General features: G+C 64.3%; 60 protein-coding genes (2 of these 60 cut by a window edge). 29 read left to right on the top strand and 31 right to left on the bottom strand.

Going from position 1 to position 54086, the window contains the following annotated elements; all coding sequences use genetic code 11:
• The 3 genes in view from DNK59_RS12455 to DNK59_RS12465 are tightly spaced (at most 10 nt apart) and all read right to left on the bottom strand, a layout consistent with a single transcriptional unit that may run on beyond the window.
• On the bottom strand, positions 1 to 260 hold the beginning of the coding sequence (locus DNK59_RS12455) for a heme A synthase (RefSeq protein WP_110723387.1). 820 nt of this gene lie to the left of the window's left edge; only the first 260 of its 1080 coding nucleotides appear in the window; it begins with the start codon at positions 258 to 260; its stop codon lies beyond the left edge, outside the window.
• Positions 261 to 270: 10 nt separating this feature from the next.
• Positions 271 to 861 carry a hypothetical protein gene (locus DNK59_RS12460; protein ID WP_110723388.1) on the bottom strand — a complete coding sequence of 197 codons (591 nt, stop codon included), beginning with the start codon at positions 859 to 861 and terminating at the stop codon, positions 271 to 273.
• A complete protein-coding gene (locus tag DNK59_RS12465; protein WP_110723389.1) occupies positions 827 to 1567 on the bottom strand; it encodes an SURF1 family protein in 741 nt (246 codons plus the stop codon). The genes DNK59_RS12460 and DNK59_RS12465 overlap by 35 nt, the downstream gene beginning before the upstream one ends.
• 70 nt (positions 1568 to 1637) lie before the next feature.
• On the opposite strand from DNK59_RS12465, the gene DNK59_RS12470 reads away from it, so the two are divergent.
• Positions 1638 to 1841, top strand: coding sequence for a twin transmembrane helix small protein (locus DNK59_RS12470; RefSeq protein WP_092318205.1), 204 nt, complete (start codon positions 1638 to 1640; stop codon positions 1839 to 1841).
• Between the two features lie 25 nt (positions 1842 to 1866).
• Here the strand turns inward: DNK59_RS12470 and DNK59_RS12475 are convergent, their stop codons facing one another.
• The 4 genes from DNK59_RS12475 to coxB all read right to left on the bottom strand — a co-directional run bounded on the left by DNK59_RS12475 (position 1867) and on the right by coxB (position 6250).
• Complete coding sequence (locus tag DNK59_RS12475; protein ID WP_110723390.1) at positions 1867 to 2754, bottom strand: cytochrome c oxidase subunit 3; 888 nt, start codon at positions 2752 to 2754, stop codon at positions 1867 to 1869.
• A gap of 33 nt (positions 2755 to 2787) precedes the next feature.
• Complete coding sequence (locus DNK59_RS12480; protein WP_110723391.1) at positions 2788 to 3345, bottom strand: cytochrome c oxidase assembly protein; 558 nt, start codon at positions 3343 to 3345, stop codon at positions 2788 to 2790.
• A 99-nt stretch (positions 3346 to 3444) separates the two neighbouring features.
• Positions 3445 to 5040, bottom strand: coding sequence for a cytochrome c oxidase subunit I (gene ctaD, locus DNK59_RS12485; RefSeq protein WP_092318196.1), 1596 nt, complete (start codon positions 5038 to 5040; stop codon positions 3445 to 3447).
• 82 nt (positions 5041 to 5122) lie between these two features.
• Positions 5123 to 6250, bottom strand: a complete 1128-nt coding sequence (coxB, locus tag DNK59_RS12490) for a cytochrome c oxidase subunit II (RefSeq protein WP_110723392.1) — start codon at positions 6248 to 6250, stop codon at positions 5123 to 5125.
• A gap of 370 nt (positions 6251 to 6620) precedes the next feature.
• On the opposite strand from coxB, the gene DNK59_RS12495 reads away from it, so the two are divergent.
• Entirely contained in the window at positions 6621 to 7271 is a 651-nt protein-coding gene (locus DNK59_RS12495; protein ID WP_092318190.1) for a hypothetical protein, read from the top strand.
• Positions 7272 to 7586: 315 nt separating this feature from the next.
• On the opposite strand, the gene DNK59_RS12500 is transcribed toward DNK59_RS12495, so the two are convergent.
• Both DNK59_RS12500 and DNK59_RS12505 read right to left on the bottom strand, forming a co-directional pair.
• Entirely contained in the window at positions 7587 to 8321 is a 735-nt protein-coding gene (locus DNK59_RS12500) for a carbonic anhydrase (protein ID WP_092318187.1), read from the bottom strand.
• A gap of 127 nt (positions 8322 to 8448) precedes the next feature.
• Positions 8449 to 9507, bottom strand: coding sequence for a PA0069 family radical SAM protein (locus DNK59_RS12505; RefSeq protein ID WP_110723393.1), 1059 nt, complete (start codon positions 9505 to 9507; stop codon positions 8449 to 8451).
• A gap of 197 nt (positions 9508 to 9704) precedes the next feature.
• On the opposite strand from DNK59_RS12505, the gene DNK59_RS12510 reads away from it, so the two are divergent.
• Positions 9705 to 10061, top strand: a complete 357-nt coding sequence (locus DNK59_RS12510) for a hypothetical protein (protein WP_110723394.1) — start codon at positions 9705 to 9707, stop codon at positions 10059 to 10061.
• A gap of 46 nt (positions 10062 to 10107) precedes the next feature.
• Here DNK59_RS12510 and DNK59_RS12515 read toward each other — a convergent pair whose 3' ends face one another.
• From DNK59_RS12515 to DNK59_RS12525, 3 genes are read right to left on the bottom strand one after another with little or no spacing between them, the layout of a single operon-like run.
• Complete coding sequence (locus DNK59_RS12515; RefSeq protein ID WP_110723395.1) at positions 10108 to 11412, bottom strand: cytochrome c; 1305 nt, start codon at positions 11410 to 11412, stop codon at positions 10108 to 10110.
• 12 nt (positions 11413 to 11424) lie between these two features.
• A complete protein-coding gene (locus DNK59_RS12520; protein ID WP_110723396.1) occupies positions 11425 to 13209 on the bottom strand; it encodes a GMC family oxidoreductase in 1785 nt (594 codons plus the stop codon).
• Between the two features lie 2 nt (positions 13210 to 13211).
• On the bottom strand, positions 13212 to 13961 hold the full coding sequence (locus tag DNK59_RS12525) for a gluconate 2-dehydrogenase subunit 3 family protein (RefSeq protein ID WP_110723397.1): 750 nt from the start codon (positions 13959 to 13961) through the stop codon (positions 13212 to 13214).
• A 291-nt stretch (positions 13962 to 14252) separates the two neighbouring features.
• Here DNK59_RS12525 and DNK59_RS12530 point away from each other — a divergent pair, with 291 nt between their 5' ends.
• Complete coding sequence (locus tag DNK59_RS12530; RefSeq protein ID WP_110723398.1) at positions 14253 to 14912, top strand: tyrosine-protein phosphatase; 660 nt, start codon at positions 14253 to 14255, stop codon at positions 14910 to 14912.
• Positions 14913 to 15031: 119 nt separating this feature from the next.
• Here the strand turns inward: DNK59_RS12530 and DNK59_RS12535 are convergent, their stop codons facing one another.
• The 3 genes from DNK59_RS12535 to DNK59_RS12545 all read right to left on the bottom strand — a co-directional run bounded on the left by DNK59_RS12535 (position 15032) and on the right by DNK59_RS12545 (position 17630).
• Complete coding sequence (locus DNK59_RS12535) at positions 15032 to 15310, bottom strand: YheV family putative zinc ribbon protein (RefSeq protein WP_060836855.1); 279 nt, start codon at positions 15308 to 15310, stop codon at positions 15032 to 15034.
• Positions 15307 to 17358 carry an oligopeptidase A gene (gene prlC / locus DNK59_RS12540; RefSeq protein WP_092318165.1) on the bottom strand — a complete coding sequence of 684 codons (2052 nt, stop codon included), beginning with the start codon at positions 17356 to 17358 and terminating at the stop codon, positions 15307 to 15309. The genes DNK59_RS12535 and prlC overlap by 4 nt, the downstream gene beginning before the upstream one ends.
• Positions 17359 to 17441: 83 nt before the next feature.
• Positions 17442 to 17630: a hypothetical protein gene (locus tag DNK59_RS12545; protein ID WP_092318162.1), complete on the bottom strand. Its 189-nt coding sequence runs from the start codon at positions 17628 to 17630 to the stop codon at positions 17442 to 17444.
• 167 nt (positions 17631 to 17797) lie between these two features.
• Here DNK59_RS12545 and DNK59_RS12550 point away from each other — a divergent pair, with 167 nt between their 5' ends.
• Both DNK59_RS12550 and DNK59_RS12555 read left to right on the top strand, forming a co-directional pair.
• On the top strand, positions 17798 to 18346 hold the full coding sequence (locus DNK59_RS12550) for a gamma carbonic anhydrase family protein (RefSeq protein WP_092318159.1): 549 nt from the start codon (positions 17798 to 17800) through the stop codon (positions 18344 to 18346).
• Positions 18347 to 18374: 28 nt separating this feature from the next.
• Positions 18375 to 19025: an HAD family hydrolase gene (locus tag DNK59_RS12555; protein ID WP_110723399.1), complete on the top strand. Its 651-nt coding sequence runs from the start codon at positions 18375 to 18377 to the stop codon at positions 19023 to 19025.
• Positions 19026 to 19048: 23 nt separating this feature from the next.
• Here DNK59_RS12555 and DNK59_RS12560 read toward each other — a convergent pair whose 3' ends face one another.
• Positions 19049 to 20158: an aminopeptidase gene (locus DNK59_RS12560; protein ID WP_110723400.1), complete on the bottom strand. Its 1110-nt coding sequence runs from the start codon at positions 20156 to 20158 to the stop codon at positions 19049 to 19051.
• A gap of 164 nt (positions 20159 to 20322) precedes the next feature.
• On the opposite strand from DNK59_RS12560, the gene DNK59_RS12565 reads away from it, so the two are divergent.
• On the top strand, positions 20323 to 20742 hold the full coding sequence (locus DNK59_RS12565; protein ID WP_092318150.1) for a hypothetical protein: 420 nt from the start codon (positions 20323 to 20325) through the stop codon (positions 20740 to 20742).
• Between the two features lie 6 nt (positions 20743 to 20748).
• Here DNK59_RS12565 and DNK59_RS12570 read toward each other — a convergent pair whose 3' ends face one another.
• Both DNK59_RS12570 and DNK59_RS12575 read right to left on the bottom strand, forming a co-directional pair.
• Positions 20749 to 20982, bottom strand: a complete 234-nt coding sequence (locus DNK59_RS12570) for a DUF1161 domain-containing protein (protein WP_060836850.1) — start codon at positions 20980 to 20982, stop codon at positions 20749 to 20751.
• A 151-nt stretch (positions 20983 to 21133) separates the two neighbouring features.
• Positions 21134 to 21565 carry an OsmC family protein gene (locus DNK59_RS12575; RefSeq protein ID WP_016966922.1) on the bottom strand — a complete coding sequence of 144 codons (432 nt, stop codon included), beginning with the start codon at positions 21563 to 21565 and terminating at the stop codon, positions 21134 to 21136.
• Between the two features lie 241 nt (positions 21566 to 21806).
• Here DNK59_RS12575 and DNK59_RS12580 point away from each other — a divergent pair, with 241 nt between their 5' ends.
• Positions 21807 to 22808: an LLM class flavin-dependent oxidoreductase gene (locus DNK59_RS12580; RefSeq protein WP_110723401.1), complete on the top strand. Its 1002-nt coding sequence runs from the start codon at positions 21807 to 21809 to the stop codon at positions 22806 to 22808.
• 63 nt (positions 22809 to 22871) lie between these two features.
• Here the strand turns inward: DNK59_RS12580 and DNK59_RS12585 are convergent, their stop codons facing one another.
• Together DNK59_RS12585 and DNK59_RS12590 are read right to left on the bottom strand one after the other, a co-directional pair.
• The gene (locus DNK59_RS12585) at positions 22872 to 23096 is read right to left on the bottom strand and encodes a DUF1161 domain-containing protein (protein ID WP_047306749.1); all 225 of its coding nucleotides are present in this window, start codon (positions 23094 to 23096) and stop codon (positions 22872 to 22874) included.
• 134 nt (positions 23097 to 23230) lie between these two features.
• Positions 23231 to 23446 (bottom strand): dodecin, encoded by a 216-nt coding sequence (locus DNK59_RS12590; RefSeq protein WP_092318141.1) that lies wholly within the window; start codon positions 23444 to 23446, stop codon positions 23231 to 23233.
• 157 nt (positions 23447 to 23603) lie between these two features.
• Here DNK59_RS12590 and DNK59_RS12595 point away from each other — a divergent pair, with 157 nt between their 5' ends.
• Positions 23604 to 23930 carry a YqjD family protein gene (locus tag DNK59_RS12595; RefSeq protein WP_016965135.1) on the top strand — a complete coding sequence of 109 codons (327 nt, stop codon included), beginning with the start codon at positions 23604 to 23606 and terminating at the stop codon, positions 23928 to 23930.
• Here DNK59_RS12595 and DNK59_RS12600 read toward each other — a convergent pair.
• Positions 23927 to 24820 (bottom strand): LysR family transcriptional regulator, encoded by an 894-nt coding sequence (locus DNK59_RS12600; RefSeq protein WP_110723402.1) that lies wholly within the window; start codon positions 24818 to 24820, stop codon positions 23927 to 23929. The two genes, DNK59_RS12595 and DNK59_RS12600, sit on opposite strands and share 4 nt — an antisense overlap.
• 130 nt (positions 24821 to 24950) lie before the next feature.
• Here DNK59_RS12600 and trpB point away from each other — a divergent pair, with 130 nt between their 5' ends.
• The 5 genes from trpB (at position 24951) to DNK59_RS12625 (ending at position 29825) form a co-directional block, all read left to right on the top strand.
• Positions 24951 to 26171 carry a tryptophan synthase subunit beta gene (gene trpB, locus DNK59_RS12605; protein WP_110723403.1) on the top strand — a complete coding sequence of 407 codons (1221 nt, stop codon included), beginning with the start codon at positions 24951 to 24953 and terminating at the stop codon, positions 26169 to 26171.
• On the top strand, positions 26171 to 26983 hold the full coding sequence (gene trpA, locus DNK59_RS12610) for a tryptophan synthase subunit alpha (RefSeq protein ID WP_092318132.1): 813 nt from the start codon (positions 26171 to 26173) through the stop codon (positions 26981 to 26983). Before trpB ends, trpA begins: the two co-directional genes overlap by 1 nt.
• Positions 26984 to 27105: 122 nt before the next feature.
• Complete coding sequence (locus tag DNK59_RS12615) at positions 27106 to 27561, top strand: anti-virulence regulator CigR family protein (protein WP_092318129.1); 456 nt, start codon at positions 27106 to 27108, stop codon at positions 27559 to 27561.
• Positions 27562 to 27666: 105 nt separating this feature from the next.
• Positions 27667 to 28353 carry a FadR/GntR family transcriptional regulator gene (locus DNK59_RS12620; RefSeq protein WP_110723404.1) on the top strand — a complete coding sequence of 229 codons (687 nt, stop codon included), beginning with the start codon at positions 27667 to 27669 and terminating at the stop codon, positions 28351 to 28353.
• Between the two features lie 71 nt (positions 28354 to 28424).
• On the top strand, positions 28425 to 29825 hold the full coding sequence (locus tag DNK59_RS12625; RefSeq protein ID WP_110723405.1) for an FAD-dependent oxidoreductase: 1401 nt from the start codon (positions 28425 to 28427) through the stop codon (positions 29823 to 29825).
• Positions 29826 to 29828: 3 nt separating this feature from the next.
• Here the strand turns inward: DNK59_RS12625 and DNK59_RS12630 are convergent, their stop codons facing one another.
• Positions 29829 to 30182: a DOPA 4,5-dioxygenase family protein gene (locus DNK59_RS12630; protein ID WP_110723406.1), complete on the bottom strand. Its 354-nt coding sequence runs from the start codon at positions 30180 to 30182 to the stop codon at positions 29829 to 29831.
• Between the two features lie 82 nt (positions 30183 to 30264).
• Positions 30265 to 31266 carry a LysR family transcriptional regulator gene (locus DNK59_RS12635; protein ID WP_110723407.1) on the bottom strand — a complete coding sequence of 334 codons (1002 nt, stop codon included), beginning with the start codon at positions 31264 to 31266 and terminating at the stop codon, positions 30265 to 30267.
• Between the two features lie 228 nt (positions 31267 to 31494).
• Here DNK59_RS12635 and ubiA point away from each other — a divergent pair, with 228 nt between their 5' ends.
• A complete protein-coding gene (gene ubiA / locus DNK59_RS12640) occupies positions 31495 to 32403 on the top strand; it encodes a 4-hydroxybenzoate octaprenyltransferase (protein ID WP_110723408.1) in 909 nt (302 codons plus the stop codon).
• A gap of 54 nt (positions 32404 to 32457) precedes the next feature.
• On the top strand, positions 32458 to 32919 hold the full coding sequence (locus DNK59_RS12645; RefSeq protein WP_092318111.1) for a DoxX family protein: 462 nt from the start codon (positions 32458 to 32460) through the stop codon (positions 32917 to 32919).
• On the opposite strand, the gene DNK59_RS12650 is transcribed toward DNK59_RS12645, so the two are convergent.
• Complete coding sequence (locus tag DNK59_RS12650) at positions 32885 to 33835, bottom strand: LysR family transcriptional regulator (protein ID WP_110723409.1); 951 nt, start codon at positions 33833 to 33835, stop codon at positions 32885 to 32887. The two genes, DNK59_RS12645 and DNK59_RS12650, sit on opposite strands and share 35 nt — an antisense overlap.
• A 114-nt stretch (positions 33836 to 33949) precedes the next feature.
• Here DNK59_RS12650 and betC point away from each other — a divergent pair, with 114 nt between their 5' ends.
• The 3 genes from betC to DNK59_RS12665 all read left to right on the top strand — a co-directional run bounded on the left by betC (position 33950) and on the right by DNK59_RS12665 (position 38083).
• Entirely contained in the window at positions 33950 to 35464 is a 1515-nt protein-coding gene (betC, locus tag DNK59_RS12655) for a choline-sulfatase (protein ID WP_110723410.1), read from the top strand.
• A gap of 15 nt (positions 35465 to 35479) precedes the next feature.
• A complete protein-coding gene (gene choX, locus DNK59_RS12660) occupies positions 35480 to 36397 on the top strand; it encodes a choline ABC transporter substrate-binding protein (protein ID WP_110723411.1) in 918 nt (305 codons plus the stop codon).
• Positions 36398 to 36514: 117 nt separating this feature from the next.
• Positions 36515 to 38083: a SulP family inorganic anion transporter gene (locus DNK59_RS12665; RefSeq protein WP_110723412.1), complete on the top strand. Its 1569-nt coding sequence runs from the start codon at positions 36515 to 36517 to the stop codon at positions 38081 to 38083.
• A gap of 174 nt (positions 38084 to 38257) precedes the next feature.
• On the opposite strand, the gene aroE is transcribed toward DNK59_RS12665, so the two are convergent.
• Together aroE and hemF are read right to left on the bottom strand one after the other, a co-directional pair.
• Positions 38258 to 39079 (bottom strand): shikimate dehydrogenase, encoded by an 822-nt coding sequence (aroE, locus tag DNK59_RS12670; RefSeq protein ID WP_110723413.1) that lies wholly within the window; start codon positions 39077 to 39079, stop codon positions 38258 to 38260.
• A 95-nt stretch (positions 39080 to 39174) separates the two neighbouring features.
• Entirely contained in the window at positions 39175 to 40092 is a 918-nt protein-coding gene (hemF, locus tag DNK59_RS12675) for an oxygen-dependent coproporphyrinogen oxidase (protein ID WP_092318094.1), read from the bottom strand.
• Between the two features lie 167 nt (positions 40093 to 40259).
• On the opposite strand from hemF, the gene DNK59_RS12680 reads away from it, so the two are divergent.
• On the top strand, positions 40260 to 41237 hold the full coding sequence (locus DNK59_RS12680) for an NADPH:quinone reductase (protein ID WP_110723414.1): 978 nt from the start codon (positions 40260 to 40262) through the stop codon (positions 41235 to 41237).
• Between the two features lie 64 nt (positions 41238 to 41301).
• On the opposite strand, the gene DNK59_RS12685 is transcribed toward DNK59_RS12680, so the two are convergent.
• Together DNK59_RS12685 and dprA are read right to left on the bottom strand one after the other, a co-directional pair.
• Complete coding sequence (locus DNK59_RS12685; RefSeq protein ID WP_016965149.1) at positions 41302 to 41859, bottom strand: L-threonylcarbamoyladenylate synthase; 558 nt, start codon at positions 41857 to 41859, stop codon at positions 41302 to 41304.
• A 54-nt stretch (positions 41860 to 41913) separates the two neighbouring features.
• Complete coding sequence (gene dprA, locus DNK59_RS12690) at positions 41914 to 43020, bottom strand: DNA-processing protein DprA (protein WP_110723415.1); 1107 nt, start codon at positions 43018 to 43020, stop codon at positions 41914 to 41916.
• A 399-nt stretch (positions 43021 to 43419) separates the two neighbouring features.
• Here dprA and def point away from each other — a divergent pair, with 399 nt between their 5' ends.
• The 5 genes from def (at position 43420) to DNK59_RS12715 (ending at position 48109) form a co-directional block, all read left to right on the top strand.
• Positions 43420 to 43926 carry a peptide deformylase gene (def, locus tag DNK59_RS12695; protein ID WP_011058411.1) on the top strand — a complete coding sequence of 169 codons (507 nt, stop codon included), beginning with the start codon at positions 43420 to 43422 and terminating at the stop codon, positions 43924 to 43926.
• Positions 43927 to 44039: 113 nt separating this feature from the next.
• Positions 44040 to 44990, top strand: coding sequence for a methionyl-tRNA formyltransferase (gene fmt / locus DNK59_RS12700; protein ID WP_092318085.1), 951 nt, complete (start codon positions 44040 to 44042; stop codon positions 44988 to 44990).
• Positions 44987 to 46312 (top strand): 16S rRNA (cytosine(967)-C(5))-methyltransferase RsmB, encoded by a 1326-nt coding sequence (gene rsmB, locus DNK59_RS12705; protein ID WP_110723416.1) that lies wholly within the window; start codon positions 44987 to 44989, stop codon positions 46310 to 46312. The genes fmt and rsmB overlap by 4 nt, the downstream gene beginning before the upstream one ends.
• A 22-nt stretch (positions 46313 to 46334) precedes the next feature.
• A complete protein-coding gene (gene trkA, locus DNK59_RS12710; protein ID WP_092318079.1) occupies positions 46335 to 47708 on the top strand; it encodes a Trk system potassium transporter TrkA in 1374 nt (457 codons plus the stop codon).
• An 80-nt stretch (positions 47709 to 47788) separates the two neighbouring features.
• On the top strand, positions 47789 to 48109 hold the full coding sequence (locus tag DNK59_RS12715) for a tetratricopeptide repeat protein (RefSeq protein ID WP_177431238.1): 321 nt from the start codon (positions 47789 to 47791) through the stop codon (positions 48107 to 48109).
• Positions 48110 to 48150: 41 nt separating this feature from the next.
• Here the strand turns inward: DNK59_RS12715 and DNK59_RS12720 are convergent, their stop codons facing one another.
• From DNK59_RS12720 to tag, 3 genes are all read right to left on the bottom strand, one after another.
• Positions 48151 to 48390: a PilZ domain-containing protein gene (locus DNK59_RS12720; protein WP_092318073.1), complete on the bottom strand. Its 240-nt coding sequence runs from the start codon at positions 48388 to 48390 to the stop codon at positions 48151 to 48153.
• A 72-nt stretch (positions 48391 to 48462) separates the two neighbouring features.
• On the bottom strand, positions 48463 to 49350 hold the full coding sequence (locus tag DNK59_RS12725) for a lysophospholipid acyltransferase (protein ID WP_110723418.1): 888 nt from the start codon (positions 49348 to 49350) through the stop codon (positions 48463 to 48465).
• 42 nt (positions 49351 to 49392) lie between these two features.
• Positions 49393 to 49956 (bottom strand): DNA-3-methyladenine glycosylase I, encoded by a 564-nt coding sequence (gene tag / locus DNK59_RS12730; protein ID WP_110723419.1) that lies wholly within the window; start codon positions 49954 to 49956, stop codon positions 49393 to 49395.
• 81 nt (positions 49957 to 50037) lie between these two features.
• On the opposite strand from tag, the gene glyQ reads away from it, so the two are divergent.
• From glyQ to DNK59_RS12750, 4 genes are all read left to right on the top strand, one after another.
• Complete coding sequence (glyQ, locus tag DNK59_RS12735) at positions 50038 to 50991, top strand: glycine--tRNA ligase subunit alpha (protein WP_003177094.1); 954 nt, start codon at positions 50038 to 50040, stop codon at positions 50989 to 50991.
• A complete protein-coding gene (gene glyS, locus DNK59_RS12740; protein ID WP_110723420.1) occupies positions 50988 to 53042 on the top strand; it encodes a glycine--tRNA ligase subunit beta in 2055 nt (684 codons plus the stop codon). The genes glyQ and glyS overlap by 4 nt, the downstream gene beginning before the upstream one ends.
• Positions 53043 to 53059: 17 nt before the next feature.
• Positions 53060 to 53593, top strand: a complete 534-nt coding sequence (gene gmhB / locus DNK59_RS12745) for a D-glycero-beta-D-manno-heptose 1,7-bisphosphate 7-phosphatase (protein ID WP_092318060.1) — start codon at positions 53060 to 53062, stop codon at positions 53591 to 53593.
• Between the two features lie 82 nt (positions 53594 to 53675).
• Positions 53676 to 54086, top strand: partial view of a 1-acyl-sn-glycerol-3-phosphate acyltransferase gene (locus DNK59_RS12750; protein ID WP_110723421.1) — the 5' portion only. 360 nt of this gene lie beyond the right edge of the window; 411 of the gene's 771 nt are visible here — the first part of the coding sequence; its start codon is at positions 53676 to 53678; the stop codon falls past the right edge of the window.

The following is a 54086-nucleotide window of genomic DNA, read 5'->3' on the forward strand; positions in this document are numbered from 1 at the left end:
AACAGCCCCAGGGTCCCGGCGAAGTAGCGGTGGATCATCTCGTTCCAGCCCTTGTGGGCTTCCACCGGGGTATCGGGAAAGTGCCGCTCGGCATGGGCCAGCTGCGCCTCGCTTTGCGGCACGCTGATAAAGCCGTAGCAGCCGGGCCAGTCCGGGCAACCGAGGCCCGCGTGGGTCAGCCGGGTGTAGGCGCCAAGCAACACCACGATCAGGGCCAGCAAGGTGGCCAACAACGCGAGGCGAAATCCAGGTTTGGCCATGACGATGCCCTTATCCGATGTTCGACAGTTTCAGCAGGTGGCGCAGGTCGTTGAGCAGGTCCTTGCCCTTGACCCGAGCGTCATAGCGCAGCACCAGGTTGCTGTGGGGATCGACTATCCACAGCTGCGGCGCGTCCTTGTCCTTGGCGCCCTGGGTGAAGGTCGCCAGGTCCAGGGGATAGCGTTGCAACTGCGGGTATTCGCGCTGCAGCCTGGCTTCGTACTCGGCACTCAGCGGCTGGGCAATGGCCAGGGCATGGCTGGCCCGGGAAGCGTCGCGCCCCAGGGCCACCTGGATCTGCCGCGCCAGGTACACCAACTGCTGGCAATCCGCCTCGCAGGCCTTGGGCGCGGTGACCAGGATCTGCCAGCGATCCTCCTCGGCCTGCACGCCGATCTGCGCCCGGGTCTGGCCATTGCCGATCAGCTCGCCGTGGTAACTGCGGCTTTCCGGCACCCAGAACTGCAGCTTGTACATGCCGGTGGCGAGGATCATCGGGCCGATCACCATCAGCAGGATCAGCACCAGTTGCCAGCGCCCACGACGCCGATTCGGCGCCTGGGCGTCAGAGATGTTGGGTGGATTCATGGCCGTTCCCATGGCGTTTCTCCCGTGCGTTGTGCCAGCCGAAATAGAGATAGAGGAGCAGCAGGGCCAGGGCCATGGCGAACCACTGCACGGCGTAGCCCTGGTGTTTTTCCGGCCCCATGGCCACCACCGGCCAAGCTGTCAGGTAGGCGCCCGGACCGGACTCCTGGCGCACCTCGTGATTGAAGCCACTGCGACCCAACTCGGCCCAGAGCGCCTCCGGAGCCACGGCGGTGATCAGCCGCGGCCAGCGCGCAGCAGCCGGATCGGCATGCAGTTGGAACACCGCTCCCGGAGAAACGTAGACCCAGGCATCCAGGCTCAGGCTCTGCTCCGGGGCGCTGAAGACCGGCGGCGTGCGTCGGTCGGGCCAGGGCAGCCAGCCACGATTGACCAGCAGCCAGCGCCCGCTGGTCTGGTCGAGGAAAGGTTGCAGCAACTCGACTCCGGCCTGGCCGTCGTGCAGGCGGTTGTCCAGCAGCAGGCTGTGCTCGGCATCGAAATGGCCATACAGGCGCAGTCGGCGAAAGGCCGGATCCTCAGCGCCCAGCAACTCCAGCAGCGGCACCGGTTGGGCCACGCGGCGCTCGGCGTAACTGGCCAGCAGCTGGCGTTTCTGCTCGCCGCGCCCCAGTTGCCAGAAGCCCAGGTAAACCAGCACCGGCAGCAGCAACAGCACCACCAGGGTCGGCACGACACCGGGCCGGAAGCCTTTCATGAGCGGCCCGCAGGCTTGAGAAATCCACTCGCTATACTGCTGTACATCGCGTTCCCCCCGGAGTCCCACCATGCTCAAAGCAGCCATCGTCCTGATGCTGATTGCCACGGTGATCAGCCTGTTCAGCGGCCTGTTCTTTCTGGTCAAGGACGACAGCCAATCCAAGCGCCTGGTGACCGCCCTGAGTGTTCGGGTGTGCCTGGCCGCGATCACCGTGGGCCTGATCGCCTGGGGTTTCTTCAGCGGCCAACTGGTGTCCCACGCGCCCTGGTAGGGCGCAGCAACTCCTGAACAGCGCCTCAGAGCACGTAGACGAAGACGAACAGGCCGATCCACACCACATCGACGAAGTGCCAGTACCAGCTGGCCGCCTCGAAGCCGAACTGATGCTCGGCGTCGAAATGCCCGCGCAGGATGCGCATCAGCATCACGAACAGGATCAAGGTGCCGATGGTCACGTGGGCCCCGTGGAACCCGGTGAGCATGAAGAAGGTCGCGCCGTAGATCCCCGAGCCCAGGGTCAGCCCCAGTTCGTGATAGGCGTGGATGTATTCCTCGGCCTGGAAGCCGAGGAAGGCGCAGCCCAGCAGCACGGTCAGCGCCAGCCAGATCTTCAGCGCACCGCGATGGCCTTTCTTCAGGGCATGGTGGGCGATGGTCACGGTGACGCTGGAACTGACCAGCAGCACGGTGTTGAGCAGCGGCAGGCCCCAGGGGCTGATGGTGCCCTTGGGCGATGGAAAGAGTTTCGGGTCGGGGTTGTCGAGCAACGGCCAGACGAACTCGAAGTTCGGCCAGAGCATATGGGCGATGCCCTTGTGCCCCTCACCGCCGAGCCAGGGCCCGGACAGGTGCCGCACATAGAACAGCGCACCGAAGAAGGCCATGAAGAACATCACTTCGGAGAAGATGAACCAGCTCATGCCCCAGCGGAACGAGCGATCGAGCTGGGCGCTGTACAGCCCGGCGCGACTTTCCTTGACCACCGCGCCGAACCAGCCGAACAGCATGTAGGCCAGCAGCAGGCCGCCGACGAAAAAGATCAGTGGCCCGTGGGATTCCGGGCGCGCCGCCTTCAGATCGTTGAACCAGGTCGCCAGGCCGAACACGGTGACGAACATGCCCACCGTCGCGATGATCGGCCACTTGCTCTGGGCCGGAACGTAATAGTGCTCATGAGTCGCCATGGGTCGTTCTCCTTATCGGGCACGCCAGATCGTCTATCCACCGGTCTTGGCGGTCGCCGCCACGGGTGGATGACGCGCGGTGATATCGAACAGCGTGTAAGCCAGCGTCAGGTGCTTCACATCCTTGGGCATGTCGCGGTCAACGATGAAACGCACCGGCATCTCGATCTTCTCCCCGGGCTGCAGCACCTGCTGGGTGAAGCAGAAACACTCGGTCTTGTGGAAGTACATGGCCGCGCTGCTGGGGGAAATGCTCGGGATGGCCTGAGCGCTCATCGGGTGATCACTGGGGTTGCGGGCGATGAAGATCATCTCGTTCACCGCCCCCGGATGGACCACGATGTCATCGGCCTTGGGGTAGAAATCCCAGACCATGTCGATGGCGTTGGTGGACAGGAACTGCACCCGCACCTGGCGCGACTCATCCACCTGCTGGCTCTGGTCCGCGTACTGCCCTCCGGTCTTGCCATTGATGCCCAGGGCCTTGCACATCACGTCGTAGATCGGCACCAGGGCAAAACCGAAGACGAACATCGCCGCCACCACCAGCAACAGGCGGGTCACCAGTTTCTTCAGCGAGACTTCGGCCATCTCAACCTCCTCCCTAATCTGTAGGAGCCGGCTTGCCGGCGAACCGGGCACCAGGTTCTGGCGCCTTCGCGAGCGAGCTCGCTCCTACAGCCCAGCGGTTCATTTCACTTCCGGTGGGGTGACAAAGGTGTGGTACGGCGCCGGCGAAGGGATGCTCCACTCCAGGCCCTCGGCACCTTCCCACGGCTTGGCCGGGGCCGGTTTGCCACCGCGAATGCACTTGATGACGATGAACAGGAAGAAGATCTGCGTGGCGCCGAAGGTGAAGGCGCCGATGGAGGACACCATGTTGAAGTCGGCGAACTGCAGGTTGTAGTCCGGAATCCGCCGTGGCATGCCCGCCAGCCCGACGAAATGCATGGGGAAGAACGCCATGTTCATGCCGACGAAGGACAGCCAGAAATGCAGCTTGCCCAGGGTTTCGTCGTACATGTGCCCGGTCCACTTGGGCAGCCAGTAATAGGCCGAGGCGAAGATCCCGAAGATCGCTCCCGGCACCAGCACGTAGTGGAAGTGGGCCACCACGAAGTAGGTGTCCTGGTACTGGAAGTCCGCCGGGGCGATGGCCAGCATCAGCCCGGAGAAGCCGCCGATGGTGAACAGAATGACGAAGGCCACGGCGAACAGCATCGGCGTCTCGAAGGTCAGCGAACCCTGCCACATGGTGCTCACCCAGTTGAACACCTTGACCCCGGTGGGCACGGCGATCAGCAGGGTGGCGTACATGAAGAACAGCTCGCCCACCAGCGGGATGCCGACCACGAACATGTGGTGCGCCCAGACGATGAACGACAGGAAGGCGATCGCCCCGGTGGCGTAGACCATCGAGGTGTAGCCGAACAGCGGCTTGCGGCTGAAGGTCGGAATGATCGAGCTGACGGCGCCGAAGGCCGGCAGGATCATGATGTACACCTCGGGGTGGCCGAAGAACCAGAACACGTGCTGGAACAAGACCGGGTCACCGCCGCCGGCGGCACTGAAGAAGCTGGTGCCGAAGTGGATGTCCATCAGCATCATGGTCACGCAGCCGGCCAGCACCGGCATCACCGCAATCAGCAGGAACGCGGTGATCAGCCAGGTCCAGACGAACAGCGGCATCTTCATCAGGGTCATGCCCGGGGCACGCAGGTTGAGGATGGTGGCGATCACGTTGATCGCGCCCATGATCGAGCTGATGCCCATCAGGTGAATGGCAAAGATGAAGAAGGTCACGCTTTCCGGGGCGTAGGTGGTGGACAGCGGGGCGTAGAAGGTCCAACCGAAGTTCGGCCCGCCGCCGGGCATGAACAGGGTCGACACCAGCAGCAGGAAGGCCGCCGGCAGCAGCCAGAAGCTGAAGTTGTTCATCCGCGGCAGGGCCATGTCCGGGGCGCCGATCATCAGCGGGATCATCCAGTTGGCCAGGCCGACGAAGGCCGGCATCACCGCGCCGAAGACCATCACCAGGCCGTGCATGGTGGTCATCTGGTTGAAGAATGCCGGCTCGACGATCTGCAGCCCGGGCTGGAACAGTTCGGCACGGATCACCATGGCGAACGAACCGCCAAGGAGAAACATGCAGAAGCTGAACCACAGGTACAGGGTGCCGATGTCCTTGTGGTTGGTGGTCAGCACCCAGCGCATCAGGCCCTTGGCGGGACCATGGGCGTGGTCATCATGGCCGGCGTGGCCGTGGTCATCGATCACAGCACTCATGTCCTGTCTCCTGCGAGCGAATGGACGGGATGATCGGCAGCGACGTGCCGCGACCGCTTGCGCAAATACTCGATTAACCGGCTCATTTGCTTTCCGCCTGTTTCAGCGCCAGGACATCCTTGGGCGTCACCATGTCGCCCTTGTTGTTGCCCCAGGCGTTGCGTTCGTAGGTGACCACGGCGGCGATGTCGACTTCCGAGAGCTGCTTGCCGAAAGCCGCCATGGCGGTGCCCGGCTTGCCGTGGAACACCAGGCTCAGGTGAGCTTCCTTGGGACCGGTGGCGATCTTCGACCCCTTGAGCGCCGGGAACATCGGTGGCAGGCCCTGGCCCTCGGCCTGGTGACAGGCGACGCAAGTGGTGTGGTAGATCTTGTCGCCACGGGCCACCAGTTCGTCGAGGGTCCATTCCTTGCTGGTCAGCTCCTTGAGCTTGGCCGCCTCGGCCTTGCGTTCGCCGAGCCAGGTGTCGTAGTCGGCCTGGCTCTTGACGTCGACCACGATCGGCATGAAGCCGTGGTCCTTGCCGCACAGCTCGGCGCACTGGCCGCGATAGATGCCGGGCTTGTCGACCCGGGTCCAGGCCTCGTTGACGAAGCCGGGGATGGCATCACGCTTGACCGCGAAGGCCGGCACCCACCAGGAGTGGATGACGTCGGCGGCGGTCACCAAAAAGCGCACCTTGGCCCCCACCGGCAGCACCAGCGGCTGGTCGACTTCCAACAGGTAGTGCTCGCCCTTGGCGGTCTTGTTGTGGATCTGCTCGGCGGGAGTGGCCAGGTTACTGAAGAACTCCACATCCTGGCCCAGGTACTTGTAGTGCCACTTCCACTGGTAGCCGGTGATCTGGATGTCCACATCCGGCTCGCTGGTGTCGTACATCTTGATCAGCGTCGCCGTGGCGGGCACGGCCATGGCCACCAGGATCAGGAAGGGAATGATGGTCCAGAGGATTTCCACCGTGGTGCTTTCGTGGAAACGGGCCGGGACCTGGCCGGTGGAGCGACGGTGCACGATCATCGACCAGAACATCGCGCCGAAGACGATGATCCCGATCACCACACAGATCCAGAAGATGGTCATGTGCAGGTCGAATACCGCGTGGCTTATCTCGGTAGCCCCTGGCGTCATGTTCACCGTCCAGGCGGCTTGCGCCTGGCTGAATACCGACCACAACAGCAGGCCCATCCAGACATGTGGATGTCGCATCATTGCGGGTTCCCCTTATCGTTCTTGTTATCCCGGAGGCTCAACACCTGCGGCAAGGGAGCGGCTGCCTAGACTACGAACTTAAACCGGCCGGGGCCTCGCTGCGTCTGCAGTCGAGCGTCATCAGCTAACTTCATTCATTGGCGAGTATAGACAGCGGCTCTCACCTCGCAACGCGCTGGCATAAATCACTTGAAACGCCGGGGAAGGGCTTTGCAGGCCACGGCGGAAAAGGGGTAGGGAGCAGGGGCGAATACAGCGATATAACCGCGATGACTAAGCATGAAATAATTATGACAAATGCGTCTTAACCGCTTTTGTAAGCACGCTAACTTATGTGCTCCCTATTCATGTCCTTGTCCCTGGAGTTTTCATGAACACCGTCGCATTGCGCGAGCAGATCCAGCTGGCCCAGCAACACGAAGCCAGCACGGGCCTCCTGGCCCGTCAGCTGGAAACGCAACTGCCTCACCTGCACCCCTCCATCCAGCTGCCCGAAGTCGACGCCAAGGGCGTCCTGACCCGTTTCGTCAGCGCCTACATCGACCAGGTTCCGGACCTGCTGGACGCCGCCAACGCGGTGGCCCGCGAAGCCGGCATCGAGTCGCAGATCAAGCCTGTACTGAAGATCGCCGAGCAATTCTTCCTCCAGCCGCCGGCCATCATGGACGGCCACGTCGGCCTCGACAGCCTGCTGGACGAAGCCTACCTGGCCCTGCGCCTGGTGGAGGAAGTCAACGACCTGTACATCAAGCATTTCGGCCGTCCGCTGATCCCCCTGGACATGACAGTCGCCAACCTCATCGCCCACCAACTGATCGGCGAAACCTTCGCCAACCAGCTGGACGAAGCGGTGCACCACGCAGTCGACGCGATGCTCAACGAAGAGAGCTTCGCCCTGGAGTCAGTCGAAGCCTACCGCGAGAAGCTCAGCAGCCCGGATACCGAGGCCGCCTGGAAACGCTGGCCCTGCCTGTCGCGCCAACTGGGCGTGGAACTGGAACTGGACCAGCCCGCCGCCTGACCCACGCCTCGCCAGCAAGGCTCGCAACGAGCCTTGTGGCGAAGGGCCGGCCCTCTGCGAGCGCCGCGCGCCCAACCTTCGGTCCAGCCTCTTGCCCTGCAGTGCCCACCCGTGGTGCTCGACCAGCCTTCCAGGCGCCGCTTCACTCCCCGTGTTTCGATCAGCAGCCGCAAGCCCCTGGCGCAGCCGGCCCGACTCCCGCCTACCAGCAGTTGCCAAGGCAGGGCAGCGTGCACCCTGCTCCTGGCTGTACTTCGGGCGTGGCCAAGCCAGGGCCACCAAACGGCGGCCCTGGCTGCTAGCACTCAAGGGAATTTAGAAACGCGCTTTGGGCGTGGCAACCGGGATCGGGTGGCTGCCATCGAGCGGCAGGAAACAGCCCTTGTCCGCGTCATAGGCCTTGATCGAGCTGGTTTCGATGTCATAGACCCAGCCATGGATGAACAACTGGCCGTTGGCCATGCGCGAGGCCACGGAAGGGTGGGTGCGCAGGTGCTGCAACTGGGCGATGACGTTCTCTTCGGTCAGCACATGCATGCTGGAGGACTCGTCGGCGCAATCGCAGTTCTCGTGGACCATGGTCCGCGCCACTTCGGCATGGCGCAGCCAGGCCTTGACCGTGGGCATCTTCTCCAGGCTCTGGGGGTTGAGCACCGCGCGCATGGCGCCGCAGTCCGAATGCCCGCAGACGATAATGTGATGCACACCCAGGGCCAGCACCGCGTACTCGATCGCCGTCGACACACCACCGTTCATCTGCCCGTAAGGCGGCACCACGTTACCCACGTTGCGGGTCACGAACAGGTCGCCCGGGGAGCTTTGGGTGATGAGTTCGGGAACGATGCGCGAATCGGCACAGGCAATGAACATCGCCCTCGGCCGCTGGGCCGTGGCCAGTTTCTTGAACAACTCTTCCTGCTGCGGGAAGACTTCATGATGAAAATGCAAAAAGCCGTCAACGATATGCTGCAGCGCTGCATCGGCGGTTTCGCCAACCTCGGTGGGTGCCGGAGCCGACGCAGCCAACGGCTGTTTATCTTTGTCACTCATGATTCAGCCTCTCTGTCGGATTTGGTGAATTTTCCAGAATTATCCGGCACGACGCCAGTAATCGATTAAGAAATAACCGAGCCGCCACCCGCGACCACTGGGTCACTCAACGATAGGCCAACGTCGTTCACAGCAACGACATCTGTCCGCCCGGCGGACAGAAGGCCGAACAGTCGAGATCGAACCCCTCGCGGCGATTGAGCCCCAGACGCTTGAGAGCCTTGGCAAAACGCTGGGCCAGCAACTCGGCGAAAGGTCCCTCGCCGCGCATGCGGCTGCCAAAACGACTGTCATACAGCTCACCGCCGCGGCTCTGGCGGATCAGGCTGAACACGTGGGCGGCGCGCTGCGGGTAATGCGCCGCCAGCCATTCCTCGAACAGCGGCGCCACTTCCAGGGGCAGCCGCAGCATCATGTAGGCCGCACTTTGCGCCCCGGCGGCATGGGCCTCGGCAAGCAGGCTTTCCAGCTCGCTGTCGTTGATCATCGGGATCATCGGTGAACACAGCACCCCGACCGGAATACCTGCTTCACGCATCACCCGGATCGCCCGCAATCGCGCCTTGGGCGCCGCCGCCCGGGGTTCGAGAATGCGCTTCAACTCATCGTCCAGGGTGGTCAGGCTGATCATCACCGCCACCAGCCGCTGCCGGGCCAGTTCGGCCAACAGGTCCAGGTCCCGCAGGATCAGCGACCCCTTGGTGACGATGGTCACCGGGTGCCGATAGCGCAGCAGCACTTCCAGGGTGCGCCGGGTCAGTTTCTGCTCGCGCTCGATGGGCTGATAGGGATCGGTGTTGGACCCCAGGTTGATCGGCGCGCAGCGATAACCGGGCTTGGACAACTGCTGCTCCAGCAGGGCGGCGGCGTTGCTCTTGGCGATCAGCTTGGTTTCAAAGTCCAGCCCCGGCGACAGGTCCCAGTAAGCGTGGCTGGGTCGCGCATAGCAGTAGATGCAACCATGCTCGCAGCCGCGATAGGGGTTGATCGAACGATCGAAGGGCAGGTCCGGCGAACTGTTGCGGGTGATGATGGATTTCGCCGTCTCAAAACGCACTTCGGTGCCCTGGGTCAGCGGCACCTCCTGGTACCAGCCGTCGTCCTCGGCCACCGAACGCTTGGGCGCGAAACGGTTGTGCGGATTGCTCGCGGTACCACGACCACGGGGAGGCAGGGGAGTGAACATGGGAGCGCTCCATTACTGTATGGGCATACAGTAATGGAGTCGGATTTATCTTGCCAGCACCGCCGGACCGAAACCCCACCGCGCAAGCGAACCTTCCCCGCCCGACGCAGGCCGTACCGCACCTTCGCCGGCAAGCCGGCTCCTACCGATTTGCCGCGTTAGGGTATAAGGCAGGCTCAAAGAACAGGAGCGCAAATATGCCCAGGACGCCCGGCACGCTGGAAAAGATCTTCTACGCGGCAGATGCCTACCTCCCCAGCTACGAACAAGGTGCCGACCTGATCATAGTCAGGGCCCCTGATGGCCAGCTCTGGGGCCTGGCCTGTGAATTCGAGCTGTGCACCCAGGACATCGAAAAGGCCACGGTGAGCAGCCAGCAGCCCTTCGATGAAGCGGACCCGAAGTTCGCCGAGGTGCGCTGGAGCCCCCACCACGATGGCATCGGCCTGCTCCCCGCCAGCTGGGAAGACCTGATGAACGCCGGGCTGGCGGACTGCATCGCCGGCTATCAGCTGCAAAGCCGCTTGGGCATCCAGCGCTTCAGCCAAGGCTGAACAGCCACCGTCGGACCGACGCCCGCAGCGGGCGCCGGCCTTGACGCTAGTGACGGCTGAACGGCCCCAAATCATCGTTGGATGTGCTCTGCAGGTCGCCATTGCGCAGCGCCGCAACATTCCCGGGGGTGACTGGCGAGGCTTGGTTGCCCCAGCTGCTGCGGATGAAGTTGACCACGTCGGCCACCTCCTGGTCCGACAGGCGCCAGGCGAAGGGCGGCATGCTGAAGGTCGACGGCGCACTGTGGGTGGCCGGCAACGTGCCGCCCTTGAGCACGATGTGGATCAGCGAGGTGGCATCCGCCGACTGCAGCACCGGATTACCCGCCAGCGCCGGGAACACCCGGGTGTAGCCGTGGCCGTCGGTGCGATGGCAGGCCGCGCAGTTGTCGATGTACACCGCCGCGCCGGGCTTGCTGTCGTCACCCTTCCACAGGGCTTGGGCCACCTGCTTGTCGTACTGCTGCGGCGGGTTGTTGGGATCACCGGCCGGCAGCGACTTGAGGTAGCGGGCGATCGCCGTCAGGTCGGCCTCGCTCATGTACTGCATGCTGTGCACCACCACATCGCTCATGCCGCCAAACACCGCGCTGCGATCACTGCGCCCGGTCTTGAGGAACTGCACCAGTTGTTCTTCGCTCCAACTGCCCAGGCCGTCCTGGTGATCGCCCCGCAGGTTCTTGGCGATCCAGCCTTCCAGCGGCGCGCTGCCGGCAAGGAAAGCACTGCCATCGCTGGCGCTCAGGGCCTTTTCCTGCATGGTCAGGGCCCGTGGCGTGTGGCAGGCGCCACAGTGGCCAAGGCCTTCCACCAGGTAGGCGCCACGACTGATGACAGGATCACTGCCAGCGGCGACCGTCGAAGTCTCCACACTGGGGGCGAACATCCAGCGCCAGATCGCCAACGGCCAGCGCATGCTCAGGGGCCAGGGAATGTCGCTGTCCTGGTTGTCCCTGGCCACCGGGGCCACGCCTTGCATGAAGTAGGCGTAGAGCGCCCGCATGTCGGCGTCGCTGACCCGGGCATAGGAGGGGAAGGGCATGGCCGGGTACAGGGTACTGCCGCCCTTGGCTACGCCGTGGCGCACGGCCTGGTCGAAGTCCTCGAAGCTGTAGTCGCCGATGCCGGTCTTGTCCGGGGTGATGTTGGTGGAATAGATCACGCCAATGGGGGTTTCCATGGGCAGGCCGCCGGCGAACGGCTTGCCGTCCTTGGCGGTGTGGCAGGCCACGCAGTCACCGGCGCGGGCCAGGTATTCGCCCTGTTGCACCAGGGCCTGCTGATCCACTTCGGCGGCGCTGGCAGAGGCGCTGCCCAGCAGGGCCAGGGTGGCGATAACGAGTGCTTTCATGGTCATCGCTCCTTATGCCTGCACCAGCGGGCCGGGGTTCTTCAGGTACTGCTCGCGGATCGCCCGGGCCGACCAGTAGGTCAGCGCCGCCACCAGGCCGGTGGGGTTGTAGCCCAGGCCCTGAGGGAAGGCCGAAGCCCCGGGAACGAAGACGTTGTGCACGTCCCAGCTCTGCAAGTAGCGGTTCAGGGCGCTGGTCTTGGGGTCGGTGCCCATGATCGCGCCACCGTTCAGGTGGGTGGTCTGGTAGGACGCGGTGTTGAAGCGCTCCCCCACCTGCTTGCCCAGCCGGGCGATGGCCTTGGGGTTCATCGCCTCGGCAATCTTGCCCATCTTCTCGACCATGAAGCGGTTCATCTTGATGTCATTTTCCTGCCAGTCGAAGGTCATCCGCAGCAGGGGCATGCCGTAGGCATCGCGGTACACCGGGTCCAGATCCAGGTAGTTGCCACGGTAGGACTGATGCGCGCCGTGGGCGTCCATCGACACCTGGTGGGTGTAGTAGTCGGCCGTGGCTTTTTTCCAGGCGCTGCCCCAGGCCGGGGTGCCCGGCGGGTTCGAGGTGCCGGCAATCGGCCGGCTGCCGGCCTGGTTGACCCACATCGGCGAGCCGCCGACGAAGCCATGGGGCCCATGGTCGAAGTTGTCGGCGTTGAAATCGTCCACCGCCACGCCGTTGCCGCCGGCGCCGATGAAGTTGTTGGTGTGCACGTCCTTGTCGAAATAGGCCTTGATGGTGGCCATGTTCTGGTAGGCGAAGTTCCTGCCCACCACCCCTTCGCCGCTGATCGGGTCGTAGGGCTTGCCGATGCCCGACAGCAGCATCAGCCGCACGTTGTGCAACTGGAAGGCGCCGAGGATCACCAGGTCCGCCGGCTGTTCGATCTCGCGGCCCTGGCCATCGACATAGGTGACGCCGGTGGCGCGGGTCTTGCTGCTGTCGAGGTTGACCTTGAGCACGTGGGAATTGGGGCGCAACTCGAAATTCGGCAGCGGCTTGAGGGCCGGCAGAATGTTCACGTTGGGCGAGGCCTTGGAATACATGTAGCAGACGTAGCCGCTGCAGAATCCGCAGAAGTTGCACGGGCCCATCTGCGCACCGTAGGGATTGGTGTAAGGCCCCGAGGTATTGGCCGACGGCAGGTTGTAGGGTTTGTAGCCCACTTCATTGGCGGCTTTCTGAAACAGCTGTGCGGAATAGGTGTTCTTCTGCGACTCCAGCGGGAAGTGGTCCGAACGATCCGGGGCATAGGGGTTGCCGCCTTTACCTTCGCCCACCCGCTGGCCTTTCACGGTCCAGGCCTGGCCCGAGGTGCCGAAGACCTTTTCGGCGAAGTCGAAGAACGGCTCCAGCTCTTCATAACTGACGCCGAAGTCCTGGATGGTCATGTCCTTGGGGATGAAGGCCTTGCCGTAGCGTTCTTCGTAGTGGCTGCGCATGCGCAGCTCGATGGGATCGACCCGAAAGTGCACCCCGGACCAGTGCAGGCCGGCGCCACCCACGCCATTACCCGGCAGGAAGGCACCCAGTTGTCGATTGGGTAGCGCTACCTCGTTGACGCTGTGGCGAATGGTCACCGTCTCTTTGGAAATGTCCTGGAAGAGTTTCTTGCGCACGCTGTAGGTGAGTTCATCGATCACCTGGGGATAGCTGCCGTCGGGGTAGGTGTCCTGCATCGGCCCGCGCTCCAGCGCCAGCACGTTGAGCCCGGCCTCGGTCAGCTCCTTGGCCATGATCGCGCCAGTCCAGCCGAAACCGACGATCACCGCGTCGACCTTCTTCATCACTGTGGCCATGCTCAAGCCCTCTCGCCGCGAATCGATACTGCCGGGAAGGGGTATTGCTCGTTGCGCTCCACCCAGTCCATGAAATCGGCGCGCGCACCGGGAAAGCCGATCAGGGTCCAGCCCACCAGGCCCTTGTTGCCGCCGTGGATCGGATCGCTGAAGAAGCCTTCCTTGGTGTTCTGCAACAGCAGATTGAAGAAAAGCTTGGCCGGGACCGCCTCGAATTGCGGGGTTCCGGCCTCCAGTTGCTTGAGCAAAGCGTCTCGGGTAGCGCTGTCTTGCGCGGCAAAAACTTGACCCTTGAGGTCTTTGCACCATGCATCCACAGCGGCAATGCCCAGGCGATAGATGTCCTTGGGCACCAGCTTGCTCTGCCAGCCCATCTCCGGCGCGGCGTCGGCCTTGAACGGGCCTTGCATGTACCACAGGGCACCGGCGGCGTAGGGCGTGTTCATTTGTCGGTCGATGTACTCCGGCACCCCGGCTTCCAGGGCACCTGGCCCCATTTCGTCCGCCGGGATCAGGCGTTCCACCGCGGCCTTGATGAAGGCCCACTCTTCGGCGCTGAAGTAGCTCGGCTCATAGCTCAGGCTGGCGCTGGGCAGCTTGGCCGACGCCGGCCTGGCGGGGGCGACCGCCTCGGGGGCCGCCGCCAGCATGGAACTGCCCAGGCCGGTACTGGCAACAGTGACCACGGGGATCAAGGTCAGGGATTTACGCAAGAACTCACGCCGCGGGTTGTCTCGATCTTGATCGGACATCGGTGCACCTCATCAGGCATTGATGGATTGGTCAGCCGCGTCATGGCGCGACTTTATGTTTGGGCAACGCAAAAAGCCGGGCCGGGCCCGGTGGATGAACACATCAGCAAACTTTGGTTACAAATGGTAGCAGGCTAAGCATCTGGATGAATCGTTTCAGGCGGAAAAAGATCGCAAGCGGCCGGATGTGGCCCATCAGCTTCACATTTCTTTGACAGCGGGCTCACAGGGCTTTGACCGAACGCAGCGGACACTGCATGACATTCAATGCCCTCAATCAGTGACCCTCACATGTCCAGAACCCGCTTCATTCCTGCACTTTGTCTGTCGCTGCTGGCACTGATCGCCGGACCGCAGGCCCAGGCTGCCGATACTCCCGCCAATCGCCCGGAGCAATGGGCCCAACCGGTGGAAAAGCAATACAACCTGTATCAGATGTCGCCGACCCTGTACCGCAGCGCCCTGCCGGACAAGGGTGCGGTGCCCCTGCTGGAAAAACTCAAGGTCGGGACCGTGATCAACTTCCTTCCGGAGTCCGACTCCAACTGGCTGTCGAGTCCGGGCATCAACCAGGTGCAGTTGCCCTACCGCACCAACCATGTGGATGACGCCGACGTGCTCAAGGCCCTGCGCGCCATCCAGAGCGCCGAAGCCCAGGGCCCGGTGCTGATGCACTGCAAACATGGCTCGGACCGCACCGGCTTGATGTCGGCCATGTATCGAGTGGTGGTCCAGGGTTGGAGCAAAGAGGAAGCACTGAATGAAATGACGCAGGGCGGATTTGGCGACAGTTCCCACTTCAAGGACGGCATTCGCTACATGATGCAGGCTGATGTCGACAAGTTGCGCACCGCGCTGGCCAATGGCGACTGCAGCACCAGCGTGTTCGCCACCTGTTCGGTGAAGAGCTGGTTCGAAACAGTGGGCGCGACCAAGCCGCTGAGCCACTAAGCACCGCACCCTCTGTAGGAGCGAGCTTGCTCGCGAAAGCGCAGGTGGCAAGGGAAGGGTGGCGAATCGCTTCGCCGGCAAGCCGGCTCCCGCGGGGGAGCCGGCTTTTTACTGCCTGGTCAGTCGGTTTTTTTCTTCAACTTGGGGTTGGGGAAAAACTGCACCGATTGCACCTTGGTGTCGGCGGCCTTGGGGGCCGCGTGGTTGACCCGGGTTCCCAGTTCCTTGGGCACCGACAGCCCCTGGGCGTTGAGGGTGTCGGCATAGCCACAGGCCACGCATTCGCGATGGGGTACGTCGTCCTCGCTCCACATCATCAGCTTGTCCTGCTCACTGCACGCCGGGCACACCGCCCCGGCGATAAAGCGTTTCTTGGTCTTCACGGGTGCATCACTCATGCTGCCGCGTCCTCGCTGAGGCCGCTATGGCGCAAGAGTGCGTCAATCGACGGCGCCCGTCCGCGGAAATCGACGAACAGCACCATCGGCTCCTGGGAACCGCCACGGGCCAGGATCGCCTCGCGGAACGCACGCCCAGTGTCCGGGTTGAGCACACCGTCTTCCTCGAACCTGGAGAAGGCGTCGGCCGACAGCACTTCTGCCCACTTGTAGCTGTAGTAACCCGCGGCATAACCGCCGGCGAAAATGTGCGCAAAGCTGTTGGGGAAGCGGTTGTAGGCCGGCGGACGCATCACCGAAACCTCGTCGCGCACGGTTTCCAGCACCTGCAGCACGCTGCGGCCGTCGCCATGGGTGGCATGCAGTTCGAAGTCGAACAGCGAGAACTCCAGCTGGCGCACCATCATCAGCCCGGACTGGAAGTTCTTCGCCGCCAGCATCTTCTGCAGCAGATCCTGGGGCAGCGGCTCGCCGGTTTCGTAGTGGCCGGAGATCAGCGCCAGGCCTTCGGGCTCCCAGCACCAGTTTTCCATGAACTGGCTCGGCAGCTCCACCGCGTCCCAGGCCACGCCATTGATCCCGGAAACTCCGGCATGCTCGACCCGGGTCAGCAGGTGGTGCAGGCCATGGCCGAATTCGTGGAACAGGGTGGTGACTTCGTCGTGGGTCAGCAGCGCAGGCTTGCCGCTGTCGGCCGGAGTGAAGTTGCACACCAGGTTGGCCACCGGACTCTGCAACTCACCGCCAAGGGTGCGGCGACGATCACGGGCGCCGTCCATCCAGGCACCGCCACGCTTGTTGGCACGGGCATAGAGGTCGAAGAAGAAGCGACCGACGTGCTGGCCGTTTTCCTTGATCTCGAACAGGCGCACGTCCGGGTGCCAGCTGTCGAAGCCTTGCTGCTCGGCGATCTCGATGCCGTACAGGCGCTGGACGATGGCGAACAGGCCGGTGAGCACCTTGTCGATGGGGAAATAGGCGCGCAAGGCTTCCTGGGAAACGCTGTAACGCTGCTCGCGCAGCTTCTCGCCATAGAAACCGCTGTCCCAGCTTTGCAGGTCGGGGCAGCCCTGTTCGGCGGCATAGGCCTTGAGCTGCTCCAGGTCCCGGGCGGCGAACGGTTTGCTGCGCTTGGCCAGGTCCCGCAGGAAACTCAGCACCTGATCGCTGGACTCGGCCATCTTGGTGGCCAGGCTGAGTTCGGAAAAGCTGGCAAAGCCCAGGAGCCTGGCCAGTTCCTGACGCAGGTCGAGGATCTCTTCCATCACCGGGCCGTTATCGTTCTGACCAGCGTTGGGGCCTTGATCCGACGCCCGGGTGCAGTAGGCGGCATAGACCTCTTCACGCAGGGCACGGTCCTGGGCGTAGGTCATTACCGCGTAGTAGCTGGGGAACTCCAGAGTGATCAGCCAGCCTTCCAGGCCCTTGGCCTGGGCCGCGGCGGCCATCTGAGCCTTGGCCGAGTCGGTCAGGCCGGCCAGGGCCGCCTCATCGGTGATGTGCTTGGTCCAGGCCTGGGTGGCGTCCAGCAACTGGTTGGAGAAACGGCTGCCCAGCTCGGACAGCTTCATCTGGATTTCGCCATAGCGCTGCTGCTGGTCCGCCGGCAGGTCGATGCCGGACAAGCGGAAATCCCGCAGGGTGTGTTCGAGAATGGTCTTTTGCGCCACATCGAAACCCGCGGCCTCGGGGCTGTTCGCCAGGGCCTCGTAAGCCTTGAAGAGCTCGCGGTTCTGCCCCTGCTCGGTCCAGTACTCGGACAGCATGGGCAGGCAAGCCTCGTAGGCGCTGCGCAGCTCGGGGCTGTTGCACACGGCGTTCAGGTGGCTCACCGGGCTCCACGCGCGTCCCAGGCGGGCACCCAGTTCGTCCAGTGCCAGTACCAGGCCCTGCCAGGTCGGCGTGCCCTGTTGCTGCTCAAGCAGTTGCGCGATCGCCGCGCGGTTGTCGGCCAGCAGGGTCTCGATGGCAGGCTGGACATGCTCGGGACGGATGGCGGAATAGGGCGGCAGGTCGAAGTCCTGCAGGAGGGGATTGCTGGAGCTCAAGGCATTCACCTGTAGATTGCGTCTGGGTAGAGGTTTAATAGAGCAGCAAGAAACAGCGAGGGGGCGCAAGCCCCCTCCGGAAATTATTTTCGTCTCCTGTTTGCATTCCAGGAGCCGTTCTTGGGTAGACCGCTGATGCCTCTGGCGATCTTCTGAATCTGTCCGCCGCGATGAAGATAGACCGCGACATGGGCGGCGATCGATTCACGGGTTTCAACAGCCGCTTTATTTCCTGCCTTGCTTGCAGAGGATCTGAAACGCAAGGTAGTCATAAACACACTCCTTTTCCAGAGACGGCCAGCCACTATGCCAGATTATTGACATTTTAGCCAAAAAAGCCGTTTTATCCCGGTAATTCCTGAATTTTCGACGCTTTTATCCAACAAATGACCACCCTCTCCAATTACCTTCGGCGCGCAAAGCGGCCACAGGACTGTCCATGAACGCGATAAGAACATACCAGGGCGTAACCCCACGCCTGGGCGAGCGAGCCTTTGTCGACCACTCGGCGGTGGTCATCGGCGACGTGCAAATCGGCGCCGACAGCTCGGTCTGGCCCCTGACGGTGATCCGCGGCGACATGCACCGCATCCGCATCGGCGCGCGCACCAGCGTGCAGGACGCCAGCGTGCTGCACATCACCCACGCCGGCCCGTTCAACCCCGAGGGCTTCCCGCTGCTGATCGGCGACGACGTGACCATCGCCCACAAAGTCATGCTCCACGGCTGCAGCATCGGCAACCGGGTACTGATCGGCATGGGCAGCATCGTCATGGACGGTGCGGTGGTGGAAGACGAAGTGATAGTCGGCGCCGGTAGCCTGGTGCCACCGGGCAAGCGCCTGGAAAGCGGCTTCCTGTATGTCGGCAGCCCGGTGAAGCAGGCGCGCCCGCTGACCGACAAGGAGCGGGCGTTCTTCACCTACAGCGCCGCCAACTACGTGAAACTCAAGGACCTGCACCTGGCCGAAGGCTACGACCGGCCCTGATCAACCCTTGCACTGCCCTGGAATTCCCATGCATTACCAAAACGTACTGTTCGACCTCGATGGCACCCTTACCGACCCTCGCGAGGGCATCACCCGCTCGATCCAGTTCGCCCTGGGCCAGCTGGGTATCGACGAGCCGGACCTGAGCAAGCTGGAACACTTCATCGGCCCGCCGCTGCTGCAGGCCTTCATGCAGTTCTACGGCTTCGACGAGGCCCGGGCCTGGGAGGCGCTGAATTTCTATCGCGAACGTTTCAAGGTCACCGGCCTGTATGAGAACCGGGTTTTCGACGGTGTCATGCCGCTGCTTGAAACCCTCGGCGGACAAGGGCGGCAGCTGTACATCGCGACCTCCAAACCCTGGATCTTCGCCCGGGAAATCGCCCGCCACTTCGACTTCGCCAAGCACTTCAAGGTGATCTACGGCAGCGAACTGGACGGTACCCGCACTGACAAGGTCGAACTGATCGCGCATTTGCTGGAGCAGGAACAACTCGACCCGGCCACCACCCTGATGATCGGCGACCGCAAGCACGACCTGATCGGTGCCCGGCGCAACGGCCTGGACGCGGCGGCGGTGAGCTATGGCTTTGGCAGCCGCGAGGAGTTGAGTGCCGAGGCGCCGGCCTATCACTTTGAGACACTGGCCGAGTTGCATCAGGCGTTTTTGCGGCGCTAGGGCTGAGGCTCGCCGGCCGGCGGCTAGAGGTCCGGTGCAGGTGCCGGCTGCTCGGCGAAGGCCGTCTGCAGCTTCAGCAAATCGGCCTTGCGCTGTTCGGCCGGCAGGCGCCCCAGCTTCTCCACCGCAAGGAAGAACCTCGGCCAGTCTCTATCGACCTGCTTGAACAGCGCGGCAAACGCCGGCACCCACTGGTCATACAGGCCAAAGGGCAGCAACCGGGCGTTGTTCAGCGGCTGGTCGATCCAGGCGTCATAGCGCTTGGAACCGGCCCACTGACTGTCGCGTATCTGCCGGTAATCCCGGCGCAACCTGTCGAAGGCCTGCGCCTTGCGCTGGCGCATCTGCTCGGCGGGCAAGGGCAGGGCGTACAAGCGCTCCAGGCGCTGGCGCGTGTCCAGCAACAGCTGGATGAACTGATCGCGCTGGCGCACGTCGGCGTTATCCTGGGGCGCCAGCCCACGGTAGGCCCGCCATTGCCGGGTGCCTTCTTGCTCGACGAAGGTGGCGAAGGATTCGTTGAACTGGGTGTCGTCCTTCACATAGAAGCGCTGATGCGCCAGCTCATGGAAGATCAGGGTCGCCAGGCGTTCATCGCCCCAGTGCATCATCGAACTGATGATCGGGTCATCGAACCAGCCCAGGGTCGAATAGGCCTCCACCCCGCCAATCGCCACGTCCATGCCTTGTTGCCGCTGCAGCGCCGCCTCGCCGCGAGCAGCACCCTGGCTGTAATAGCCGCGATAGGCCACGCAACCGGCAATGGGAAAGCAGTGGGTCTGCGGGTTCAGGGAAAACTCCGGCGTGGCGAACACATTCCACACCACATAGGGCCGGCCGATGTCGACGTACAGCCGGTAGCTGCGATTGTCCGGCAGGTGCAGGTGCCGGCTGGCAAAGTCCCTGGCCTGTTGCGACTGCGCCAGATGGGCCCGCAGGGTCGGGTCACGGGTGGGATCTGCCAGCACCTCGGCCACCGGGGTGCGCGCCCGCAACAGCTGCAACTGTCCGCTGGCCAGCTGGCCGTAGTACCCCAGGCTGCTGCAGCCACTGAGCAGGCCAAGCACCAGGATCGGCAGCAGGACACGCGAAAGGGCAGCACGTATCCGATGGCAAGAAGGCGGCCTGTTCAATGTGCGTCATCCGAAAAAATCTGTCGGCAAGACTATCTCGCCAGCCCGACACTGCGCCAGGCACCCGTGACGTCGCGCAACATGCCAGGCAACACGACCAGCGGGCTGCCAAGGTCGTTGATCAGGGTTATGCTCGGATTCCCCACGCTCAATCGGCCACTGTCATGCGCCAGCTACTACTCATCCTCAGTCTCGCCGCCCTCGGCGCCTGTTCCAGCCCCTTGCCCAATGTCGATCCGCAACAGGCCTGGATCGACCTGGCCACGCCAACCCCGGGTGGCAAACTGATCATGGCCGAGCGCCTGGACAACCAGCGCCTCAAAGATGGCCGCTACTTCCAGGTCAGCCCCGGCAGCCACGAATTGATGGTGCGCTTCGACTTCGAAGTGTTCAGCGGCGGCATGGGCATGAACAACGACCCTCAAGAGCGCCTGTGCTACCTGAGCCTGCGCTACGACCACTTCCAGGCCGGCCAGCGCTATCGCCTGGAGGCGCGCAACCTGGCCTTCACCCCCAGCGCCCGGCTGTACGACGCCAAGGGCAAGATCGTCGCCGAGGAACGCACGTTCAACTGCGTGCCCTGATCGGCCTCAGCGATCGTTCTTCTGGTAGATGATCTTCTTGGTGCCGTTCTCACAGCTGCCGACCACCATGTTGTTGTCGTGGACTTCGTCGTTGGTGACGATTTCCAGGGTGTAGGAAGGCACGCCCTGAGCCTGGATCTTGGCTTCGATCTCGGCCTTGAGTTCATCACAAGGCTTGGGGGCGGCGAGGGCCGATGTGGCCAGCGCGCAACTTGCAACCGCCAAGGCAAAACGTTTCATGATCTAAAGCTCCCTTGCTGCGGCGCGCACGAGGGTGCACTGAAGCCGCCGTCGCGTATTCGACCACAGGTGCTCGTGCGTCGCACAGACGCATTCGCCGGCAAGCCGGCTCCTACCAACCGCAGCAGGACCCGGCTTGCCAGCAAGACCATCAGCCCAGCAGCGTCGCCTCCAGGCTGATCTTGGCGTTGAGCACCTTGGACACCGGACAACCTTCCTTGGCCTTGTTGCTCAACTCGGTGAACTGCTGCTGGCTGGCGCCGGGGATCTTCGCCTTGAGGATCAGGTGCACCGCCGTGATGGCGAAGCCGCCGTCGACCTGATCCAGGGTCACTTCGGCCTGGGTGTCGATGCTGTCCGCCTTGAGCCCGGCCTCGCCGAGAATCATCGAAAAGGCCATGGAGAAGCACCCCGCATGGGCGGCACCGATCAACTCCTCCGGATTGGTGCCCTTGCCCCCCTCGAAACGGGCCTTGAAGCCGTAGGGGGCCTCGCGCAATACCCCGGTTTCGGTCGAGATCGAGCCGATCCCGGTTTTCAGATCACCTTCCCAATGAGCCGAGGCTTTCTTTTTGATACTCATCGCTTTCTCCTCAAGAACCGATGCGAAAGCTCGCACCATGCTGGTTTCTGTTGCCTAAGGGTTCTGAGGATAGATCTGATGGCAAAGTTCAGCCGGTGTGCAGCGGCGCTCTTTACCCGACAAATTCACTCTGGCTATTGAATCTCGGGTATATGCCCACATTGCATAGATCTGACTTACAGACTTCGGCAGGTTTTGGCTCATGACAAAGGCCTGCGCACCCTCAAGGAGAAGCAGGCTTATGAAACCGCTGTCCGCTGTTAAATTCTCGACCCTCGACCTGGTGCCCGTGCGTGAAGACGGCAGCCCGGGGCAGTCCCTGCGCAACTCCCTGGACCTGGCGCAGCACGTTGAAAAGCTTGGCTACACGCGCTTCTGGGTCGCCGAGCACCACAACATGGACGGTATCGCCAGCTCCGCCACCTCGGTACTGATCGGCTACCTGGCGGGTGGCACCTCGACCATTCGCGTCGGCTCCGGCGGGGTCATGCTGCCCAACCATGCGCCGCTGGTGATCGCCGAACAGTTCGGCACCCTGGAAAGCCTGTACCCGGGACGCATCGACCTCGGCCTGGGCCGTGCTCCGGGCTCCGACCAGATGACCGCCCGAGCCCTGCGCCGCGAGCGCTCCGGCAGCGCCGACGACTTCCCTGAAGACGTTGCCGAACTGATGGCCTACCTCGGCCCACGGACCCCGGAACAACGGGTGATCGCAATGCCGGGCACCGGCACCCAGGTGCCGGTGTGGCTGCTCGGTTCCAGCCTGTTCAGCGCGCAACTGGCCGGGGAACGGGGCTTGCCTTACGCCTTCGCCTCGCATTTCGCACCGCGCTACCTGCATGAGGCGATTCGCGTCTATCGCAACCACTTCAAGCCTTCGGCGGTGCTCGACAAGCCCTACGTGATGCTCGGCGTGCCTTTGGTGGCAGCCGATAGCGATGAACAGGCCGACTACCTGGCGACCTCGGTGTATCAGCGGATCCTGGCGCTGATGCGCGGCCAGAGCCTGGTTCAGCGCAAGCCGGTGACCAGCATGGACGGCCTGTGGCTGCCCCATGAGAAGGAAGCGGTGTCGAGTTTCCTCGGCCTGGCGATGATCGGCAGCCCGGCGAAAATCCGCGCCAAGCTCGAAGTCCTGATCGAACAGACCGGCGCCGACGAGCTGATCTTCACCTGCGATCTGTACGAGCACGCCGATCGGCTGCACTCCTACGAACTGCTGTCACAGGTGATGCAAGGCTAAAACGACAGGCATGAAAAAGCCGACGCCCTGGCGTCGGCTTTTGATTTGCGCATCTACAGGGGCTCAACCGCGCTTGTAGACAATCTCCTTGGTACCCGCTTCGCAGGTGCCAACCACTTTGCCATCCGCCGCCGCGCCTTTGTCGACCACTTCCAGCGAATAATGCTTGGCGCCCTTGGCGTCGATCTTCGCGGCGATCTCGCTTTTAAGCTCCTCGCACGGCTTGCCGGCGGCAAGGGCTGTTCCCGCAAGACTCAACAAAGCAGCTGCTAATACTAGTTTTTTCATCGGTCGCATTCCCTGGTCGGATCAGAAGAGGCGGCGTTGACGCCAGCCTGACAGAGGCTCAAGACAGTTGTAGCGCTTTGCCATTTCCTATGGCACTCGGCCAGCGCACAAGTTCCAGAGCCTAGCTCAAGCGTTTAACTATTGGCAATCCGGAAGCCGACCTTGAGGGTGACCTGAAAATGCGCAGCCTTGCCGTCCTTGATATGGCCCCGGGTTTCGGTCACTTCGAACCATTCCAGGTGCTTGATGCTTTTATGCGCCTCGGCTAGCGCGTTGTTGATTGCCTCTTCGATGCTGTTGGGCGAAGAACCCACCAGTTCGACTTTCTTGTAGGTGTGATGATCACTCATGGCGCTCTCCTTTTTTGCTGTGAATTACAGCCTAGCAGTGATTTTTCTTATTACTTGGGGCGCCATTGCTCACGGCTAGTTCAGATTTTCTGCACTTTCCGAATCGGCCGCAGTCGGAACCTACAGAGTCCGTTCACTACCCTGCAGGAGAGCCGACATGGCCAACACCTCGTTACGCAAAGCCTCACTGGAAAGTATGGAAGCCGAGATCGAAAGCCTGCTCAAATCCCTGGAAAGCCTCAAGGACGATGCGACCGACGAATCGCGCAAGACCCTCAAGGCGCTCAAGAGCAACGCCGAGAATGCGCTCAAGCATTCCCGCAGCCTGATCAGCGATGCCTACGAAGAAGTCAAAGTGAAAACCCGGGAAACCGGAATCGCCACCCGCGACTACGCCCAGGAACACCCGTGGGCGACCGCCGGTGTCGCGGTCGGAGCCATCGGCCTGCTGGCCGCCTACCTGTTGTGCAAGCGCGGCAACTAAACCGACTGGCGCAGTTCGTTTTTCAACCACTGCGCCAACTCTCGGGCGCGCCCATCCGCGGCGCGCTTGGGTAACCACAGCGCCAGTTGCCCCGGGGTGTCGGAAAACCCCCACGGGGCAACCAGCCTGCCCGCCAGCAAGTCCTCGGCCACCAGCGGCTCCGGAGCGATGGCCACCCCAAGCCCGGCCACCGCTGCCTCCAGCAAGTAATACAGATGCTCGAAACCCTGCCCGTACTTCAGGGCCTCGGCGCCGATGCCGTTGTGTCGAGCCCAGCTGGGCCAGGCCTGGGGACGCGACGTGGTATGCAGCAACGACTCTGCGCCAAGGGCCGTGGGCGGCGCGGTGCGCAGGCGCGGGTAACCGGCATAGCGCGGGCTGAGCACCGGCCCGATGCGCTCACAAGCCAACTCATAGACCTGCATGTCCGCCGGCCACGGCGGCTCGGCAAACACCAGCAGGGCATCCAGCCCGGGGCGCCGTGGGTCCAGGTCGCCTTCACCGGCGGAAAGGTGCAGGCGCAGGTCCGGCAGGTCGGCGTTCAGGCGCCCCAGGCGCGGAATCAGCCAGCGCGCCAACAGGCTGCCGGAGCAACCGAGGACGAACGGCGCGTCGGCGCTGCCACGGGTCAGCTCGGCGCAAACGTCCCGCAGGCGCTCGAAGGCTTCGCTGCTGGCATCGCGCAGACGAATCCCGGCATCTGTGAGTTTAATGCCACGTCCATCCTTGACGAACAGACTCAGGCCCAGGTGTTGCTCCAGCACTTTCAACTGCCGGCTCACCGCGCCATGGGTGACATGCAGCTGTTCGGCAGCCTGGCTGACACTGTTGAGCCGGGCAGTGGCTTCGAAAGCCCGCAGGGCATTCAGGGGGGGCAGGTCGCGGCTCATGGGATAGGTGAGTTTTCCTGACAGGTTGCGGCGATCTTATCGGTTTTCAGCCTTCGGTGTCAGGGGTAGAGTGGGCTCCATTGTCCTTCCACGAATCTGTCTTTCCCCACCCTTGCCCGGGAGCGCTGCAATGACTCAGTCCCAATTGCGTAATGGTCCAGACGACAACGGCCTGTTCGGCGCGTTCGGCGGCCGTTACGTGGCCGAAACCCTGATGCCGCTGATCCTCGACCTGGCCCGCGAGTACGAACAGGCCAAGGAAGATCCCGAGTTCCTCAAGGAGCTGGCCTACTTCCAGCGCGACTACGTCGGCCGCCCAAGCCCGCTGTACTTCGCTGAACGCCTGACCGAGCACTGCGGCGGCGCCAAGATCTACCTCAAGCGCGAAGAGCTGAACCACACCGGCGCGCACAAGATCAACAACTGCATCGGCCAGATCCTCCTGGCCCGGCGCATGGGCAAGAAACGCATCATCGCCGAAACCGGCGCCGGCATGCACGGTGTGGCCACCGCCACCGTGGCCGCACGTTTTGGCCTGCAATGCGTGATCTACATGGGCACGACCGACATCGAGCGCCAGCAGGCCAACGTGTTCCGCATGAAGCTTTTGGGCGCCGAAGTGATCCCGGTAGTGGCCGGCACCGGCACCCTCAAGGACGCCATGAACGAAGCCCTGCGCGACTGGGTGACCAATGTCGACAGCACTTTCTACCTGATCGGCACCGTGGCCGGCCCGCACCCGTACCCGGCCATGGTCCGCGACTTCCAGGCGGTGATCGGCAAGGAAACCCGCGAGCAGATGCAAGCCCAGGAAGGCCGCCTGCCGGACAGCCTGGTGGCGTGCATCGGCGGCGGCTCCAACGCCATGGGCCTGTTTCACCCGTTCCTTGACGACAAAGGCGTACAGATCATCGGCGTCGAAGCCGCCGGCTACGGCATCGAGACCGGCAAGCACGCCGCCAGCCTCAACGGCGGCGTACCCGGCGTGCTGCACGGCAACCGCACCTTCCTGCTGCAGGACGACGATGGCCAGATCATCGACGCCCACTCGATTTCCGCCGGCCTCGACTACCCCGGCATCGGCCCGGAACACGCCTGGTTGCACGATATCGGCCGCGTCGAATACACCTCGGTGACCGACGACGAAGCCCTGGCCGCGTTCCACCAGTGCTGCCGCCTGGAAGGCATCATCCCGGCCCTGGAAAGCGCCCACGCCCTGGCCGAAGTGTTCAAGCGCGCGCCGACCCTGCCCAAGGATCACCTGATGGTGGTCAACCTCTCGGGGCGTGGCGACAAAGACATGCAAACCGTCATGCACCACATGCAACAGTCCCAGCAGGAGAAACACTGATGAGCCGCCTGCAAACCCGCTTTGCCGAGCTGAAGGAACAGAACCGCGCGGCCCTGGTGACCTTCGTCACCGCCGGCGATCCGAACTACGACACCTCCCTGGAAATCCTCAAGGGCCTGCCCGCGGCCGGCGCCGACGTGATCGAGCTGGGCATGCCCTTCACCGACCCGATGGCCGACGGCCCGGCGATCCAGCTGGCCAACATCCGTGCCCTTGGCGCCAAGCAAAACCTGGCGAAAACCCTGCAGATGGTCCGCGAGTTCCGCGCCGGCAACAGCGATACGCCGTTGGTGCTGATGGGCTACTTCAACCCGATCCACCACTACGGCGTGGCGCGCTTCATTGCCGACGCCAAGGCCGCCGGGGTAGATGGCCTGATCGTGGTGGACATGCCGCCGGAACATAACAGCGAACTGTGCGACCCGGCCCAGGCCGCCGGCATCGACTTCATCCGCCTGACCACGCCGACCACCGACGACGCGCGCCTGCCGAAGGTGCTCGACGGCAGCTCCGGCTTTGTCTACTACGTCTCGGTAGCCGGAGTGACCGGTGCCGGCGCCGCGACCCTGGAACACGTGGAAGAGGCCGTGGCCCGCTTGCGTCGCCATACCGACCTGCCGATCAGCATCGGTTTCGGTATCCGTACGCCGGAGCAGGCCGCGGCCATCGCCCGCCTGGCAGACGGCGTGGTGGTGGGTTCGGCGCTGATCGATCACATCGCCAATGCCCAATCTTCCGCGCAAGCGGTGGACGGTGTCCTGAGCCTGTGCGCGGCCCTGGCCGAAGGCGTGCGTCAGGCCCGCGTCAGCTGAGGGTAAAGTTCCTGATACAGAGGAATTAGCGCCTCTGGATGCAGACTAAACAGGCAAGACCGAGGGTTTCAGAACCGCTGTTCTGAAACCCTTTTTGCTGTTTGTGCTGCGAGGAATGCCTGATGAAAATGCCCAAACGTCTGATTGCCGGTGCCGTGGTGCTGATGCTCGGCGCCAGCCCGTTGCTGCACGTGATGGCCGACGAACGCGGCGACCATGGCCGCGGGGATGATCGCGGGGGACCACCGCCGGGCCATTGGGACAATCGTGGCAACGAACACCGCGGCCCGGACAACGACCGGCGCGGCGGCCCACCACGGGATTTCGGCCCGGTACGCCAGACCATCCACGACAATCGCGGCTACTTCGTGCGGGGCGCACCTCCACCTCCCGGCATCCGCCTGGTGCGCGGCCAGCCCTTGCCCCGCGGTTACTATGGCGAACGCCTGGATGGACGCGCGCTGTCACGCCTGCCGGTGTACCCGGGCTATGAATGGCGACGCATGGGCGGCGACATCTTCCTGATGGCCGTGGGCACCGGCATCGTCTACGAAATTCTCGACGGCGTGCTCTACTGACGCCGCGCGAAGCCTGGGGGCCCCGCCCCCCAGCACCGACACCGCGTGGAAAAATGCTTGGGAATGACCTTGACTTAACTTGGTAACCAAGTAGATTTTCCACCCATGAACACTCTCGACGACTCCCCGACACCTGCTCCCGAACACGCCAGCGATGCCGCGCTGCAAGGCCTGTTCGTGGAAATCTTCGACGGCCTGCTGGCCCCGGGTGAGGCGCTGCCCGCCGAACGCCTGCTGGCCGAGCGCTACGGCGTTTCGCGGATCACCGTGCGCCAGGCGGTGCACAAGCTCAAGGACCTGGGCCTGGTGGAGGTCCGCCAGGGCGGTGCGAGCAAGGTGCTCGATCCGGCCAGGGCCGACGCCCGGGTGCTGGAACTGCTGCTGCGCCATGCCGACAAACTGCAATCGAACGCCGCCCGCAGCCTGCTGCAGGACCTGGCCGAGTACCAGGAACTCTATGCCACCGGGTTGCTCGAAGCCGCCGCGCGCCACGCCAGCGACCAGCAGCGCCAACGCCTGCTGCAGTTGGTGGAGGCCTATCCCGATGACCTGGATGCACAACAGGCCGAACAACTGAGCCAGCGCTTCTGGCAGGCCGTAACCGCGGCCGGGAAGAATCGCATCCTGCAAATGGAGATGGCCCTCTGGCAACGCTGGAGCGACAAGGCCCAACCGCAGGAAGACGAGCCCCAGACCGTGCGCTGGTTCTACCTGACCCTGGCCAGGCAGCTGTCGAGCCGGCAGGACCCCTTGCCCTATTACCTGGCTTCGGTGCGCACTTCCCGAGGCTGAACCCTTCACCCCCGACCGCTGGATGCGGTCTTTTTTTGGTCGTGGCAACTTGGTTACCAAGTGGAGGTAACATGCGCTATCAACTGATGAGTCCTGTAGGTTTTCCTCGGCAGCTGCTGGCTGCCCATCACGATCAGCCTGGCGCTGCCGGTGTACCGGGTGGCCCATGGCTGGCGAAAGTCGACGTAGCCGTGGTCGGCGCCGGCCTGTCCGGGCTGGTGGCCGCCCGGGCCCTGCAGGACGCGGGCCTGCGGGTGCTGGTCCTGGAAGCCCGCGACCGGGTTGGCGGCCGCACCTGGAACCAGGCCATCGGCGACAACCTGTGGGTGGATGGCGGCGGCCAGTGGATCGGCGGCAGCCAGCGCCGGGTGCTGGAACTGGCCCGAGAGCTGGATATTCCGCTACTGGAGCAATACGACACTGGCGACCCGCTGCTGCCGGACGGCGGCCCACGGGACGACGCCGAGGCACGACGCCAGCGCCAGCAGGTGCAACGGCGGCTGGAGGCCATGGCCGACCGGGTGCCGACCCGCGCGCCCTGGCTGGCCCCCGACGCCGCAGCTCTGGACGCCCTGAGCGTCGCCGCCTGGATGGACCGCGAGGGCTTGAGCGAGGCCGCCCGGGAAGCCGTCGCCAGCACCATAGGCACCACCCTGAGCACCGAGCCGGAGAAGGTATCGCTGCTCTGGCTGCTGTTCTACCTGGCTTCTGCCGGCGGCTTCGAAGCCCTCGATGAACAGGCCCAGCAATATCGTCTGCAAGGTGGGGCACAGGCACTTTCCCTGCGGCTGGCCGAACAGCTGGACGGCCAACTGCGCCTGAACTGCCCGGTGCAGCGCATCGTCACCCGCGATGACCAGTCTCTGGCCCTGCGCAGCAGCCAGGGCCTGATCCATGCCCGCCGCGCGATAGTGGCGATGATGCCGGCCGATGTTCGCCGGATCGAGTTCTCGCCACCCTTGCCAGCAGGACGCCAGGCCCTGCAGGAAAACTGGAGCGGCTACAGCGGCATGAAAGTGCACCTGCACTATTCACGGCCGTTCTGGCGCGAAGCCGGGCTCAGCGGCGCCAGCAGCAATGACCAGGGCCTGGTCCAGGTCACCTTCGACAGTACGGGCGACCCGACCCGGGGCGGGGTGTTGCTGGCCTTCGTCGACCCGCAGGTTCTGCGCGACCAGCCGCAGCAGCGCCGTGCCCGTGTGCTGGAGGAACTGGCGGCGCTGTTCGGCGAAGCGGCGCGCCACCCGCTCGGCTATGTCGAGCAGGACTGGTCGCGGGAAGCCTGGAGCGCCGGCTGCGTCAGCGCACTCAAGCCCGGGGTGCTCAGCCGGCATGGCCAGCACCTGCGGCCGGCGCTGGGCACCCTGCACTGGGCCGGTTGTGAAACCGCCGAGCGCTGGTGCGGTTACCTTGAAGGCGCGGTGCGCGCCGGCGAACGCGCCGCCGAAGAGGTGCTGCTGGCTCTGTGCTGAGGCCTAGAGCTGGTAATCCACAGACCCGTCGCTGAGGTCCGAGAGATCCAGCGGCCGGGCCTCGCCCATCCACATCGGGTAATCGCGATGATCGCGCAGGTCGCTGCCGGTGATCGGGTGCACCAGCACCACCAGGCCCTGGCGATTGAGCATCAGCCAGGGCACCAGCTCGGCGAACAGCGCAGGCTTGAAGGCCAGCTGGCAGCTCCAGTCCGGATGCGGCCCCACGGGCCGTTCATGAACCCGGCCCATCTTCAGCGGGAACCGTCGCGCCGCCTGCTCGCACAGGGCCCGGGCCTGATCGATGGTACTGGCGTCGAAGTAGACGTGGGCGTGATAACCCTTGATCCGATGCATGCAAAAACCTCACGAAATGATTCAGGCCCAAGGCCCCTGCGCAGGCGCCATGCAGACCGATACAGGCCTTCATGGCAGCCGTTCAATGTGACTCGGCCGACAGCGTCGCCGCCACCTCCAGCAATTGCTGGCGCAACCAGGCATGGGCCGGGTCGGCACTGTTGCGCCCATGCCAGATCGCCATCAACGGCGCGGCTTCCAGCGCCAGGGGCAAGGCCCGTGGACACAGCGCGAAACGTCGCTCGAAGGCCCGGGCCAGCGGCCCCGGCACAATTGCCACCAGCGGTGACTGCGCCAGCAGTTCCGGCAGCACCAGGGAATGGGGCAGGGTGAGCTGGTAACGCGGCTGCCGACCGATGCTGGCGAAGGCCTGCTCCAGACGCTGGCGATCGAACATCTCCGACTGCCGGGCAAGGCCCCGTTCGAGAATGTAGCCGTTCACCGCGCCTTCCTCCTGGCCCCCAACCGAGAGGGTGATCAATGGACAATCGGCCAGCGCCTCCAGGGTCACTTCGGGCAATTTCAACAAGGGATGCTCGGGGTCCATCAGCAGCACATCCTGCTGCTGCCAGAGGCAGGCGCTGTGCACTCGTCGCGGCAGCTCGGCGAATACCCCGAGGGCCAGATCGATGCGGCCGACATCGATCTGCTCGGCCAGGTCCAGGCGGGTCACCGGACGCACCACCAGGTCCACCCCCGGGGCCTGCTGCGCCAGGCGCCGCAACAAAGGCGCCAGCAGCACCGAACTCAGGTAATCGTTGATCGCCAGGGTGAAGGTGCGCGTGGCCCGAGCAGGATCGAAGGCCTCCACCCCGACCGTACGCTGGATGGTCAACAGCGCCTCGCGCAGCGGACCGGCGATGGCTTCGGCCCGGGCCGAAGGCTGCATGCCCCTGGCCGTGCGGATAAACAGTTCGTCCTGCAAGGACTCACGCAGCCGGGTCAGCGCATGGCTCACCGCCGACTGGCTCAGATGCAGGCGCTTGCTGGCCAGGAGGATGCTGCGGTCCTCATAGACCGCATCGAAAACCCGCAGCAGGTTGAGGTCGATACGCGGGACGCGGGGCACTTCATCACGGAGCATATTGCAGATCCTGCAGGAGGCTATTGCGGATTGTTCCCTTGCCCCGGGGGGCAGGCGCGGGCAACTTTAACGCATCCGACCAGCAAGCAGATGGCACTGAAAATCAACCCGTGCGATCACGGCAGCGGCTTGCCCGACGTTCAGTGACCGCCACCGGCCTGAGTGTTTTTTGAACACTTCAAAGCGCTTGGTTGTGATCGACACCGTGCTTACCTTCAGGGACCGAAGATGCCCGCAAGCCCCGACCTCAATGACATCCGCGCCCATGACTGGGTCGCGACCCGCCTGCCGCGATCCTGGCAGGCCTACGCCCGCCTGATGCGCCTGGACCGGCCCGTCGGCACCTGGCTGACCCTGCTGCCGGCGCTGGCCGCGCTGATCCTCTGCGCCGGGCGCATTCCCCCGGTCGGCACCGTGCTGGTGTTCGCCCTCGGTGCCTTGCTGATGCGCAGTGCCGGTTGCAGCATCAACGACATCTTCGACCGACGCTTCGACGCCCAGGTCAACCGTACCCGCCAGCGGCCCCTGGCCAACGGCTCACTCAGCCTGAGACAGGCCTTGGCCTGCCTGGCGCTGCAATTGCTGCTGGCCGCGGGGCTGCTGCTGTTCCTGCACCCCCTGACGGTGCTGCTGGCCCTGGGCTGCGTGCCCCTGACCCTGGTCTACCCGCTACTCAAGCGCTTCACCCACTGGCCCCAGGCGTTTCTCGGCGCGGTGTTCAACTGGGGCGTGCTCATGGCCAGCGTGGAAACCACTGGCAGCCTGCAACCCGAGGCGCTGGCGCTGTGGCTGGGCTGCCTGTTCTGGCAGTTGGGCTACGACACCCTCTATGCCTACAGCGACCGTGAGGACGACCTGAAAATGGGCCTGCGCTCCACCGCCATGCTGTTCGCCGCACGGGGCAGGACCTGGATCGCCGGGTTCTACGCCATGACCCTGCTGTGCTGGTGCGGCGCGGGCCTGCTGGCCGGCGCCAACCCGGGCTTTTTCATCCTGCTGCTGCCGATCGCCCTGTCCCTGGCCTACCAGCTCAGCCTCTTCAGTCCGGACCACCCGGAGCCCTGCAACCAGCTGTTTCGCAGCAACGTCCACAGCGGCGTGCTGCTACTGGTCGGCGCCTCGGTGGCCGTCGTTTGACCGCTGGACATTCAGTACTCAACCCGCACCTTCCACCTCACAAGGACTTGTCATATGCCTGCACTCTCAATCAGCTCGCCGCTCCGGGCACCGGAACAATGGGCCGCCCTGTTACTGCGCCTGGCCCTGGGCGCCATGTACATCGCCCACGCCCTGTTCAAGATCCTGGTCCTGGGCTGGCCGGGCACCCTCAAGCTGTTCAGCGCCACCGGCATGCCCGAGTGGCTGACCTACCCGGCGGTGTGCGCCGAACTGGTGGGCGGCTTGCTGCTGATCTTCGGGGTCGGCGTGCGCTGGATCGCCCTGGGGCTGATGCCGATGCTGCTGGGGGCGATCGTCTTCGTCCACGGCGCCCACGGCTGGATCTACACCAGCCCGGGAGGTGGCTGGGAATACCTGGCCTTCCTCGCCGTGGTATCGCTGGCGCTGGTGTGCCTGGGCAACGGCGCGCTGTCCCTGTGGAGCCTGTTCAAGGCGCCGCCTACAGGGCAATGGACGGCAACGCCAGCCCCCTGAGGGACTGGGCACTGCCGGCCTGCTCGGCCATCAGCCAGTCGACGAAGCGCTGGATCAACGGCCCACGCCGCTTGCGCGGCGGCAGCACCACGTAGTAGCCGTAGGCGGACAGCGCGCTCTGGGCGATCGGCCGGCACAACAGCCCCTGTGCCAGCAGATCGTCCACCAGATGACGCCAACCGATGGCCACCCCCTGGCCGCCGATGGCCGCCTGGATCAGCAGGGTGTAATTGTCGAAACGCAATTGCCCGGGGGGCGGGGCGCCTGCCAGGCCCAGTTCGCGGAACACCCCGCTCCAGTCGAACCAGTGACTGGCGTTTTCCCCCCGCAGGTGCAGCAGCGGCATCTCCAGCAGGGCATGGGCGGGCAGGGGCGCCAGGCGCTCCTTGAGCAGCAGCGGGCTGCACACCGGGAACACTTCCTCGCTGAACAACCAGCGGCTTTCGCCATGTTTGAAACGGCCGTCGCCAAACAGCACGGCCACATCGATATCGCTGCGCACCATGCTGTGGCTGCGCTCGCTGGTCACCAGGCTGACGTCCACCTGGGGGTTGGCCGCATGGAAGCGATGCAGGCGCGGCATCAGCCAATAGGCGGCGAAGGCGAAGTCCGTAGCCACCTGCAGCACCTCGTGCTGATGCTGCTGGCTCAGAGCACTGAGGCCGGCATCGATGCTCTGCAAGCCAATCTGCACCTGTTCCAGTAGCAAGGCGCCGGATTCGGTCAGTTCGATACCGCGGTAGATCCGGTCGAACAGGCGCACATTCAACCGGTCCTCCAACCGTTTGATCTGCTGGCTGATGGCCGGCTGGGTGGTCCCCAGCTCCACTGCCGCGGCGGTGAAGCTGCGCAAACGGGCCGCTGCTTCAAACACCCGAAGCAGGTCCAGGGACAGGTCACCAAGGCTTTCATACATAAGTTGTACTTATCCTAGTCATTGCCGCACATGGGCTTTACCGCCAAAGACATGGAATCCATGCTCGATCGCAGCACTTTCGCATAACCATCGACTATGGAATGCCGCGAACCCATGAAGCGCAAGAACATTCTTTTCATCATGGCCGACCAGATGGCGGCGCCCTTGCTGCCGTTCTACGGTCCATCGCCGATCAAGCTGCCGCACCTCAGCCGCCTGGCCGCGCGGGGCGTGGTGTTCGACGCCGCCTACTGCAACAGCCCACTGTGCGCGCCTTCGCGCTTCACCCTGGTCAGCGGCCAGTTGCCGAGCAAGATCGGCGCCTACGACAACGCCGCGGACTTTCCCGCCGACGTGCCCACCTACGCCCACTACCTGCGGCGCCTGGGCTACCGCACCGCGCTGTCGGGCAAGATGCACTTCTGCGGCCCGGACCAGTTGCACGGCTACGAAGAGCGCCTGACCACTGACATCTACCCCGCCGACTACGGCTGGGCAGTCAACTGGGATGAGCCCCAGCTGCGCCCCAGCTGGTACCACAACATGTCCTCGGTGCTGCAGGCCGGCCCTTGCGTGCGCACCAACCAGCTGGATTTCGACGAGGAGGTGGTATTCAAGGCCCGGCAATACCTGTTCGACCACGTTCGCGCAGGCGGCGACCAGCCGTTCTGCCTGACCGTGTCCATGACCCACCCCCACGATCCCTACACCATTCCCAAGGCGTTCTGGGACCTGTACCGCGACGACGACATTCCACTGCCCCAGACCCCGCCGCAGAGCGAACTGGACCCGCATTCCCAGCGCCTGCTCAAGGTCTACGACCTGTGGGACAAGCCGCTGCCTGTGGATAAGATCCGCGATGCGCGACGGGCCTACTTCGGCGCCTGCAGCTACATCGACAGCAACGTCGGCAAGCTGCTGCAGACCCTGGAAGACACCGGGTTGGCGGACGACACCCTGATCGTGTTTTCCGGCGACCACGGCGACATGCTCGGCGAGCGCGGCCTCTGGTACAAAATGCACTGGTTCGAAATGGCCGCCCGGGTGCCGCTGCTGATCTGCGCGCCAGGGCAGTTCGCCGCCGGGCGGGTCGGCGCCGCGGTGTCCACCGCCGACCTGCTACCGACCCTGGTGGAACTGGCCGGCGGCCGTGTGGAGCCCAACCTGCCCCTGGACGGCCGCTCCCTGGTCCCCCATCTGCAAGGGCAGGGCGGCCACGACGAAGTGTTCGGCGAATACATGGCCGAAGGCACTGTCAGCCCGCTGATGATGATTCGCCGGGGCGCCTACAAATTCATCTACAGCGAAGACGACCCCTGCCTGCTCTTCGATGTCGCCAACGACCCGCAAGAGCGTATCGACCTCAGCCGCTCGGCCGAGCACCGAGCGCTGTTCGACGCCTTCCTCGCCGAGGCCCGGGCCAAGTGGGACATCCCGGCCATTCACCAACAGGTCCTGGCCAGCCAGCGCCGCCGCCGCCTGGTGGCCGACGCCCTGAACCGGGGCACGCGCAAGAGCTGGGATCACCAGCCACTGGTCGACGCCAGCGCGCAGTACATGCGCAACCACATCGACCTCGACGATCTGGAGCGCAAGGCGCGTTATCCACAACCCTGCCAACACCAATAATCCAAGGGGAAGAGCATGAAAAAGTTATCCACAACGCTGGCGTTCGGGCTCCTGGCTCTGGGCAGCACGGCCGCCTGGGCCGACTCGTGCGCAACCGTGAAGCTGGCCGATCCGGGCTGGAGCGACATCGCCGCCACCAATGCCATTGCCAGCTTTCTGCTGGAGGGCATGGGCTACAAGACCAAGATCGACACCCTGGCGGTGCCGATTACCTACGGCGGCCTCAAGGACGGCCAGGTGGATGTGTTCCTGGGCAACTGGATGCCGGCGCAACAGGGTTTCTACGACAAGTTCGTGGCCAATGGCGAGGTCATCCAACTGGCGAAGAACCTGGAAGGCACCGAGTTCACCCTGGCGGTTCCGGACTACGTGTGGAACGCCGGGGTGCACGACTTTGCCGACCTGAGCAAGTTCGCCGACAAGTTTGACAAGAAGATCTACGGCATCGGCTCCGGTGCCCCGGCCAACCTGTCGCTGCAGGAAATCATCAAGAACAACGAGTTCAGCCTCGGCCAGTGGAAGCTGATCGAGTCCAGCGAGCAGGCGATGCTCGCCGAAGTGTCCCGGGCCACGAAAAAACAGCGCTTCGTGACCTTCCTCGGCTGGACCCCGCACCCGATGAACGTGCAGCTGAAAATGCATTACCTGACCGGGGGCGAGAAATACTTCGGCGCCAGCGGCAGCGTCTACACCCTGACGCGCAAGGGTTATGCACAGGCCTGCCCGAACGTCGGCAAGCTCCTTACCAATCTGCGGTTCACCCAGGACATGGAGAACGCCATCATGGCCGAGGTGGTGAACAAGAAGGTCAGCAACGCCGACGCCGCCAAGGCCTGGATCAAGGCCAACCCGGCGGTGCTGGAGCAATGGCTGGAAGGGGTCCGGACCATTGATGACAAAGAGGCCCTGGCGGCGGTGAAGGCCAAGTTGTAGCCCGAAGTGCGCCGGCAAGCCGGCTCCTCGGAGAGGAGGGGCCGGCCTCGGCACATGCCCAAGGCCGGACAATGCTTTACCCTGGCCCCCCCTGAATCTACCCACCCGTGAGGAACCATGGCCTGGCCCAACCGCCATTCACTCCTGCCTTTCCTCGGCTGGCTGCCACGGCAGACCCGGGCCAGCGTCGGTCGTGATCTGCTGGTGGGCCTCAGTGGCGCGATTCTCGCCCTGCCGCAATCCATTGCCTACGCGCTGATCGCCGGTTTGCCGCCGGAGTACGGCCTGTACGCGGCCATAGTCCCGGTGCTGATCGCCTGCCTCTGGGGTTCGTCCTGGCACCTGATCTGCGGGCCCACGGCAGCGATCTCCATTGTTCTGTATGCCAGCGTCAGCCCTCTGGCCGTGCCGGCATCCGAGGACTACATCACCCTGATCCTGCTGCTGACCCTGCTGGCGGGCATCTTCCAGTGGCTGCTGGGGCTGCTGCGCTTCGGCGCCCTGGTGAACTTCGTCTCGCATTCGGTGGTGCTGGGTTTCACCCTCGGTGCCGCGGTGGTGATCGCCCTGGGGCAATTGCCCAACCTCCTGGGCCTGGACCTGCCGAACCAGGCCACCGCCCTCAATAGCCTGACCTCGCTACTGGAACACCTGGACGCTGTGGACAAGCCTTCGCTGTTGCTGGGGCTGGGCACCCTGATCGTCAGCCTCGGCCTGAAGCTGCTGGCGCCACGCTGGCCCAGCCTGTTGCTCAGCCTGGTCCTCAGTGCGCTGGTGGTCTGGCTGCTGCCGGGGGTGTTCGGGCACGTCAAATTGGTCAGCGCCTTCGTGGGCCGGCTACCGCCCTTGAGCCCGTTGCCACTGGACCTGGATCTGGTCCTGCGGCTGCTGCCCAGTGCCGTGGCGGTGGGGATGCTGGGGCTGGTGACCAGCCTGTCGATTGCCCGCTCACTGTCGGCACGTTCGGAACAACTGCTCGACGCCAACCAGGAAGTCCGCGCCCAGGGCTTGTCGAACATGGTGGGGGCGTTTTTCTCCGGCTACCTGTCCTCCGGCTCCTTCACCCGCTCGGGCTTGAGTTATGAAGCCGGTGCCCGCTCGCCCCTGGCCGGGGTGTTCTCGGCGCTGTGGGTGGCGCTGTTCGCGGTGGCCGGCGCCGGGCTGATCGCCCATATCCCGATTCCGGCCATGGCCGGGAGCATCCTGCTGATCTGCTGGGGCCTGGTGGATCATCGGGGCATTCGCGCGCTGTTCAGAGTCAGCCGCGCCGAATTTTTGGTGATGAGCCTGACCTGCATCGCCACCTTGCTCCTGGAGTTGCAGACGGCGATCTATGCCGGGGTCCTGGCGTCGCTGTTCTTCTACCTCAAGCGCACCTCCCAGCCACGGGTGCAGCATTCCAGCGAGGGCGATGCAGACATCCTGCGGGTGGGTGGCTCGATCTTCTTTGGCGCCAGTCATTACCTGCAAGTGCGCATGCAACGCTGCCACGCACCGAAACTGGTGATCGACGCCCGGCAGATCAACTTCATCGACTATTCAGGGGTGGAGATGCTGCATCAGGAGGCGCGCCGACTCAAACGCCAGGACCGCAGCCTGACCCTGCGCCGGGCACGGCAGACGGTGAAGGAGGAATTGATCAAGCTCGAAGGACCGGAGCACTGCCCGATCCACTTCGAAGACTGAACCCAAGCGTTGAGGGAGACACCACCTGTGGCGAGCGAGCTTGCTCGCGCTGGCTTGCGCAGCAAGCCCAAGGCCGGTTTCCCGGTTCGGCCTGTTGCTGCGCGATAGCCGGTTTACGACCGCTGCGCGCCCGAGCGGGAGCAAGCTCCCTCGCCACACATGATCTTCAGGGGTTTACAGGGCCAGCTGACGGCGCAGTTCGGCCAGTACCGGGGCGCTGTCCGGACGCACGCCACGCCACAGGAAGAAGGCTTCCGCCGCCTGCTCGGCCAGCATGCCCAGGCCATCGAGCACCAGCGCCGCCCGGTGATCACTGGCCCAGCGGCAGAACGGCGTCGGCTCCTTGCCGTACATCATGTCGTAGCACACCGTCTGGCCCGGCTCGATCAGGCTGCCGGCAATCGGCGGCAACTCGCCCGACAGGCTGGCGGAAGTGGCATTGATGATCAGGTCCACCGACTCCTGCAGCCAGTCGAAACCACTGGCCGACACCGGGCCCAGGTCGGCAAAGAGCTCCGCCAGCCGCTCGGCTTTTTCCACGGTGCGGTTGGCGATCACCACCGAGGCCGGCTGCTGCGCCAGTAAAGGCTCCAGGGCCCCGCGCACGGCGCCCCCGGCTCCCAGGAGGAGGATGCGCTTGCCCTTGAGGCTGACCCCGGCGTTGACCGTCAGGTCGCGCACCAGTCCGGCGCCGTCGGTGTTGTCCCCCAGCAACCTGCCGTCGGCCTGCTTGCTCAGGGTGTTCACCGCACCGGCACGCTGTGCGCGCTCGGTCAGGCTGTCGCACAGGCGATAAGCGTCTTCCTTGAACGGCACGGTGACGTTGGCCCCGCGGCCCTCGGCGAAGAAACGCCGAGCGGCGCCGACGAAATCGTCCAGGGGCGCCAGCAGGGTGTTGTATTCCAGCTGCTGGCCGGTCTGCTGGGCGAACAGCCGATGGATCAGCGGCGATTTGCTGTGGCCGATCGGATTACCAAAGACAACGTACTGGTCCATCTCTCATCCCATTTGCTCAACACACACGGGTAGGAGCCGCGTCCGCCTTGAAGGCCGTTTCGCCGGCAAGCCGGCTCCTACACGGTGGGGGTGGGTTAGTGGCTGGCCGCCAGCCAGTCGCGGTCCTGCAGGAAATACTCGGTCAGGCGCGCCTCTTCGGTGCCCGGCTCGGCCTTCCAGTCGTAGCCCCAGCGCACTTGCGGCGGCAGCGACATGAGGATCGACTCGGTACGCCCGCCCGATTGCAGGCCGAACAGGGTGCCACGGTCGTAGACCAGGTTGAACTCCACGTAGCGGCCACGGCGGAATTCCTGGAACTCGCGCTGCTGCTCGGTGTAGGCGGCGGCCTTGCGGCGCTGGACGATGGGCAGGTAAGCCTCGATATAGGCATCGCCGATGGCGCGCATGAAGGCGAAGCAGGTGTCGAAGTCCCACTCGTTCAAATCGTCGAAGAACAGACCGCCGATACCCCGGGGCTCGTTGCGGTGCTTGATGTGGAAGTAGCTGTCGCACCAGGCCTTGTAGCGCGAGTAGACGTCCGGGCCGAAAGGCGCACAGGCGCGTTCGGCGACCCGGTGCCAGTGCACGCAGTCTTCTTCATTGCCGTAGTAGGGGGTCAGGTCGAAGCCGCCGCCGAACCACCAGACCGGCTCTTCACCTTCCTTCTCGGCAATGAAGAAGCGCACGTTGGCGTGGGAGGTCGGCACATGAGGGTTGTGCGGGTGGATCACCAGGGACACACCCAGGGCCTCGAACCCGCGGCCGGCCAGTTCCGGACGATGGGCGCTGGCCGAAGGCGGCAGGCCACTGCCGAACACGTGGGAGAAGTTGACCCCGCCCTTTTCGATCACTGCACCGCCACCGATCACCCGGGTGCGTCCGCCACCGCCGGCCGGCCGTGTCCAGGCATCCTCGATGAAGCGCGCGCCGCCGTCTTCGGTTTCCAGGGCAGTGCAGATACGGTCTTGCAGGTCGAGCAGGTAGGCTTTCACGGCCTCGGTGCGGGTAGTCATGGCATCACCTTGAATCGGGCAAAGCTGGGCGGCGCCAGGGATGAAACCTGCGCCGGCGCAAATGGGCGCGTAGCATAACACCGCACTGTGTCCACTCGCAGTTGACGAAGGTCAAGCAGAGGAGTCCGATAGAGCCCTTTCACGCGACGACCAAGGAGTGAGTGCAGATGGCCAAACGTATACAGTTTCGCGCCCATGGCGGCCCCGAAGTGCTCGAGTATGTGGATTACCAGCCCGCCGAACCGGGTCCGCAGCAGGTTCGCGTCAGCAACCAGGCCATCGGCCTGAACTTCATCGATACCTATTTCCGCAGCGGCCTGTACGCACCGCCGGCGCTGCCGTCGGGCCTGGGCGCCGAAGGGGCCGGGGTCGTGGAAGCCGTGGGTAGCGCGGTGACCCGCTTCAAGGTCGGCGATCGGGTGGCCTATGGCAGCGGCCCGCTGGGCGCCTACAGCGATGTGCACGTGCTGCCCGAAGCCAACCTGGTGCACCTGCCGGACGCCATCAGCTTCGAACAGGCGGCCGGGGTGATGCTCAAGGGCCTGACCGTGCAGTACCTGCTGCGCCAGACCTATGAACTCAAGGGTGGCGAAACCGTACTGTTTCACGCGGCCGCCGGCGGCGTTGGCTCCCTGGCCTGCCAGTGGGCCAAGGCCCTGGGGGTGAAACTGATCGGCACCGTCAGCTCGCCGGAGAAAGCCGCCATCGCCAAGGCCCTGGGCGCCTGGGAAACCATCGACTACAGCCATGAAGACGTGGCCCAGCGAGTGCTGGAACTGACCGATGGCAAGAAGTGCCCGGTGGTCTACGACGGCGTGGGCAAGGACACCTGGCTGACCTCCCTGGATTGCCTGGCACCCCGCGGGCTGATGGTCAGCTTCGGCAACGCCTCGGGCGCGGTGGACGGGGTGAACCTGGGGATTCTCTCGGCCAAGGGCTCGCTGTATGTCACCCGGCCGACCCTGGCCAGCTACGCCAACAATGCCGAAAACCTGCAGCGCATGGCCGACGATCTGTTCGGCATGATCGCCAGCGGCAAGTTGAAGATCGAGATCGGCCAGCGCTTCGCCCTGGCGGATGCCGCCAAGGCCCATATCGAGCTGTCGGCGCGGCGCACCACTGGCTCGACCGTGCTGTTGCCTTGAGTGCCTTCGCCGGCCAGCCGGCTCCTACGATGATCTGTAGGAGCAGGCTGGCCGGCGCAGCGCATCAGGAAGGCCGCACCACCCTGCCGGTGGCCAGATCGCGGATCAGGCTCGGGTTCTTGCGCCCGCCCAGGCTGCCGGTGAGCACCAGGTCCAGTTGCCCGCGGAAGTACTGCTCGATGCGCAACCGCGTGCGCGCCGCCGGCCGCCCCTGGGGATTGGCCGAGGTGGAAATCAGCGGCCCCACCAACGCACACAGTTCACGCACCAGCGGATGGTCGCTGACCCGCAACGCCACCGTGTCATGCACCCCGGTGACCCACTCCGGCAGCAGGTTCTGATGGGGCACCAGCCAGGTGTTGGGCCCCGGCCAGGTGCTGGACATGCGCTCGATCCAGGTGTCGGGGAAATCCTCGAAGAGAAAGTCGAACTGGTGGATGTTGTCGGCGATCAGAATCAGGCCCTTGTCCACCGAGCGTGACTTGATCGCCAGCAGGCGATCCACCGCCTCTTCGTTCCACGGATCGCACCCCAGGCCCCAGACCGCTTCGGTTGGGTAGGCAATCACCGCCCCTGCGCGAATCTCTCGTGCGGCTTGTTGCACACGCCAACTGCTGACCATTGCCGAATCTCCAGATAAAAGCTGTGCGCAGTTTACCGATCCTGCCTATAAAACCTAGCTCAGACGCGCAAACCAGCGGCCGTTTTCGTTGACGGCCCGAGCCTCGATTTCCAGCTCGGTCAGTGCCGCCAGCACCCGTGGCAGGGACCAGCCGCTGGCAAGCGCCAGGGCCTCGCTGCTGTGGGGAGCCGCCTGAAGCAGGGCCAGCAGCGGATGTTCACTGGCCTCCAGCGGCGCCGCAGCGGGCGGTGGCAGGTGTTGCCAGCCTCGCAGGGTTTCCAGGATGTGCTGCACGCTTTCCACCAGCACCGCGCCCTCACGGATCAGTTGGTGACACCCCCGGGCACCGGGGTGATGAATCGAACCTGGGATCGCATACACCTCGCGGCCTTGCTCGGCCGCCAGGCGGGCGGTGATCAGCGAACCGCTGGCAACACTGGCTTCCACCACCAGCACCCCCAGGGACAAGCCACTGATGATCCGGTTGCGTCGGGGGAAGTGCTCCGGACGCGGGCCGGTGTCCAGGGGGAACTCGGAAATCACCGCGCTGCCCTGGTCGATCATCGCCCTGGCCAGAGCGCGATGCCGCTGTGGATAACAATTTTCCAGGCCCGTGCCCAAGACCCCCACGGTATGCCCAGCAACGTCCAAGGCCGCCTGGTGCGCAGCGCCATCGATGCCCAGGGCCAAGCCGCTGGTGATCACGAATCCGGCGGCGGCCAGGCTCCGGGAAAACGCTGCGGCAGTGTCCAGTCCCGGACGCGAAGCCCGACGACTGCCCACCAGCGCCAACTGCGGCCGTTGAAGAATCGACGGATCGCCGGCCACGAACAACAGCGGTGGCGCATCCTCCAGTTGTGCCAGCAGAGGCGGATAGTCGGGCTGGTCAGACATCAGCAAATGCTGGGCCTGGTTGTCTATCCAGGCCAGCGCGCGGCGGGCGCTATCCCGGACTTCGACGCTGCGTCGAGCATCGGTGCAGGCCGTCGGCAGGCCCAGGGAGTGCCAGGCACGGGCCGGGGCACTGAGGGCCTTGGAGGCTGAACCGAAGGCCTGGAGCAAACGCCCAAAGCGCATGGCACCCAGGGCGGGCAGACTATGCAAACGTAAACGGGCTTCCAGTTCCGCGGGGGAAATGGCGGCACTAATCGAGTGCGACATGGATCATCCTTGATCGTCATCGGTCCGGCGAGGGCCGGAACAAGCTGTGGATAAGTCTGTTGGTAACTTGTTGAGGAAAGGTTTCCCGCTGCCTCAGGGAGACGCCCTGCCAACGTCGGCCAAGCTCTGCCCGACGCCCCGTGCAGCCAACCGCAAGCGCGTCAATCGGACCTGATGCAGCCGCTGGCAGGTCCGATCGGTGGCAGCCCAGCCCAATAGCAGCAGGGCGAACAGTGATTTCCTCAGGGGCTGAATCCCTTTATTATGTGCACTCGCGTAAAACGCCAGAGCCTGCGCGGCTCGCTCGCTCCCAGAGCACGTTTTGCATCGGCGGCCCAGGTCCAGCACCTGCGCAGACGCCGACTCCGCCCTTACTTCACACGTGTAGCAATTACGCTTATGGCCATTTTAAACATCCTCGAATTCCCTGATCCGCGCCTGCGCACTATCGCCAAGCCAGTGGCCGTAGTGGACGACGAAGTGCGTCAGTTGGTCGACGACATGTTTGAAACAATGTATGAGGCCCCAGGCATCGGTCTGGCGGCGACCCAGGTCAACGTGCACAAACGCGTGGTGGTCATGGACCTGTCCGAAGACCGCAGCGAGCCCCGGGTGTTCATCAACCCCGAATTCGAAGCCCTGACCGACGAGATGGACCAGTACCAGGAAGGCTGCCTGTCGGTGCCGGGTTTCTATGAAAACGTCGACCGCCCGCAGCGGGTCAAGATCAAGGCCCTGGACCGCGACGGCCAGCCCTATGAACTGATCGCCGAAGGCTTGCTGGCGGTGTGCATCCAGCACGAATGCGACCACCTCAACGGCAAGCTGTTCGTCGATTACCTGTCCACGCTCAAGCGTGACCGGATCAAGAAGAAGCTGGAAAAGCAGCATCGCCAGCAGGCTTGATTCCTTATCCAGTGGTGCATCGCGGGCAAGCCCGCTCCTACAATGGCGAATTTGTGTAGGAGCGGGCTTGCCCGCGATCGTTTCACCTGCGTCCCCTTTCTAAGCGAGTACCCATGATGCGCATCGTCTTTGCCGGCACCCCCGAATTCGCCGCTGAACACCTCAAGGCCCTGCTCGACAGCCCTCATCAGATCGTCGCGGTCTACACCCAGCCGGACCGCCCGGCCGGACGTGGGCAGAAGCTGATGCCCAGCCCGGTCAAGCAGTTGGCCCTGGAACACCAGATCCCGGTGCTGCAACCGCCGACCCTGCGCAACGCCGAGGCCCAGGCCGAACTGGCGGCGCTCAAGCCGGACCTGATGGTGGTGGTGGCCTACGGCCTGATCCTGCCTCAGGTGGTTCTGGATATTCCGCGCCTGGGCTGCATCAACAGCCACGCTTCCCTGCTGCCGCGCTGGCGCGGTGCCGCGCCGATCCAGCGCGCCGTAGAAGCCGGTGATGCAAGCAGTGGCGTGACCGTGATGCGCATGGAAGCCGGCCTGGACACCGGGCCGATGCTGCTCAAGGTCAGCACCCCGATCAGCGCCCAGGACACCGGCGGCAGCCTGCACGACCGCCTGGCCGAACTGGGCCCGCCGGCCGTGCTGCAAGCCATCGAAGGCCTGGCCGCCGGCACCCTGCAAGGCGAAGTCCAGGACGATAGCCTGGCCACCTACGCCCACAAGCTGAACAAGGACGAGGCACGCATCGACTGGAACCGCCCCGCCGTGGAACTGGAACGCCTGATCCGCGCCTTCAATCCCTGGCCGATCTGCCACAGCACCTTGAATGGCGAAGCCCTGAAAGTCCTGGCCGCGACCCTGGCCGACGGCCGTGGCGCCCCGGGCGAGATTCTCGGCGCCAGCAAGGACGGCCTGCTGGTCGCCTGCGGTGAACAGGCGCTGTGCCTGACCCGCCTGCAACTGCCCGGCGGCAAGGCGCTGAACTTCAGCGACCTGTTCAACAGCCGCCGCGAGAAGTTCGCCCTCGGCACCGTCCTCGGCCAAGCGGCGGACGGCCAATGAACCCGCGCCTGGCCGCCGCCAAGGCCCTGACCGCGGTACTCAACGGCAAGGCCTCGCTCAACAGCTCGCTGCCGATCCAGCTGGACAAGGTCGAGGTCCGGGATCGCGGCTTCACCCAGGACCTGGCCTTCGGCACCGCGCGCTGGCAGCCACGGCTGTCGGCGCTGGCGGCCAAGCTGCTGCAGAAGCCATTCAAGGCCGCCGATGCCGATGTCGAGGCGCTGCTGCTGGTGGGGCTCTATCAACTGCTCTACACCCGGGTGCCGGCCCACGCCGCCATCGGCGAAACCGTGGGTTGCGCCGACAAGCTGAAAAAGCCCTGGGCCAAGGCCCTGCTCAACGCCGTGCTGCGCCGCGCCCAGCGTGAAAGCGAGGCCCTGCTGGCCGAGCTGGAACACGACCCGGTGGTGCGCACCGCGCACCCACGCTGGCTACAAAAGTCCCTCAAGGCCTTCTGGCCCGAGCACTGGGAAGCCATCTGCGCCGCCAACAACGCCCACCCGCCGATGATCCTGCGGGTCAATCGCCGGCACCATTCGCGAGACGCCTATCTGAAGCTGCTGAGCGAAGCGGGAGTGGCGGCCAAGGCCTGCGTCTATAGCCAGGACGGTATCGTCCTCGACGAAGCTGGCGATGTACGCAGCCTGCCGGGCTTTGCCGAAGGCTGGATCAGCGTGCAGGACGAAGCCGCGCAACTGGCCGCCGAGCTGCTGGAGCTGGCGCCGGGGCAACGGGTGCTGGACGCCTGCTGCGCGCCGGGGGGCAAGACCTGCCATATCCTCGAAGTGCAACCGGCCCTGAGCGGTGTGGTGGCGGTGGATCTGGAAGCCAAGCGCCTGGTGCGGGTGCGGGAGAACCTCGACCGCCTGAAGCTCGATGCCCAACTGATTGCCGCCGACGGCCGCGACACCCAGGCCTGGTGGGACGGCCAGCCGTTCCAGCGCATCCTGCTGGACGCGCCGTGCTCGGCCACCGGGGTGATCCGTCGCCACCCGGACATCAAGCTGACCCGCCAACCAGAAGACATCGCCGCTCTGGCGCAGTTGCAGGGCGAACTGCTGGACGCCCTGTGGCAGACCCTGGAAGTGGGCGGCATCCTGCTCTACGCCACCTGCTCGACCCTGCCCACCGAGAACACCGAAGTCATCGAGGCGTTCCTCGGCCGTACCCCGGGCGCCCGTGAATTGGACATCGGCGGCCAGCTGGGGCAGCCTGCGGCCGGCCTCAAGCAGCCCCACGGGCGCCAGTTGCTGGCGCAAGAGGGCGGCCATGACGGTTTCTACTACGCCAAGTTGATCAAGATCGCCGCCGCACGCGGCTAAACGGTTTTAAGGGAGTGACTGGATGAAGATCATCATCCTCGGCGCCGGGCAAGTGGGCGGCACACTGGCGGAGCACCTGGCCAGCGAAGCCAACGACATCACCGTGGTGGATACCGACGGCGAACGCCTGCGCGGCCTCGGCGATCGCCTGGACATCCGCACCGTGCAAGGCCGCGGCTCCTTTCCCACGGTGCTGCGCCAGGCCGGAGCCGACGACGCCGACATGCTGGTAGCGGTGACCAACAGCGACGAAACCAACATGATCGCCTGCCAGGTCGCCCACACCCTGTTCAACACGCCGACCAAGATCGCCCGGGTGCGCGAATCCGCCTACCTGACCCGCGCCGGGCTGTTCGACAACGACGCGATCCCGGTCGACGTGCTGATCAGCCCCGAGCAAGTGGTGACCCACTACATCAAGCGCCTGATCGAACACCCCGGCGCCCTGCAAGTGATCGACTTCGCCGAAGGCAAGGCACAACTGGTGGCGGTCAAGGCCTACTACGGCGGTCCACTGGTGGGCCAGCAACTGCGCCAGCTGCGCGAGCACATGCCCAACGTCGACACCCGGGTGGCGGCGATCTTCCGGCGCGACCGGCCAATCATGCCCAAGGGCGATACGGTGATCGAGGCCGATGACGAGGTGTTCTTCATCGCCGCCAAGGCCCACATCCGCGCGGTGATGAGCGAGATGCGCCGCCTGGAGGAATCCTACAAGCGCATCGTCATCGCCGGTGGCGGGCAGATCGGCGAGCGCCTGGCCGAGGCCATCGAAAGCCGCTACCAGGTGAAGATCATCGAGATGAACCCGGCCCGTTGCCGCTACCTGTCCGACACCCTGGACAGCACCGTGGTGCTGCAGGGCAGCGCCTCGGACCGCGACCTGCTGCTGGAAGAGAACATCGCCGACGCCGACATCTTCCTGGCCCTGACCAACGACGACGAGGCCAACATCATGTCCTCGCTGCTGGCCAAGCGCCTGGGGGCGAAGAAGGTCATGACCATCATCAACAACCCGGCCTACGTCGACCTGATCCAGGGCGGCGACATCGACATCGCCATCAGCCCGCAACTGGCCACCATCGGCACCCTGCTGGCCCACGTGCGCCGAGGCGATATCGTCAGCGTGCACTCCCTGCGCCGTGGCGCGGCGGAAGCCATCGAGGCCATCGCCCACGGCGACGCCAAGTCGAGCAAGGTGATCGGCCGCGCCATCGAGAACATCGGCCTGCCGCCGGGCACCACCATCGGCGCGATCATTCGCGATGAGGAAGTGCTGATCGCCCACGACGATACGGTGATCGAAGCCGGCGACCACGTGATCCTGTTCCTGGTGGATAAAAAGCACATTCGCGACGTGGAGAAGCTGTTCCACGTGGGCCTGAGCTTCTTCTGACGCGCAGGAGCCGGCTTGCCGGCGAAAGGGCCCTTGAGCGCGCGTTCGCCGGCAAGCCGGCTCCTACAGATGAGGTATTGGTGATGCTTGAATCCCTGGAAAAAATGCTCGCCAAGGGTGTGGATAACGCCCTGCTGCGCTTTGGTCTGGGCAAGGGTTATCTGGATCAGGCCGAGTACGCCAAGGCCGTTGAGCACCTGCAACGCTGCGTGGCCTTCGATCCCAAGTATTCAGCCGCCTGGAAGCTGCTGGGCAAGGCTTGCCAGGGACAGGGCGACCTTCAAGGGGCGCGCCAGGCCTGGGAACAGGGGCTTGAAGCCGCCCGGGGCCACGGCGACAAACAGGCGGAAAAGGAAATGACCGTGTTCCTGAAAAAACTGGAGCGCCAATCCCACAGCTAAAAATTCTGTAGGCGCTGTCGCAGCAAGCGGCTACAGCGATTTTACAGGTAGCGCAGAGCGATCCCTTCCGCGTCCGCCTGGACCACTTCCATGCGCACCCTGGGCGCCGCCGCCGGCAAGCCTTGCACCTGGCCATAGACCACCGCGCCCTTGGGCAATTGCGCCAGGACCGGGCTTTGCACATAGACGCCACTGGCAGACAGGTTGCGCGTCTGCCCCAGGCATTCGCCAATGCTCTCGTGGGAAATCTTGATGCGAAACGACTTGCGGTGCTCGGACATCTTCTGCGCCCTTGTTCTGTGTGCTGTGGATAACACCTGCAAGAAGGTTATCCACAGATCGTGCCAGCGCTGTCAGTACCAGCGCGCCTCGCCCGGAGGGCGCTTCTTGAAGCGTTTCATGCTCCACATGTACTGGCTTGGATACGCCCCGACATAACGCTCGACCACCTTGCTCATGGCTGCGCAGGAGGTTTCGGTGTCGGTGCTGTACATGTCGTCCGGGGCCGCTTCGAGGATCACCTTGTAGCCCGAGCCATCGGGCAGGCGCAGGGCGTGGAGGAACACCCCCACCGCCTTGCCGCCGGCCAGCATGTTCGGCACGAACTTGCTGGTCAGGGCCTGAGTGGCGAAGAAGGGCACGAAGATTCCGGCGGATTCGGCCGGTTCCGGGTCGGCGGGAATACCCACCGCACCACCTTTGCGCACTTCCTTGATGACGCTGAGGATGCCTTCCTTGGTGGAGGCCGCCACGCGGTTGCCCAACTGCACCCGCTGCTTGCGCAGCAGCTCGTCTACCGCCTTGAGCTTGGGCGGACGGTAGAAAATGATCGGTTTGCACTGGCTGCAGTAGAAGTGGTTGAGCACTTCCCAGTTGCCCAGGTGGCTGGTGATGCCGACCACGCCCTTGCCCGAGGCCAGGGCGTCCTTGAGTACGTCCAGGCCCTCGACTTCACGTACCAGGGCGAGGGAGCGCTCGGCCGGCCAGATCCAGGCGCAGGCGCTTTCGGTCAGGGACTTGCCGATGTCTTTCAGGCTCTGGCCCACCAGGCGCTCGCGCTCGGCGGGGTCCATCTGTGGAAAACACTTGGCCAGGTTGATGCGCACCACATCGCGGGAGCGATTGGGGGTCTTCCACATGATCCAGCCGATGGCCGCGCCGACTGCCTGCACCGCGCGCCAGGGCAGCAGGGCAAACAACCGCAGAGCGCCTACCAGCAGGGCGCCTTTGAACTTATCCACACATGACTCCTGATCTTGGTCCTGAAGCGTGTCGCGAGCCGGCTATTCTAACCGCGCATCGGCCAGGATGGCGTAGCGATCACAGTCGCGGGTGTGATCCATGACCATGCCCGAGGCCTGCATCAGCGCGTAGCAGATGGTCGGACCGACGAAGGTGAAGCCGGCTTTCTGCAGGCCGCGGCTCATGGCTTCGGCCTGTGGAGTCACCGCCGGTACCTCGCTGCGGTCGCGGAAATGATTGATCTTCGGCTTGCCGCCGACAAAGGACCAGAGAAACGCCACCGGGTCTTCCAGCTCCAGCCAGGCCTGGGCGTTGCGCCGGGCGGCATTGAGCTTGAGGCGGTTGCGGGTGATGCCGGGGGCCTGCATCAGGTCTTCGATCTCGGCGTCGCTCATCTGCGCCACGCGCTGTACATCGAAGCCGAACAGCACCTGGCGATAGCGCTCGCGCTTCTTCAGTACGGTGATCCAGGACAGCCCGGCCTGGAACCCTTCGAGCAATAACAACTCGAACAGACGCTGCCCATCCCGCAGCGGCACGCCCCACTCCTGATCGTGATAGGCCATGTACAGCGGATCTTCGGAACACCAAAAGCAGCGTGGCATAAGGCTCCAGGGGGCGTGCGCAGGACTGAATCGGGTATACTCCCGCTCCTTAAATCGCAGCCCAAGTAACAGGTGAATTTCGTGAGCCAGCCTACGCCAGCCGTGCGTACCTTCCAAGACTTGATCCTCGCCCTCCAGCAGTACTGGGCCGAGCAAGGTTGTGTGGTACTTCAGCCCTACGATATGGAAGTAGGCGCCGGCACTTTCCACACCGCCACATTCCTGCGGGCCATCGGCCCGGAAACCTGGAACGCCGCTTATGTGCAGCCCAGTCGTCGCCCGACTGACGGCCGCTACGGCGAAAACCCCAACCGCCTGCAGCACTACTATCAGTTCCAGGTGGTATTGAAGCCCAACCCGGAGAACTTCCAGGAGCTGTACCTGGGTTCCCTGAAACACGTCGGCCTGGACCCGCTGGTGCACGACATCCGCTTCGTCGAGGACAACTGGGAATCGCCGACCCTGGGCGCCTGGGGCCTGGGCTGGGAAGTCTGGCTCAACGGCATGGAAGTGACTCAATTCACCTACTTCCAGCAGGCCGGTGGCATCGAGTGCTACCCGGTGACCGGCGAGATCACCTACGGCCTGGAACGCCTGGCCATGTACCTGCAGGGCGTGGACTCGGTGTACGACCTGGTGTGGGCCGACGGCCCGTTCGGCAAGGTGACCTATGGCGACGTGTTCCACCAGAACGAAGTGGAGCAGTCGACCTACAACTTCGAACACGCCAACGTCGAGAAGCTGTTCGAACTGTTCGATTTCTACGAAAGCGAAGCCAAGCGCCTGATCGAGCTGGATCAGCCGCTGCCGCTGCCGAGCTATGAAATGGTCCTCAAGGCCTCGCACACCTTCAACCTGCTGGATGCACGCCGGGCGATCTCGGTGACTGCGCGTCAGCAGTACATCCTGCGTGTGCGCACCCTGGCGCGTTCCGTTGCGCAAGCCTACCTGCTGGCCCGGGCCAAGCTGGGCTTCCCGATGGCAACCCCGGACCTGCGTGATGAAGTGTTGGCTAAGTTGGAGGCGGCACAATGAGTGCGCAAGATTTTCTGGTTGAACTGGGCACTGAAGAACTGCCACCCAAAGCCCTGAACACCCTGGCCGAAGCCTTTCTGGCCGGCATCGAGAAAGGCCTGCAGAGCGCCGGCCTGAGCTTTCAGGCCAAGCACGTGTACGCCGCGCCACGGCGCCTGGCGGTACTGATCACCCAGCTGGCCACCCAGCAGCCGGATCGCAGCATCAACCTCGACGGCCCGCCACGCCAGGCCGCGTTCGACGCTGAAGGCAACCCGACCCAGGCGGCCCTGGGCTTCGCCAAGAAGTGCGGCGTCGAACTCAGCGAGATCGACCAGAGCGGCCCGAAACTGCGCTACAGCCAGAGCATCAAGGGCAAGCCGACCGCCAGCCTGCTGCCGACCATCGTCGAAGACTCGCTGAACGACCTGCCGATTCCCAAGCGCATGCGCTGGGCCGCGCGCAAGGAAGAGTTCGTGCGTCCGACCCAATGGCTGGTGATGCTGCTGGGCGACGCGGTCATCGACTGCACCATCCTGGCCCAGAAGGCCGGCCGCGATTCCCGTGGCCATCGCTTCCATCATCCGCAGAGCGTGCGCATCACCTCGCCGGCCAACTACCTGGCCGACCTGCGTGCCGCCTACGTGCTGGCCGACGCCAACGAGCGTCGCGAGCTGATCAGCAAGCGCACCGCGGAGCTGGCCACCCTGCAGGAAGGCACGGCGATCGTCCCGCCGGACCTGCTGGACGAAGTGACCGCCCTGGTGGAATGGCCGGTGCCGCTGGTGTGCTCGTTCGAGGAGCGTTTCCTTGAAGTGCCGCAGGAAGCCCTGATCACCACCATGCAGGACAACCAGAAGTACTTCTGCCTGCTGGACGTCGACGGCAAGCTGCTGCCGCGCTTCATCACCGTGGCCAATATCGAGAGCAAGGATCCGCGCCAGATCATCGAGGGCAACGAGAAAGTCGTGCGCCCACGCCTGACCGACGCCGAGTTCTTCTTCAAGCAGGACAAGAAACAACAGCTCGAAGACTTCAACCTGCGCCTGCAGAACGTGGTCTTCCAGGAAAAGCTCGGCAGCGTCTACGACAAGGCCGAGCGAGTGTCCAAGCTGGCCGCCTTCATCGCCCCGCGCATCGGCGGCGACGCTCAGCGCGCGGCCCGTGCTGGCCTGCTGTCCAAGTGCGACCTGGCCACCGAAATGGTCGGCGAGTTCCCGGAAATGCAAGGCATCGCCGGCTACTACTACGCCCTCAATGACGGCGAGCCGCAAGACGTGGCCCTGGCCCTGAACGAGCAGTACATGCCCCGTGGCGCCGGCGCCGAGCTGCCCAGCACCGTGACCGGTGCCGCCGTGGCCATCGCCGACAAGCTGGATACCCTGGTGGGGATCTTCGGCATCGGCATGCTGCCCACCGGCAGCAAGGACCCCTACGCCCTGCGCCGCGCAGCCCTGGGCGTGCTGCGGATCCTGATCGAGAAGAAGTTCGACCTCGACCTGAACGACGCCGTGGCCTTCGCCGTCAGCGCCTTCGGCAGCAAGGTCAAGGCCGCCGGCCTGGCCGATCAGGTGCTGGAGTTCATCTTCGACCGCCTGCGTGCCCGTTACGAAGACGAAGGCGTGGATGTGGCCACCTACCTGTCGGTACGTGCCCTGAAGCCGGGCTCGGCCCTGGACTTCGACCAGCGCGTGCAAGCCGTGCAGGCCTTCCGCAAGTTGCCGGAAGCCGCCGCCCTGGCCGCGGTGAACAAGCGCGTGTCGAACCTGCTGAGCAAGATCGAAGGCAATGTGCCGACCACCGTCGAAGCCAAGTACTTCGACAACGCCAACGAGTTCTCCCTGTACTCGGCGATCCAGCAGGCCGACCAGGCCGTCCAGCCCATGGCCGCTGCCCGCCAGTACAGCGAAACCCTGGCCCGCCTGGCAGCCCTGCGCGAGCCGGTGGACGCCTTCTTCGAGGCGGTGATGGTCAATGCCGAGGACGCCAAGGTGCGAGCCAACCGCTATGCGCTGCTGGCGCGCCTGCGTGGCCTGTTCCTGGGCGTGGCGGACATTTCGGTGCTGAGCTGATCAGGTAAGGAAAGGCTGTGAAACTGCTGATACTCGACCGGGACGGCGTGATCAATCACGACTCCGATGCCTACATCAAATCGGTGCAGGAGTGGATTCCAATCCCCGGCTCGATCGAAGCCATTGCGCAGTTGAGCAAGGCCGGCTGGACGGTGGCGGTCGCCACCAACCAGTCCGGCATCGCTCGCGGCTACTATGATCTGGCCACCCTCGACGCCATGCACGCGCGCCTGCGCGAGCTGGTGGCGGAGCAGGGCGGCGAGGTCGGGCTGATCGTCTATTGCCCCCACGGCCCCGACGAAGGGTGCGCCTGTCGCAAACCGAAACCGGGCATGCTGCGGACCATTGCCGAGCATTACCAGGCAGAACTGACCGGTCTATGGTTTGTCGGTGACAGTCTCGGTGACCTGGAAGCCGCAAAAGCCGTCGACTCTCAGCCAGTATTGGTGAAGACCGGGAAAGGCGAAAAGACCCTGGGGAAAACCCTGCCGGTAGGCACCTTGATTTTTGACGACCTGGCGGCCGTTGCCGCTGAACTTATCCACAATTAGGCCCCTTCTGGCATCCTGACCAAGGACTGTTCGGGAGAGCGCTTTTTAACAGGCGGGCATGCCCGCAATGGTAAATGCCGCTATGTCGATCCTGCAGGCCATCAGAACCTTCTTCTTTTACCTGCTGTTGGGCACCAGTTCCTTGCTGTGGTGCTCCCTGAGCTTTTTTATCGCGCCGTTCCTACCCTTCAAGGCGCGCTATCGCTTTATCAACGTCTACTGGTGTCGCTGCGCGCTGTGGCTGACCAAGGTATTTCTGAACATTCGCGTAGAAGTGCAGGGCGCGGAAAACGTCCCGGAGCGGCCATGCGTGATCGTCTCCAATCACCAGAGCACCTGGGAGACGTTCTTCCTCTCGGCCTACTTCGAGCCCCTGAGCCAGGTCCTCAAGCGCGAGTTGCTGTATGTGCCGTTCTTCGGCTGGGCCATGGCCATGCTGCGCCCCATCGCCATCGACCGCGACAACCCCAAGGCCGCGCTCAAGCAGGTGGCG

The organism is Pseudomonas sp. TKO26 (assembly GCF_003225665.1).
GTDB classification, from domain to species: Bacteria; Pseudomonadota; Gammaproteobacteria; order Pseudomonadales; family Pseudomonadaceae; genus Aquipseudomonas; species Aquipseudomonas saponiphila.

Bases quoted from the DNA above. Each gene is read 5' to 3' on its own strand.
- DNK59_RS12460 (WP_110723388.1), bottom strand. From the start codon at position 861: ATGGGAACGGCCATGAATCCACCCAACATCTCTGACGCCCAGGCGCCG.
- DNK59_RS12465 (WP_110723389.1), bottom strand. From the start codon at position 1,567: ATGAAAGGCTTCCGGCCCGGTGTCGTGCCGACCCTGGTGGTGCTGTTG.
- DNK59_RS12470 (WP_092318205.1), top strand. From the start codon at position 1,638: ATGCTCAAAGCAGCCATCGTCCTGATGCTGATTGCCACGGTGATCAGC.
- DNK59_RS12475 (WP_110723390.1), bottom strand. From the start codon at position 2,754: ATGGCGACTCATGAGCACTATTACGTTCCGGCCCAGAGCAAGTGGCCG.
- DNK59_RS12480 (WP_110723391.1), bottom strand. From the start codon at position 3,345: ATGGCCGAAGTCTCGCTGAAGAAACTGGTGACCCGCCTGTTGCTGGTG.
- ctaD (WP_092318196.1), bottom strand. From the start codon at position 5,040: ATGAGTGCTGTGATCGATGACCACGGCCACGCCGGCCATGATGACCAC.
- coxB (WP_110723392.1), bottom strand. From the start codon at position 6,250: ATGATGCGACATCCACATGTCTGGATGGGCCTGCTGTTGTGGTCGGTA.
- DNK59_RS12495 (WP_092318190.1), top strand. From the start codon at position 6,621: ATGAACACCGTCGCATTGCGCGAGCAGATCCAGCTGGCCCAGCAACAC.
- DNK59_RS12500 (WP_092318187.1), bottom strand. From the start codon at position 8,321: ATGAGTGACAAAGATAAACAGCCGTTGGCTGCGTCGGCTCCGGCACCC.
- DNK59_RS12505 (WP_110723393.1), bottom strand. From the start codon at position 9,507: ATGTTCACTCCCCTGCCTCCCCGTGGTCGTGGTACCGCGAGCAATCCG.
- DNK59_RS12510 (WP_110723394.1), top strand. From the start codon at position 9,705: ATGCCCAGGACGCCCGGCACGCTGGAAAAGATCTTCTACGCGGCAGAT.
- DNK59_RS12515 (WP_110723395.1), bottom strand. From the start codon at position 11,412: ATGAAAGCACTCGTTATCGCCACCCTGGCCCTGCTGGGCAGCGCCTCT.
- DNK59_RS12520 (WP_110723396.1), bottom strand. From the start codon at position 13,209: ATGGCCACAGTGATGAAGAAGGTCGACGCGGTGATCGTCGGTTTCGGC.
- DNK59_RS12525 (WP_110723397.1), bottom strand. From the start codon at position 13,961: ATGTCCGATCAAGATCGAGACAACCCGCGGCGTGAGTTCTTGCGTAAA.
- DNK59_RS12530 (WP_110723398.1), top strand. From the start codon at position 14,253: ATGTCCAGAACCCGCTTCATTCCTGCACTTTGTCTGTCGCTGCTGGCA.
- DNK59_RS12535 (WP_060836855.1), bottom strand. From the start codon at position 15,310: ATGAGTGATGCACCCGTGAAGACCAAGAAACGCTTTATCGCCGGGGCG.
- DNK59_RS12545 (WP_092318162.1), bottom strand. From the start codon at position 17,630: ATGACTACCTTGCGTTTCAGATCCTCTGCAAGCAAGGCAGGAAATAAA.
- DNK59_RS12550 (WP_092318159.1), top strand. From the start codon at position 17,798: ATGAACGCGATAAGAACATACCAGGGCGTAACCCCACGCCTGGGCGAG.
- DNK59_RS12555 (WP_110723399.1), top strand. From the start codon at position 18,375: ATGCATTACCAAAACGTACTGTTCGACCTCGATGGCACCCTTACCGAC.
- DNK59_RS12565 (WP_092318150.1), top strand. From the start codon at position 20,323: ATGCGCCAGCTACTACTCATCCTCAGTCTCGCCGCCCTCGGCGCCTGT.
- DNK59_RS12570 (WP_060836850.1), bottom strand. From the start codon at position 20,982: ATGAAACGTTTTGCCTTGGCGGTTGCAAGTTGCGCGCTGGCCACATCG.
- DNK59_RS12575 (WP_016966922.1), bottom strand. From the start codon at position 21,565: ATGAGTATCAAAAAGAAAGCCTCGGCTCATTGGGAAGGTGATCTGAAA.
- DNK59_RS12580 (WP_110723401.1), top strand. From the start codon at position 21,807: ATGAAACCGCTGTCCGCTGTTAAATTCTCGACCCTCGACCTGGTGCCC.
- DNK59_RS12585 (WP_047306749.1), bottom strand. From the start codon at position 23,096: ATGAAAAAACTAGTATTAGCAGCTGCTTTGTTGAGTCTTGCGGGAACA.
- DNK59_RS12590 (WP_092318141.1), bottom strand. From the start codon at position 23,446: ATGAGTGATCATCACACCTACAAGAAAGTCGAACTGGTGGGTTCTTCG.
- DNK59_RS12595 (WP_016965135.1), top strand. From the start codon at position 23,604: ATGGCCAACACCTCGTTACGCAAAGCCTCACTGGAAAGTATGGAAGCC.
- DNK59_RS12600 (WP_110723402.1), bottom strand. From the start codon at position 24,820: ATGAGCCGCGACCTGCCCCCCCTGAATGCCCTGCGGGCTTTCGAAGCC.
- trpB (WP_110723403.1), top strand. From the start codon at position 24,951: ATGACTCAGTCCCAATTGCGTAATGGTCCAGACGACAACGGCCTGTTC.
- trpA (WP_092318132.1), top strand. From the start codon at position 26,171: ATGAGCCGCCTGCAAACCCGCTTTGCCGAGCTGAAGGAACAGAACCGC.
- DNK59_RS12615 (WP_092318129.1), top strand. From the start codon at position 27,106: ATGAAAATGCCCAAACGTCTGATTGCCGGTGCCGTGGTGCTGATGCTC.
- DNK59_RS12620 (WP_110723404.1), top strand. From the start codon at position 27,667: ATGAACACTCTCGACGACTCCCCGACACCTGCTCCCGAACACGCCAGC.
- DNK59_RS12625 (WP_110723405.1), top strand. From the start codon at position 28,425: ATGCGCTATCAACTGATGAGTCCTGTAGGTTTTCCTCGGCAGCTGCTG.
- DNK59_RS12630 (WP_110723406.1), bottom strand. From the start codon at position 30,182: ATGCATCGGATCAAGGGTTATCACGCCCACGTCTACTTCGACGCCAGT.
- DNK59_RS12635 (WP_110723407.1), bottom strand. From the start codon at position 31,266: ATGCTCCGTGATGAAGTGCCCCGCGTCCCGCGTATCGACCTCAACCTG.
- ubiA (WP_110723408.1), top strand. From the start codon at position 31,495: ATGCCCGCAAGCCCCGACCTCAATGACATCCGCGCCCATGACTGGGTC.
- DNK59_RS12645 (WP_092318111.1), top strand. From the start codon at position 32,458: ATGCCTGCACTCTCAATCAGCTCGCCGCTCCGGGCACCGGAACAATGG.
- DNK59_RS12650 (WP_110723409.1), bottom strand. From the start codon at position 33,835: ATGTATGAAAGCCTTGGTGACCTGTCCCTGGACCTGCTTCGGGTGTTT.
- betC (WP_110723410.1), top strand. From the start codon at position 33,950: ATGAAGCGCAAGAACATTCTTTTCATCATGGCCGACCAGATGGCGGCG.
- choX (WP_110723411.1), top strand. From the start codon at position 35,480: ATGAAAAAGTTATCCACAACGCTGGCGTTCGGGCTCCTGGCTCTGGGC.
- DNK59_RS12665 (WP_110723412.1), top strand. From the start codon at position 36,515: ATGGCCTGGCCCAACCGCCATTCACTCCTGCCTTTCCTCGGCTGGCTG.
- aroE (WP_110723413.1), bottom strand. From the start codon at position 39,079: ATGGACCAGTACGTTGTCTTTGGTAATCCGATCGGCCACAGCAAATCG.
- hemF (WP_092318094.1), bottom strand. From the start codon at position 40,092: ATGACTACCCGCACCGAGGCCGTGAAAGCCTACCTGCTCGACCTGCAA.
- DNK59_RS12680 (WP_110723414.1), top strand. From the start codon at position 40,260: ATGGCCAAACGTATACAGTTTCGCGCCCATGGCGGCCCCGAAGTGCTC.
- DNK59_RS12685 (WP_016965149.1), bottom strand. From the start codon at position 41,859: ATGGTCAGCAGTTGGCGTGTGCAACAAGCCGCACGAGAGATTCGCGCA.
- dprA (WP_110723415.1), bottom strand. From the start codon at position 43,020: ATGTCGCACTCGATTAGTGCCGCCATTTCCCCCGCGGAACTGGAAGCC.
- def (WP_011058411.1), top strand. From the start codon at position 43,420: ATGGCCATTTTAAACATCCTCGAATTCCCTGATCCGCGCCTGCGCACT.
- fmt (WP_092318085.1), top strand. From the start codon at position 44,040: ATGATGCGCATCGTCTTTGCCGGCACCCCCGAATTCGCCGCTGAACAC.
- rsmB (WP_110723416.1), top strand. From the start codon at position 44,987: ATGAACCCGCGCCTGGCCGCCGCCAAGGCCCTGACCGCGGTACTCAAC.
- trkA (WP_092318079.1), top strand. From the start codon at position 46,335: ATGAAGATCATCATCCTCGGCGCCGGGCAAGTGGGCGGCACACTGGCG.
- DNK59_RS12720 (WP_092318073.1), bottom strand. From the start codon at position 48,390: ATGTCCGAGCACCGCAAGTCGTTTCGCATCAAGATTTCCCACGAGAGC.
- tag (WP_110723419.1), bottom strand. From the start codon at position 49,956: ATGCCACGCTGCTTTTGGTGTTCCGAAGATCCGCTGTACATGGCCTAT.
- glyS (WP_110723420.1), top strand. From the start codon at position 50,988: ATGAGTGCGCAAGATTTTCTGGTTGAACTGGGCACTGAAGAACTGCCA.